We start from the raw sequence: 41,537 nt of genomic DNA, 5'->3' as shown, positions 1-41,537 counted from the left end.
CATGCGCACCGCGCGCTCGCGAAGCTCTTGGGGGTACTTCCTCGGGGCTGGCATCGTGACGTGATTCTCCCTTCCGCCAGCAGATGATGCTGGCTTCAGGGCCTCCACGAAAGTCGGAGTGGTTCACCCGGGTGTTCCTAAGGCATCGCCTTACCCGCCTTAGACGGCGTAGGCCACCGGTCGCACACAGGGCGGCCAAGAGATAGGGCATCCGCCCGATGTGGCGGGGGGCGTCTTAGAACGAACCTTGATGTGTACGGGAAAGAAGCCTCGAACTAGGAGAACCGCGATGGGGCCGGAACTGCACTACCAGATCATGATCAACCGGGCCGCCGAGCTCCAGGAGGAGGCCGCGTCACACCGGCGCGCCCGCCAGGCGCTGGCCAGCCTCAAGGCGCAGCAGCGCTCCCGCCGGCTGCGCGGGACGTTCGGCAAGCTCCGCAGCTCGTGACCCGCGTACGAAGGCCCGGCCGGACCCTCCCTCCCGGCCGGGCTTGCCAGCCCCCGTAGGGCGAAAAAGCAGGCGAAGCCAGACAAAGGGTCATGACATGCTTTACGACATGACACGCCGGGCGGTAAGCCCCGTCTTCGTCGGGCGGGACGCGGAGCTGGAGACCCTCGCCGAGGCCTACGACCAGGCCCGCAAGCAGGCCACCGCGGCGGTGCTGATCGGCGGCGAGGCAGGGGTGGGGAAGACCCGCCTCGCCGGCCGGTTCGCGGAGGAGGCCGCACAGGACGGCGCCCACGTGCTCGTCGGGGGCTGCGTGGAGCTGTCCGCCGAGGGTCTCGCGTACGCCCCGTTCACCGCCGCGCTGCGCCAGCTGGTCAGGGAGGCCGGGGTCGCCGAGGTCACCGCGCTGCTGCCGGACGGCGCCGGCCGGGACCTGGCCAGGCTGCTGCCCGAGTTCGGCGAGCCGACCGGCGACGGGGAGACGGAGTCGGCCCGCGCCCGGCTGTTCGAGCTGATCCTCACGCTGCTGGAACGGCTCTCCGAGCGGCGGCCGGTCGTCCTCATCATCGAGGACGTGCACTGGGCCGACCGCTCCAGCCGCGACCTCATCGCCTTCCTCAGCCGCAACCTGAGGACGGCCCCCGTCCTGATGGTCATGACGTACCGGTCGGACGAGCTGCACCGCACCCATCCCCTGCGGCCCGTGCTGGCCGAGCTCGGCCGGGTCGACGGGGTGGTGCGGCTGGACCTGCCGCGCTTCACCCAGGACGAGGTCGCCGCGCAGATGGCCGGGATCCTCGGCGTCACCCCCGAGTTCGCCAGGGTCGACCGGGTCTTCGAGCGCAGCGGCGGCATCCCGCTGTTCGTGGAGGCGCTGCTCGACTGCGGCGAGGAGTGCTCGTTCCCCGACTCGCTGCACGACCTCATCATCGGGTCGGTGGAACGCCTGCCCGAGGAGACCCAGCGGGTGCTCCGCGTCGCCGCCGCCGGGGGCGTACGGGTGGGGCACGCCCTGCTCGCGGCGGTGAGCGGGCTGTCGGACGTGGACCTGGAGGACGCGCTGCGCCCGGCCATCGCCGCGAACGTGCTGCAGGTCGCCGACGGCGGGGCGTACGCCTTCCGGCACGCCCTGATCCGCGAGGCGGTGCACGACGAGCTGCTGCCGGGCGAGCACGCCCGCATGCACGCGCGGTACGCCGAGGAGATCGACCGCGACCGCACGCTGGTTCCTCCGGGGCGGGCGGCCATCGAGATCGCCCACCACTGGTACTCCGCCCGCGACGACGAGTGGGCGCTGGTCTCCGCCTGGGAGGCGGCGGAGAAGGCGGCCAAGTCGTTCGCCTACACCGAGCAGATCCAGCTGCTCGAACGCGTGCTGACGCTGTGGGACAAGGTGCCCGGCGCCGCCGGCCGCATCGGCCAGGACCACTGCACGGTGCTCGAACGGGCCTCCGAGGCGGCGTACGTCAGCGGTGACATGGAGCAGAGCCTCAAGTACGTGCGCGGCGCGCTCGCCGAGCTGGACGAGCGGACCGCCCCGGAGCGGGTGGCCGAGCTGCTGGTCCGCATGGCGAACGTGAAGTCGCAGAAGGCCAAGCCCGGCAGCCTGGACGACCTGCGCCGCGCCGAGGGCCTGGTCCCGCTGCCCGGGGACACCCGCACGCTCGTGCTGACCCGGCTCGGCACGATGCTGATGTGCTCCGACCAGGTCGTCGAGGGCACGGCGGTCACGCAGGAGGCGCTGCGCACGGCCCGCGAGAAGGGGCACGAGGTCCAGGAGGCCGACCTGCTGATCAACCTCGCGCTCGGCCACTCCATCAACGGCGACCTGCAGACCACGTTCGCGCTCAACGAGCGGGCGCTGGCGATGGGCACCCGCCTGGACTCGCCGCGGATCATCCTGCGCGCCCTGGGCAACAACGTCGACGCCCTGGACAACCTCGGCCGCTCGGAGGAGGCGGTGCTGCTCGCCCTGGAGGGCGAGAAGCTCGCCCGCCGGTACGGCAGGTTCCGCCACCAGGGGGTGTTCATCGCCAACAACCGGGCGGAGGCGCTGGAGTCGCTCGGCCGGTGGGACGAGGCCATCGAGGTCATCGACCGGGCCATGACCATGGGCCCCACCATGCGCACCCGCTGGCACATGCTGCGCGTCCGGGCGGACATCGCGATCAGCCGGGGCGAGGAGGACCTGGCGCAGGACATCCTCTCCGAGGTCGGCGCCTTCTCCCCGCGCCGTGAGGAGCAGACGCAGGAGTGGACGCAGAACACCCGCCTGGCGCTCGCCTTCCACCTGCTGCGCGGCGAGCCGCTCAAGGCGCTGGACCTGCTGGAGGCCGCGCTCGACAACCCGCCGCTGTCACGCAAGGCGATGCTGGCCGGGCGGCTGCTGGCCTCGATCCGGTACGTCTGCGACGCCGCGGCGCCGGTCGCGCCCGAGCGGGTCGCGAAGGTGCGGGCGCACGGCGACCGCCTCGCGGAGAACCTGGGCGACGGACCGGTGAACGAGGCCTTCGGCCTGGTCTACCGGGGAGAGTTCGACACGGCGGCCGAGGCGTGGCGGCGGCTGGGCCGCCCCTACGTCCAGGCCAAGGCGCTGCTGCTCGCGGCGGTGGACGCCGCCGCGCGCGGCGACCGCGACGGGGCCTCCGCGCGGCTGCACGAGGCCTGCCCGCTCGCCACCGCGCTCCGCGCGACCCCGCTGGTCACCCAGATCGAGACACTGGCCCGCCGCGTCGGTGCCCCGCTGTCCAGGACCTCGCTGCCCGACGCCGCGCCGTCCGACGCTTCGCCGGCCAGGTCCGGACGGCAGGCCGACCTGACCCCCCGTGAGCTGGAGGTGCTCCGCCTGGTGGCGGCCGGGCGGAGCAACCGCGACATCGCGGCCGAGCTGTTCATCTCGGCCAAGACCGTCAGCGTCCACGTGTCGAACATCCTGCCGAAGCTGGGCGTGTCGACCCGGGGTGAGGCCGCCGCCGCGGCCCACCGCCTGTCTCTTCTCGACTAGCCGAACAAGGGCTCGATCAGCAGCAGCACGCCGAAGACGGCGAACGCGGCGGCGGCGCCGTACTTGATCCACTTTTCCGGCAGGCGGCTGCCGAGGAAGCGCCCGACGAGGATCGCCAGCGCGTCGGCCGCGACCATGCCGATGGTGGAGCCGATCCAGGTGCCGAACCAGCCGTGCTGGGTGGCCAGCGTGATGGTGGCGAGCATCGTCTTGTCGCCCAGCTCGCTGAGGAAGAACGCCACGCCGACGGCGATGAACGCGTTGCGGGTCGTCTTGGCCGCCTTGCCCTCCTCCTCCTCGCTGAGCTCGTCGCCGCGCAGCGTCCACAGCGCGAAGCCGAGGAACGCGAGACCCGCGACGATCGAGATCGCGGTGGTGGGGAGTGCGTCGCCGACGACCCTGCCGAGGGCGACGCTGCCGAGGTGCACGAGCGCGGTCGCGACGGTGATGCCGGCCAGCACCGGGAGCGTCCTGAACCGGGTGGCGAAGGTCAGGGCCATGAGCTGGCTCTTGTCGCCGAGCTCGGCCACGAAGATGACGACGAGGGAGATCCAGAGGGCTTGCACGGGGTCGCCTTCCGAGGGGAGATGCGACCGGGCCGCCGTACGACACCCGGGGAGCGGGCACGACTTCGGCCCGGCAGCATGTGGTCATGACTGTCGGGCCGAAGGTCTCGTCCGCCACGGGGGCTCCACGACCGGGCGGGCGAACCGCCAGTGTGTCGATCAGTGGATTTCGGACTACTCCCCTTCGGTGTTGTCCCAGTTTAACTGAGCTGAAGACTTGCTCCCACCAGCACGGGTTCGTTGACGAGCCACACACCGAACTTCTCGTGCACGCCGTCGCGCACCTCACGGGCCAGCGCGAGCAGTTCGGCCGCGCCCGCCTCACCGGTGGGGTTGGTCAGGGCCAGCGTGTGCTTCGTGGAGATGCGGGCCCGGCCCTTCTCGTACCCCTTGGGGAACCCGGCGTTCTCGATCAGCCACGCCGCCGGGATCTTCACCGAGCCGTCCGGCATGTCCCAGCGCGGATGACCGGGGGCGCGAAGCTCCAGGGCCGCCGCCTCGTCCGGGCCGAGCACGGGGTTGGTGAAGAAGGACCCCGCGCTGCGCGTGTCGGGGTCGTCGGGATCGAGCACCATCCCCTTGCCGCGCCGTAGCTCCAGCACCGCCTCCCGTGCCTCGGTCAGCGGCACCCGCTCGCCGATCTCCACCCCGAGCCGCGCGGCCAGTTCCCGGTACGCCACGGGCCCCGACAGGGCCGACCGCTCCAGGGCGTAGGTGACCGCGAGCACCACGTGCCGTTCGGGGTCGTGCTTGAAGGCGCTGTGCCGGTAGGCGAAACCGCACTCCGCCGCCGTGAGGTCGGCCACCTCGCCGGTCCCGCGGTCGTACACGCGGACGCCGGTGACGGTCTGCGAGACGTCCTGCCCGTACGCCCCGACGTTCTGGATCGGGGTGGAGCCCACCAGGCCGGGAATCCCCGACAGGCACTCGATCCCCGACAGGCCTTCGGCGACGCACCGGGCGACCAGGGCGTCCCAGTCCTCCCCCGCCTGCGCCGTGACGAGCACGCGCCCGTCCCCGGACGGCACCGCCTCGACGCCCCGGGTGACGACGCGGACCACCAGCCCGCCGAACCCCTCGTCGGAGACGAGCAGGTTGCTGCCGCCGCCGAGCACCAGCACGGGCTCCCTGTCACGGTCGGCCTCGGCCACCAACCCGACCAGGTCAGCGGTGGTGTCCGCCTCCGCGAACGCCCGGGCGGGGCCGCCCGTACGCAGGGTGGTGTAGCGGGCGAGGGCCACCCCTGCCAGCCGGTCAGCCATTCGTCTCCTCAGCGCGTCCCCCCAGGCCGGGTAGAGGCACCCGGGGCCGTGTAGAGGAACAGGATAGCCACCCCGCCCCCGCCCGCCCTCACGGAGTGTGAGGGGCTTCCTGGTCGGGAGGTGAGTCGGTGCCGGTGTCGACGCCGGTCTCGGCGATCGCCTGGTCGATCCGGGAGGTGGCCGAACTGCCGTCCCACAGAAGCTGGGAGGCGACCATCGACGCCTCGCCCGACGGGGTCAGCGCCGTCTCGATCGTCCCGCCGGGGGCGACGTCGCGCTTGACCTCGGTGATCTCCTCGTGGCCCGCCGCCCGCGCGGCCTCCCGCGCGTTCCCCGCGCGGGGTGCCGGCAGCCCACCGCCCTGGGCGTCCCCGGCCTTGCCCGGGTCCTGCGTCTGCGTCGCCACGCCGGCGGTGTCGCCCTGCTCCCGCTGGGTCGTGACCGGCTCGTTGACGACGCCCTCGGTCTCTGAAGTGTCTCGCTCGCTCACGATCCGACCGCTACCCAGCACCGGCGCCGCCAAGCACCCTCATGGCTCATCGCGGCCGACCGGGGCCGGTCAGGTGAGCTGGACCACCGCGCGGGCCTTGGAGAGGACCCGGGAATCGCCGGACCTCGCCGTGAGCGTGACCACGACGCGCTTGTCCTCGCGCTTCTCCTCCACGATCCCGCTGATCGTGATCGTCGCGCCGTTGTCGTCGTCGGGCACCACGACCATGGACGAGAAACGGACCCCGTACTCGACCACCGCGCCGGGGTCGCCCGCCCAGTCGGTGACGAACCGGCCGCCCTGCGCCATCGTGTACATGCCGTGCGCGATGACGTCGGGCAGGCCGACCGCCTTCGCGTGACGCTCGTTCCAGTGGATGGGGTTGAAGTCGCCCGATGCCCCGGCGTAGCGCACCAGGTCGACCCGGCGGACCCGGTACTCGGCGGCCGGGATCTCCTGGCCGGTCTCCACGTCGTCGTACTTGACCGTCGCCGCCATGATCAGGCCGCCCCTCCGCGCTCCACGATGATGTTGTAGGTCCGGCAGACCAGCTCGCCGGAGGTGGTGTGCACGTCGCTGCGCACGGTCAGGAACTCGTTGCGGCCGACGCTGCGGATCTCCGCGATGGTGGAGCTGCACACGAGCTCGTCGCCCGCCTGGATGGGCCGCTCGTACTCGAACCGCTGCTCGCCGTGCACGACCATGGAGAAGTCGAGCCCCAGGTCGGGGTCGGTGAGCGCGTCACCGGTGCCGAGGAGGCTGAACACGATCGGGAAGGTCGGCGGCGCCACGACGTCCGGGTGCCCGGCCGCCACGGCGGCCTGCCGGTCGTGGTAGATCGGGTTGCCGTCGCCGATCGCGGTGGCGAACTCGCTGATCTTGACGCGGCTGACCTCGTAGGGCGCGGACGCCTGGTACGTCCGCCCGACGAAGTCGCGATTCAGAGGCATCGGCCGTGCTCCTTAGGGGATGAGCGGGTGACCGTACGCTAGCAACACCCGATCCGGCCGGCCGTCACCGCCGCACCGCGGAAGATCCGGCCCAGAGCATCCGACCCAGAAGCACCGGTGGAAGCACCGACACGAAAACCGGCGCCTCCGCGACGGAGACGCCGGTCATACGTGATCGAGGTCGTGCTGTGTCGAGGTCAGGCCGTGTAAGCCGACCGCCGTAAGCCGACCGCCGCGTTCGCGGCGCGGAACCACGCGCGCCGGACCGCGCTGAGGAGTGTCTGATAAATGCTGCCCGTCGCGAGCGGGGATCCAGGTGGATGCATCGCAAGGCGGAGGAGGAGCCGATAACAGCGTTATCGGCGACGACGACAACGCAGCGAGGCGCCGCCTGGGCCACGCGTAGCAGGGCTTGATTTATCAGACACGACTTGAAGACTCAGCGGGTCTCGCGGTGCGCCCGGTGCGTCTTGCAGTTGGGGCAGTACTTCTTCAGCTCAAGCCGATCCGGGTCGTTGCGCCGGTTCTTCCGCGTGATGTAGTTGCGGTGCTTGCACTCCTGGCAGGCCAGCGTGATCTTCGGCCTAACGTCTGTGGCAGCCACGTGGGAGTGCCTTTCTGCGTTTGGGACTACTGGACAACCCAGGCCGGGGCCGCCTTCGTGAGGTGACCCGGCAGGGTAGTAGCGGAGGCCGGACTTGAACCGGCGACACAGCGATTATGAGCCGCTTGCTCTGCCTGACTGAGCTACTCCGCCTCGGGCCGGAGAAACTGCATCCGGCCACGCAAGGATACCCGACCCGTACGGCTCTTCGCGCATCGGGATCAGCCGCGATCGGGATCGGTCAGCCGGTGGGGAAGAGGCACCCCCACCAAGCCGAAAGCCCCACCCGGCAGCGCTCCCACAGGAACAATGCTCAGATAGGACTTTCCGGCCAGAGCCCCCAAACGGAATCGAACCGTTGACCTTCTCCTTACCATGGAGACGCTCTGCCGACTGAGCTATAGGGGCGGGCCCGGCTGCGCTCTCGCGCCTCGCGGACAGGTGTAACCATACACGGCCACGCTGACCGATGCGAACTCGAATACCGCCACGCTCACGGTGCCGGCTCACGGTGTCGGCAGCATGCCGGAGAGATCGGCCGCGGGCCGCTGGCGGGGCGGCACCTCGGCCGCGACGGCGTACCTGCTGAAGTAGCCCTTCCCCCGGACGGGGGTCACGTTGCTCAGCGTCACCTTGGCCTCGTACGGCGCGTTCTCGCAGGCGGGCAGGCACCAGGTGCCGCTGAGCCTGCCCACGCCGACGGCCCGGGTCGGCCCCCAGGAGTGCCAGGTGACCTCGCTGATCGTGGTGAACTCGGAAAGGACCAGGATGGCCGGCCGCTGGTCGGGCCGCCCCTGCTCCGAGCCCTGCAGGTTGAGCACGTACACCGGTGTCTCCGCGACCGGGCCGGCCTGCGACGCGCCGCAGCCGGAGACCCCCGCGCCGAGGACCGCGACCGCGAGCTTGGTGACAGTGGTGGCCAGGCGCATCGATACCCCCTCGGCACTCTGAGTGCCCAGGGTCGGCGCGGGTTACGCCTGCGGCCCGCCTACCTGACGGCCGTACGGGCGTCGCCGGCCCGCTCCGGCAGGGCGATCACCTCGCACAGGTCGGCGAGGTCGACGAACCGGGCGACCTCCTCGACCGACAGGCAGTCGGCGACCAGCCGTCCGTGCCGCAGCACGCGGAGCACCTGGCGGTCGCGGGGGTACGCCGGAACGATCTCGTACCCGTCGGGACCCACCCATCGCCTGTCCATAGGGGAACAAGCTATCGGTTCTTCCCACCGTTCTCTCCCGTCCCATAAGAACGGGTTTAAGTAAGGACCTAATGGACCCCAAGCACCGGGGCGCACAGTGAGCGTGCCCGACCACCCCGCTCATGAGAGGCATCCCGATGTCCGACGCCCCCGTCCCGCACCCCGCCAACCTGCCCGCCCCCAACCTGCTCGGCTTCCGCATCACCCACCGCGCGATGCGGGCCGACTCCCGGCGCCTCGCCGACGTCACCGGCGAGATCGCCGCGGGCCGGCAGCCGTGCGGCCCCGAGCGCGCGGCAGCGATCAGGGACTACGTGGTCAAGCTGTGCCAGGGCATCCATCACCACCACAAGGCGGAGGACGACCACCTGTGGCCCCTGCTCGTCCGTTCGGCGGGCGCCGAGGTGGACCTGAGCGAGCTGAGCGAGGACCACTCCGAGCTCGATCCGCTGCTGGAGGAGATCCGGTCCGTCGCGGGCGACCCGGCGGAGCTGGCCAAGCCGATGCGCCGTCTGGCCGACCTGCTGGACGAGCACATCGTGGAGGAGGAGCGGCAGCTCTTCCCGGTCATCATGCGGCACGTCACCGCGAAGGACTGGGAGGAGCTGGAGAAGCACGTCCGTAAGGGCGGGGACCCGCGGTTCGAGCTGCCCCGCATCGAGCGGCACGCGCGGCCGGCGGAGCTGGCCGAGCTGCGCAAACTGGCCGGGCCCGTCCTGGTCGTCATGCTGGCGCTGCTGCGTCCCGGCCACCGTCGCCGCGAGCGTCTCGTGTTCGGCGCGGCGTGAGCGCCCGGCGGGCGGCCTCCTCCCAGTGCGGGGAGCCGGCCTGCCGGGCCACCTCGGCGGCCCGCCGGTAGTGCGCGTCCGCGTCGCCGGGCCGGCCCAGGAACACGGCGAGGTCGCCCAGCGTGTGGGCCACCGGCCCGGCCGTGACCGACCCCGAGTGCAGGCCGGCCAGCTCGCCGTCGTACGGCAGCAGCAGCTCATAGCACTCGGCGGCCACCTCCCGGTCGCCCAGCGCCGCCGCGTTGTCCGACCGCATGGACATCAGCAGCAGCCAGTAGTAGTCGCGCCGGGGCCGGTGGCCGGGCAGCCACACGGCGCGGGCCTCGTCGAGACGGCCGGCGCCGACGAGCACCCGGGTGTACATCTCCATGCTGTCCTCGCGCAGGCGCTCCCAGAGGACGGTGAGCTCCTCCACCATCCCGGCGAGGCGCCCTGACGCCAGCGCGACCACGAAGCGGCCGACCATCCCCACCATCGCGCCGTTCGCGTCGCCGGTGCGGGCCAGCCGTTCGCCGAGCTCGCCGTACGCGCGGCCGGCCCGCTCGAAGTCGCCCGTCACCAGCAGGCGCAGGGCGTCGAGGAAGGCGAGGATGCCGAGGGCCAGGCCGAGCTGGCCGGTCGTCGACAGCGCGGCGCCCCTGTCGGCGTGCTCGCGCGCCGACGCCCAGTCGTTGCGGGCGAGCGCGACCATGAGCAGCGCGAAGTGGCCGAGCGTCTGGTAGCCGAGCAGTCCCGCGTCGGCGGACGCGGTCAGCAGGTCGTGACCGAGCGTCTCCAGCTCCGCCCGCCGGTCCGGCGCGAGGCAGGCCCAGTAGCGGGCGTTGAGCGCCATGCAGCGCAGCCGGGGATCGCCGAGTGCGTCCGCGATCGCCAGCGCCTCGGCGCTCGCCGTCTCGACGCGCTCCGCATCGTGTCCTTCGAGCGCGTGGCAGAGGGCGACGAGCATGCGGCAGCGCAGTTCCCCCGCCTCCGCCGGCATCGAGCCCTCGATCGCCCCGACGAGCCGGGGGTCGTACGCGCGGTCGGGCTGGATGGTCCAGATGACCGGCGCGTCGAACGACGTGACCGCGCGGGCGACCGCCGCCCGGTCGCCCATCTCCTGGGCCAGCGCCAGGGCCTTCTCCCGGTTCCGCAGCGCGGTGATCACGTCGCCCGCGTGCGCCTGCGCGGACACCAGGTCGCACAGCAGGCCGAGGCGGACGTCCCGGGGCGGCTCGCCGGTCCCCTGGGTCAGCAGGTCGAGAGCGTCCAGGGCGCCCTGCAGCAGCGTCGCCGCCTCTCCGTGCGCGTGGTAGACCGACCAGGCCTGGTGGGCGGCGCGCGCCGCGTACCCGGCCGCCGTGAGGGCGGTCGCGGTGGTCGCGGCGGCGAGCGCGTGGTGCCCGAGCGCGCCGACGTCGCCGGGCCGCACGCGTTCCAGCGCGGCGAGGACCCTGCCGTGGATGCGCGTACGGCGCAGCCGGGGGATGTCCTCGTACAGCGTCTCGCGGACGAGCACGTGGGCGAAACGGACGTGGCCGGGACGCGGCTCCTCCAGCAGGCCGGACAGCACGCCCGCCTCCAGGCCGTCGAGCACGGTCTCCTCGTCGGCCCCCGGCATCGCGACGAGCACGTCCGCGTCGGCCTCCCGGCCGAGGACGGCGGCGGTGCGGAGCGTCGTCTGCGCCGTGGCGGGCAGCCGGGCGAGACGACGGCGGATCAGGTCGCGGACGCCCGGCGGCAGCGCGTGGGCCGCGGCCGGGCCGTCGACCGCGAGCAGCCGGGCCGTCTCGGCCACGAACAGGGGGTTACCGCCGGTCCGCTCGGTGACCGTGCGGACCAGCGTCTCGTCCACCTCCGTGCCGGAGCGCTCCGTGAGCAGGCGCTCCACCTCCGGCTCCCCGAGGCCGCCCAGGGTGATGTTCTCCACAGCCTGGACGGCGAGCGCGGCGGCGGTGGCCGTGAGGTCGTCGCCCGCCTCCGCCGGCCGGTGCGTCAGCAGGACGAGGACCGGCGTGCGCGCCAGGCGGCCGGCGAGATGACGCAGCAGCTGGAGGGTCTCCTCGTCGGCGCGGTGCACGTCCTCCAGCACGATCAGCAGTGGACCCGGCACGCCCTCCAGGTAGTCGCCGGCCGCCCGCGCCAGCCAGAACTGGCCCACGGGCGCGGCGTCGTCGGTCAGCAGCGGCGCGAGCCTGGCCGCCGTCCCGGGCTCCGGCGGGCGGGTGGCGGAAAGGTCGCGCAGCACCTCGCTCCACGCCCAGGCGGGCGGCACGCCACCTGTCGTCTCCGGGCAGCGGCCGACCACGGTCTGCCAGCCGTCCCCCGCCAACCGCCGCACCAGCGCGCCGGCGAGCGTGCTCTTGCCCGAGCCCGCCTCGCCGCCGAGCCAGGCGATGCGGAAGCCGTCCCGCGCCTGCCCGGCCGCGGAGACCAGCCGGGACAGCTCCGCCGTACGGCCGACCATCCGGAAGTCGGCCGGGGCGGGCTCGGCCCGCGTCTCCCGTACGGGCGGCCCGATCACGGGGGCCGGGTCGAGCGACTCGGCCTGCGCGAGGATGTCCGCCTCCAGGGTGCGCAGCGCGGGCCCGGGGTCGACGCCGAGCTGGTCGGCGAGCAGGGCGCGGGTGCGGCGCAGGGCCGCGAGCGCCTCCCCCTGCCGGCCGCCCCGGTAGTAGGCCAGCGCGAGCAGCCGTACGGCGTTCTCGCGCAGGGGGTGCTCGGTGAGGTGGCGTTCCAGCTCGGGGACGATCTCGGCGTGGCGGCCCAGCGCGAGCGCCGCCTCGGCGCGGTACTCGGAGGCGACCACCCGCAGTTCGTTCAGGTGGCCCACCTCGGGCACGGCCCACTCCTCGTCGCCGAACTCGGCGTACGCCGGGCCGGTCCACAGCGCCAGGGCCTCGTTGACGAGGTCGAGCGCCCGGGCGGGCGCGCCCTCGGCGAGGAGGCCGGAGGCGGCCTCGACCAGCCGGGGGAAGCGCCAGGCGTCCACGTCGTCCGGCTCCAGCGCGAGGCGGTAGCCGGGCGGAGCGGTCACCAGCACGCGGGCGGCGGCGCGGGGCGGGCGGTCCGGCTCCAGCACGCGGCGCAGGTTGGAGACGTAGACCTGCAACGCGCCCAGGGCGCGAGGAGGCGGCTGGCCCTTCCACAGGTCGTCCACGAAACGGTCGGTCGACACCACGTGTCCGTGCGCGCAGACCAGCCGGGCCAGCACGGCGCGCTGGAGCGACGTCCCGAGGTCCGCGCGACGGCCGTCGACCTCCGCCGCTATCCGCCCCAATATCCTCAATCGCACCATAACAGGGGCAAGCATAGGCATCAGGCTCGATAGTGGTAGTAACCGAGCAGGTCATCCAGCACGGACACGTCGTCCATGCGGATGCGCGTCCCGGTAGCGAACGCGTTGATCATCTTGCCGCCTCCGACGTACACCCCGACGTGGTGGGTTCTGCCGGGCCTGCCGTAGAAGACCAGGTCGCCGGGTTGCGGCACGTCGACCCGGCGCAGCCGGCCGACGTGGTCGTCGGTGTTGCCGGGGCCGAGCACGTCGCCGCCGAACGCCAGGTCGTACACCCATCGGGTGAACCCCGAGCAGTCGAAGCCGCGCGTCCGGCTCGCCGGACAGGGCATGACCGAGCCGCTGTACCCCCGGCAGGTCCCCTTCGACGGCCCCGGCCGCGTCGCGTGTCCCCCGCCCCACGAGTACGGCATAGCGCCCTGGGCGGCGTACGCGACGGCGACGGCCCTGGACAGCTCCTCGTTGAGAGGCGCGGAACCCGCGGCGGCCAGCGCGACGATTCCCCCGATCAGAACCAGTCGGCGCCTGAGCGCGCGCTCAACCCCCATGAATCGTGACAATAGCCACTTGTCTCTTTCCTGACCATGGAAGCTTTACCCCACTCGATCGACTCACCGGGTAGGAATTGTTACTCTGAGTAGGGCTAAGGTGGTCCAATGTTCAACCAAGCCCTACCTCTGTGAGCCAGGACGCGTTCGACGTCCTGCCGTCGAAGCGCTTCGCCTGGTCGCCCCGGACCTCCCCCACGGCTCCTTCAGTGGTCCCCGGCGTCAGGGAGAGCGAAGGGAGCCACCGTGGAGACGTGGACGGCACCGACCCCATCCCCCACCCGATGGTGGGTGCTGGGCATGCGCGGAGAGCTGGATCTCCACGCGGTGCGGCATCTCCACGAGCCCCTGCGCGGCCTGATAGAGGCCAGGGGCCCGTGGCTCGCCCTCGACCTGAGCGAGGTGCGGTTCATCGACACCACCGGGGTCGGGCTGCTGGTCCGCCTGGCGCACAACCTGCGCGGCCGGGACGGCGACCTCGCGCTGATCGCCCCCGGAGGCCAGGTGCTGCGGATCCTCCGCTGGACGAACCTGACCCGGCTGTTCCGCGTGCTCGACACCGCCGACGCGCTGGCCGACCTCGCCGCCGACCACCCCCGCCTCGGCCGGGCGACCTGATGCTCCCCGGGAAGCGGCGTGACCGGGCCGGAGCCGTCAGTCCAGTCTGATCTCCACCGGGGTGTCGTCGGCCGGCGGCGCCACGGGACGGCAGCTCTGGCCGCACCCGCCGAACGAGGGGTCGAGCGGAGCGAACTTCGTCGCCGGCACGCCGCTCAGCGCCTTGAGCATCGTGTCCTTCCAGATCGGGCCGGGAACGCTGGCGCCGAACACCTCGCCGTAGTAACGGCCGCCGATCGTCACGCCGTTCAGCTTGTACTTCGACGTGCCGCGCGGGTCGCCGAGGCTGACCGCGCCGGCCAGGTCGGGGGTGAAGCCGGCGAACCAGGCGGAGGAGGAGTTGTCGTTGGTCCCGGTCTTGCCGCCCGCGTCGCGGCCGATGCCGCCGACCGCCGCCATCGTGCCCTTGGTCAGGACGCCCGACAGCACGTGCGCCGCCGCGTCCGCCACCTCGGGGTCGAGAGCCTGACGGCACTTGGGCTTGTAGTCCGTGGTCTTGCCGGTGCTGTCGGTGATCCGGCTGATCGCCATCGGCGCGCAGTACTTTCCGCGCGCGCCGATCGCGGCGTAGGCGTTGGCGACCGTCACCGGGTCCATCTCGTTGATGCCGAGCGTGAACGTCTCGAACTCCTGGAGCGCCCCGCCGTCGGAGCGGTGGATGCCCAGCGACTTGGCCGTCTTGACCACCTCGCAGAGCCCGACCCGCCGCTCCAGCTCCATGAAGAACGTGTTGACCGAGTGCCAGGTGCCGGTCTGCAGGGTCAGCCACCCGGGCGACCCCTCGTCGTTGGTGACCGTGTGACCCGGGTCGCCGATGGACCCGCCCGCGCAGTTCCTGAACGCCGAGGCGCCGGGGGCGGTGTAGCCGGCGCCTACGCTGAACCCGTCGTTGATCTTCATGCCCTGCTTCAACGCGGTGAGCAGCGTGAAGGTCTTGAAGGTCGAACCCGCCTGGAAGCCGATGCCACCGCCGTGCGCCGCGTCCGCGACCAGGTTGTAGGACATCTCCTTCCTCGTCTTGCGCGTCCCGTACGGCCGGCTCGCGGCCATCGCCCTGATCGCCCCGGTGCCGGGCTGCACCAGCGCCTCGGCGGCCACCGGGTTGTCGGACGGGTTGACCCACTTCCTGATCGCCGCGTCCGCCGCCGCCTGCATCGAGGGGTCGATCGTGGTCCTGATCGTCAGGCCGCCCCGGTTGAGGAACCGCAACCGGTCCTTGGCCGTCCTGCCGAAGTCGGAGTTGTTGAGGATCTCGTTGCGCACGTAGACGCAGAAGTACGGATATTTGCTGGACTCGCAGCCGCCGGGCAGCTTCGTCCCCTTGTACCCGAGCTTGGTGGCCTTGGCCTTGGCCGCCTCGGCTGCGGTGATCTTGCCCAGCTCGGCCATCCGGTCGAGCACGACGTTGCGCCGCTTGAGCAGCCGGTCGCGGTGGGTCTTGCCGAGGTTGGGGTCGGTGGCGTTGGGGTCCTGCACCGCGCCCGCCAGCGTCGCCGCCTGCGGCAGCGTCAGCCTGCTCGCGCCGACCCCGAAGAACCGCTTGGCCGCCGCCTCGACGCCGTACGCGCCCGCGCCGAAGTAGGCGATGTTGAGGTACTTCTCCAGGATCTCGTCCTTGGAGTACTTCTTCTCCACGCCCATCGCGTACCGCAGTTCGTTGAGCTTGCGGGCGTAGCTGGCCTCCAGGGCCTTGTTCTTCTCCGCCTCGGTGTCGGCCGAGTTCAGCAGCACCTGCTTGACGTACTGCTGGGTGATCGAGGAGCCGCCCTGGGCCACCCCGCCCGCCTGCATGTTCCTGGCCAGCGCGCGGAGGGTGCCCTCGATGTCGATCGGGCCGTGCTCGTAGTAGCGGTAGTCCTCGATCGAGATGATGGCCGTCTTCATGACGTCGGCCATCTCGTCGAGCGGGACGACCTCGCGGTACTGCTCGTAGAACCGCGCGATCTCGCGGCCCTTGACGTCCTGCACCACGGAGACCTGCGCGAGCGGAGGCTCGGGGAGGTCACGCGGTTCGAGGCCGACGTCCTTGACGGCCGACACCAGGCCGACCCCCGCGCCGCCGACCGCCGGCAGCGCGATCCCCGCGACCAGCACACCGGCCGCCGCTCCCATGGCCGCCAGACGCAGCACCTTTCCCGTGGCGTTCACCCGATCATCCCCAACTCGATCTCCCCGACCCCGATCGTCCCCCGAATCGATAAGGACAAGGTTATGGGGCCGTAAAGGGGATTGTTGACGCGGTCCTACGACAGCAGGCCGAGGCCGCGCACGAGGATGGTGGCGGTCCGCGCCACGACCTCGTCGTCCGCGGAGCCGCCGGGGGTGAGGCGGTTCGTGTAGATCGCCAGAATGATCGGGGCCGCGTCCTCGGCCGGCCAGACGACGGCGATGTCGCCGGCGGTGCCGTACGTGCCGCCGGTGCCGGTCTTGTCGCCGACGATCCACTTCGGGGGCAGGCCGGCGCGGATGCGCGCGTCGCCGGTCGTGTTGCCGCGCAGCCACCCGACGAGCCGGGACCGGTCCGCCGCGTCGAGCGCGCCGCCGGTGGTGAGCGCGCGCAGGTCGCGGGCGATCGACAGGGGTGTGGTGGTGTCGCGCCTCTCCCTGGGCGACCACACGTTCAGCTCGGGCTCCCAGCGGTCGAGACGGGAGACCGGGTCGCCGAGCGAACGGAAGTAACGGGTCAGGCCCTGCGGCCCGCCGATCCGCTTCAGCAGCAGGTCGCCGGCGGTGTTGTCGCTGTGGACGATCGCCGCCCGGCACAGCGCGGCGAGCGTCATCCCGTCGGCCACGTGCCTGCCCGTCTGCGGCGAGTGCGGCTTCACCTCTGCGGCCGTCCAGCGGACCACCTGCCGGGTCAGCTCGGCTTCGGTGGTCCCGGCCAGCACCGCCCCGGCGGCGAACGCCTTGAAGGTGGACGCCAGCGGGAACCGCTCGCCCTCCCGGTAGCCGATCGTGATCCCGGTCGCCATGTCGATCGCGTACGCGCCGATGCGGCCCCGGAAGGAGACCTCCAGCCTGCGCAGCGCCTTCCGTACGGCCGCCTCGCCGTGGGCGGGCGCCGCCGAGGCCCGGGCCGGAGCCGTGGGTCCGGCCGAGTTCGTGGCGGGAGGCCCGCCCGGACCGGGCGCGCCGCCGCCCGCGTCGGCACCGCAGGCGGCGCAGGCCAGGGCGGCGACTGCGGACGTGGCGGTTTTCCACCCGCCCAGCCGTCTCATGACAGAGGAGCCAACCAGAGGCGATGGAGTCGTGTCCAATGTCGTCATTCGGTGATCTGCCGCCGGACGGCGGGGCTGAGGCCGGAGAGGAGACGGTCCGCGCGGCCGTCGGTGCTCGCCCGCAGCAGGGCCGCGATGACGGCCGGCGGCACGTTGTCGAGGACCCGCCAGGCCCGCCGCGTCGTCATCGACTCGACCAGCCGGACCGCCGTCGTGGTGGAGCCGAGCGCGGTGAGGATCTCGGCGGCGCTCCGGTCCGCGACCCCCGCCATGACCAGCGTGCCACGGCCCGTGGGCATCGCGCGCAGCACCGCGGCGGCCTTCGCGGCGGCCATGTGGTCGAGGGCCCGGCCCGCTCTCGCCGTCCCCATCAGGGCCAGCACCGTCGCCGCCGCCGGCGGCTCGCCCGCCATGGCGTCGAGCAGCGCGCCCGCGGTCGCCGGATCCAGGGCGTCGAGCAGCGACGCGGCCACCTGCCTCGGCTGGGCGAGCAGCAGGCGCGCGCCCACAACCGGGGACGCCCGCCGCAGCGTCTCCATCGTCGGCGCCCCCTGCGACGCTCCCGCCGGTACTCCCATCGGCGAGCCGTCGCCATGCGGCCGCGCCGGAGGTTTCCGCGCCGGCTCCGGGGGTTTCCGTGACGGCTCGGGTGCCGCAGCGGTCCGGGGCGCCGGGCCGTCGAGGATCGCGCGCAGCCTGGCTTCGGCCTCCTGCGCTCCCATGCGCCGTGCGGGATCCTTCTCCAGCAGCCCGATCACCAGGCGGGAGATCGGCCCGGGCCGTGTCGGCGCCGGGTCGTCGCTGATGACGGCCAGCATGGTCGCGTGCTCGTTGCCCCGGCGGAAGGGCGAGCGGCCCTCGACGGCCCAGAAGAGGGTGACGCCGAGCGACCACAGGTCGGACGCGGCGTTCGCCGCCTCCCCCTTGATCCGTTCCGGCGCCATGAACTCGGGAGTGCCGAGCAGGCGGCTCCGCGCCGTGAGACCGCTCGTCCCGGACATCTGGGCGATGCCGAAGTCGACCAGGACGACCCGCCCGGCCCTGCTGATCAGGATGTTGGCGGGCTTGACGTCCCGGTGCACCACGCCTGCGGCGTGCGCGGCGGTCAGTCCGCCGAGCACGTCGCGGGCGACGGCCGCGGCCTCGCTCTCGGCCAGCACGCCTTCCTTGATCTTGTCCTCCAGGGAGACGCCCTCGACGTGGGCCATGACGATCCACGGCCTGCCGTCCGCCTCGAAGACGTCGTGCACCACGACGATCGAGGGATGCCCGATCTGGGCGAGCGACCGCGCCTCCCGGAGCGCCCGCTCCCGCTGGACCTCGGCCCGCTCCCCGTACGGCCACAGGGGGATCTCCTTCATGGCGACCAGGCGCTCCAGCGCCTGGTCCCAGGCGAGCCACACCGCGCCCATGCCACCCCGCCCCAGCAGGGACCGCAGCTCGTACCGGCCCACGACGACCTGCCCGGGCCGCGCCGGGCCGCCGACCGTCATGTCGGAGTCAGTCGTCATCGGGGAGCAGTTCGACCCCGCCGGAGCGCTCCGGGGCGGGCCGCGACAACCGGAGGGTGCGGGTGTCCGGCATGCGGCGCAGTTCCTGGTCCTCGACCGAGCCGTAACCGTCGGCGACGGGCTCGGCGCGGGTTCCCGTCGGCCCTCGCGACGAGCCGTCGGGACGAGGTGTGGGAACCTCCGGAAGTGGCCCGGTGTCCCCCGTACGGGACCAGATGCCCCAGATGTCCGTGCCGCCGTTGGCGGGCGCCGCGGTCGGCGGCCGGGTCATGGCCCCGGCGGTGAAGCTGCCCCGCGCGGTGCGGAACTCGTGCTGCTCGGCGAGCGCGAGCACCTTCTCGTAGTTGCCGGGCCGCTGCATCAGCTTCACCGCGACCGGCAGGCACTCGATGAGCAGGAACAGCAGGAAGAGCAGCAGCCGGGTCATGCTGAGGCTCATGTCCTTGCCGGTGATCTCGTTGAGCGCCTGGATCCTGATGAGCAGGCCGTTGGTGGTGAGGTTCTCCGCGTCGAAGGACTCCTGCAGGTTCCCCTGCCGCTTGAGTGCCACGTCGAGCTGGGCCCGCGCCTTCGGCAACGCCTCCTTCGCGCTGGCGAGGCGCACCTGCTTGGCCTCCTGGCCGTTGTCGGTCAGCTCCCGCCTGCGCTTCTCGATCTGCCCGTTCAGCAGGTCGATGCGGCGCTTGTTCTTGTCGTACGCGCGCTTGCTGTCCCGGGCGAGCGGGCCGTCGCCCTTCTTCGGGCAGGACGGCCCTCCGTAGAGCTGGCACTGCCACTCGGTGTAGTGCTTGTCGGCGAGCTTCCGCTCGCTGTCCCGGTCGGCGGTGAGCGCGACGATCTGCGGGTCCTGGTCGGTGGCGACGGGGACGTCGCCACCGGAGGAGACCACCTTCTCCAGGTTCGCGACCTCCTGACGAAGCTGGCCGATGGTCTTACCGGTCACGCCCTGCTGCTGCTGCGCGACGAATACGTCCGCGCGCCGCTGCTTGATCTCGACGATCTGCGCGTCGATTTCGGACTTGAAGATCTGCAGGACCAATGGAGTGGAGATGACGAAACCGAGAAGCAGCGCCATGAGGATTCGGGGAACGGCCAGCGGCCAGCGGCGCGGGGCGTCCGCCCTCATCGTGCTGACCAGCCAGCGGTCGAGGCTGAGGATCATCAGACCCCACACCAGGCCCGCGAGGACGGCGAGGACGACGTTGAGCCCCAGCGCGCTGCTCAGGGCGAACGTCATCGAGACCATGGCGAGGACGCCCGTCGTGAGGACGGCGCCCCCGATGCCCTCGAACTTGGGCTTCTCGGTCGGGCAACGCTCCAGGACCTCCGATCTCGCTCCGGACAACGCAATCAGAAAGTCCCTCATGTTTCTCCCGGGAGATTGGAGCTGTGGCCTGTGCCGTACACACGGAAACATCGCGTGACGCACGCAACACCGCTATCGTAGTTCTCCTATGTCACGTTTCGCGATATCGCGGGAATTTACCGTGATGTCATCACAGAAGGTGGGCGCATTCGAGAACTTCTCGCCGGTGACGACACCGGGGATGACATCGGGGACGGAGACAAGCGCGGGGACAGGCGCGGGGACGGGGACGGGGCGCCGGGCATGACGCGGGATCCCGTGCCGGTGCCCGGCGAGGACCTGCTCGGCAAGACTCTCGCCCGGGCCGTCGCGGGGCTCACCGCCACCGGCCGGCTCGTGGTCGTGGAGGTCGCCGCCGACGGCATGACGACCTTCGAGATCCACCGGGACGAGCACGGCACCGCGCTCGGCCGCCAGTGGCCCCTGCCGTGGATCACGCTGACGGCGGAGCACGGCTGGGGCGAGGACGCCCGGCAGGCCCTGCTGCGCGCCGCCGGCCTGCCCGCGCCCGGTTCCGAGGTGATCGTCGCGTGCTCGTCCCCCGAGAGCGGGACGGCCCTGCAGGCACTGGAGTGGCTGCGCGAGGCATGCACGGCACAGGTGTTCTCCACCGCCGCGCCGATCACCGGGCTGGTCAGGGACGTCCTCGTCGGCGATCCGCTGCACCAGTCGTACGACCTCGTGGTGATGCGCCCCGCCGGGGCCGGCGGACGGCTGGAGCTGGCGGGCAAGCTGCTGTTCCCGGTCGGCGCCCGCGCCGGAACCCGGACGGAGCTCACCGTCCGCTGCGAGCCGGGCGGTGAGCACGGCACGGCCCTGGCCGTCGTCACCCGGCAGGGCCGGGAGCCGCGGCTGCTCTCCGTGCACAGCGCCAGGGTCGCCCCCGGGCCGTACGTCGTCACCGCCGAGCTGGTGCGGCCCGGCCGGGTGCGGTTCGCGGGGCTGCCCGGGCTCGCCGCCGACGGGCGGACCTGGGACGACCTCCTCGCCGACGTGCCGGACCGGCTGCCGCCCAGGACCGGACCGGCCCACCTGATCTGCGCGGTCGAGGTGTGCGGCCCGGACGTCAAGGTCGAGGAGCGGCTGGGCCGCGCGCGTCAGATGATCGCGTTCCTGTCCGGCGAGCCCGCGGACGCGCCGCGCGTGTCCCTCGTCGCGTACGGCGCGCACTCCTTCGACCGGTCCGTACGGGACCGGCCCGTGGAGGTCGTCACCTGGCAGGCGACGGCGGAGGCGGCCCTGAAAGGGCTCGACGGCCTGGAGGAGCGGGGGGCCGTCACCCAGGGCTACCCGTACCACCCGCACGCCGCGCAGGTGGAGGACATGCTGGCGACGGTGGCGGCCCGGCTCAGCCGGAGCATGAGCCAGTCGTCACCGGGCCGGCACGTGCTGCTCACCATCGGCGACCGCCGCCCGCATCCGGGACGGGCGGACCGGTCCGGCGTCCTGCCCTGCCCGCAGCGGCACGACTGGCGGTCGCTGCTCGCCTACCTGGAACAACTGCCCGGGGTCGCGTTCGGCGCGATCTGCGACCAGCCCGAGGACGGCCCGCCGCACCGGATCTGGCGCCATCTCGGCGCCCAGGCGCTGGCCCATCTCGACGCCCTCGACCTCCAGGGACTGGCCGCCGGCCTCGGGCTCGCCGTGCCCGCCGCCGTCCACGTCCCGTTTCCCCTGCTCGACGAGACGGAGTGAACACCGGCATGCAGCCCGATCCGAAGCCGGGGCGGCCCGCCCACGACATCGCCATGTGGGGCGCGCCCGGCAGCGGCAAGACGACGCTGCTGGCCGCCCTGGACATCGCCCTGATGCGCAAGGACGACGACTGGAGGATCGTCGGCTCGGACCCCGCGTCGTCCGAGTTCCTGATCGAGCGGACGAACGCGCTGTCCACCGGCAAGGTCTTCCCCGAGGCGAGCCAGGGCCTGGAGCACTACCACTGGACGTTGTACGGCCCCGGCGAGCGGCACAGGCGGCGGTGGTGGCGCAGGCCGGGCAAGCCGGAGCCGTTCGAGGTCGGCGTCGGCATGATCGACGCGCCCGGCGGCCTCTTCAGCGCTGGCCCCCGGCGGCTCGACTACGGCCCGGACGTGCTGGACGACCTGCGCGAGCGGATGCTGAACGACCTGGTGAAGAGCCTCGGCATCGTCTTCCTCTTCGACCCGATCCGCGAGTTCGAACGCGGCGACGCCTTCGACCACCTGCATCCGCCGCTCAAGCGGCTCACCGAGCGGATGCGGGACCTCGGCCGGCTCACCGGCGGCCGGCTCCCCCACCACGTCGCCGTGTGCGTCACGAAGTTCGACGATCCGCGCGTGCTGGAGACGGCCGAGAAGATGCACCTGCTCGCCTCCGAGCCCGACGACCCGTACGGCTTCCCCCGCGTGTCCCACGACGACGCCCGGGACCTGTTCCGGCAGTTGTGCGACCTCTCGGCGAACGGCAACGCCGACATGGTCCTCAACGCGCTCGGCCGCTACTTCCACCCCGACCGGGTGCGGTTCTTCGTCACCTCGTCGATCGGCTTCTACGTCCATCCGCAGACGAAGGCGTTCGACTGGCACGACTACCAGAACCTGCTTCCCGAGGACGACGACCTGCGCATCCGCGGGCCGATCCACCCGATCAACGTGGTGGAGCCCATGCTGTGGCTCGGGCGGCGGCTCGCCGCCGAGAAGGAGAGCCCGCGGTGAACGGGGACGGCGCGCCGAGGATCGGCTTCGAGTGGGCCCTCGAAGGCAAGGAACACGGCAGCTACGACGAGTACGGCCTGCTGCAGTGGAGCAACGAACGGCTCGCCGGCGTCTTCGACGAGCTCAGGGCGCGGTACGCCGCAGGCACGCCCTCCGAGCTGCCCCAGGTGACGATCGCCCCCGCGGCGACCAAGGACAACGACGAGGTCTCCCACAATGTGGTGCTGGCGATCCACACCTGGTCGGACCACCGTGACTTCGCGGGCCGCAAGGTCGCCTACACCCGGTGGTTCTACGTTCCGTACCACCAGCTCCAGGGCCACCCGGTGTCGTACCGGGCCCTGTACGCGGCCCTCGGCGCGCTCCCACTGGCTCCGGAGCCGCCGCTGACCGTGGCCGTGCCGGCGCTCGACCCGCGCGACGTCATGCCGGGGGCGGACGCGCTGGCGGCCGCCGCGCTGCTGGCCTCCGGGCAGCAGGTCTGTCTCGTCGGCGCGGACGGCGTCCCGATGGCCGAGCGGCTGCGCTTCGTCGACACGGTCATGGCGCTGCTGCCGTACGGCCTGCGGACGAGGTTCAGCGCGGCGACCTGGACCAGCAGCACCACGAAACACCGGATCAAGCTCTCCTTCGCCCGCTACGCCCCGGAGGGCATCCAGGCCGTCCAGTGGGGCCAGGGCGCGGACATCCCCCTCGACAAGCACTCGGCGACGTACCACCGCATATTGCGCAAACGCGACGTGGACTACCCCGACCTGATCGGGTGGCTCGCCGGACAGACCGAACCCCTGTCGTTCAACGACGCCGACCGCTCCCGGGTCTTCGAGCTGCTCCGCCAGTCGGCCTTCCAGTCACCTCCCGCGCGACCGGATCCGGTCCCCGCGCCCGCACCGGCACCCGCCGCGAGCGGCGACCACGGGGTGGTGGAGGTGGCTCACCGGGGCCCCACGGTCGCCGCGCTCGCGCGCGCGCTCGCCGGCGCCTCCGCGAACCCTCATCCAGCCTTGGACGCGCTCCTGGCGGTCCTGTGGACCCAGTCCGACAGATCGGCCCTGGCGGACGCCCTCTACACGTACAACTGCTTCCAGCATGTGATCGAGCCCCAGGAGGACCGCGACCACCTGTACGAGCGGTTGGTCTCGGCGGCCTTCCAGCCGGACGAGGAATGGATGTGGGCGAGCAAACGCAAGGCCCTGCTGAGGACCGACAGCACGCCGAAGATCGTGCGACGCCTCCTGAAGGGCCTCACCAGACCGCAGCGGTGGCGAGTTGAGGGTCCGTCCAGGCAGCAGTGGCGGCGGTTCGGCACCTGGGCCCGGCAACATCGTCTGGCCTACACGATCGGCGTCGTGGTGTTCGCCATCGCCCTCACCGGTACCGGCACTGTGCTGTATCTAAGCCACGGCAACGCTCCGAGTCCGCAGGCCTTTACACCGGCGCCACGGACCGTCCTCATCAAGGACACCGCACAGCAGCCGTACGTCATGGAGGTCATCAAGGAAGCGCTCAAGCGCGAGGGGTACCAGCCAGACGTCCAGGTGCAGGGTTCTCCTAACGTACTGATCGGAGAAGACCCCGAGACCCGCGGCGAAATGGAAACCGCAGGGCTGACCCCTGTGGGTGACTTTCCCAGCGGCAGGCGTGACATCCTGATTATGAGGGATGGGCAGCAAGACCTCCCTAAAGAGATTCTCGTCCGTGAGACCTTCAGCAAGGACGTGGAGGCGCGGATCCAGGAGCACTATTCCGGATCGCACCTGAATCGTGTCCCAGACGACGAGCTTACGAGGCGGCTTATCAAGCGGGATACGGAAGCCGCCATCGTCTCCGATGGCGTCGCCGCCCAGGGTTACAAAGCTTCGGATGATCTTGTCGACCTGCTTCCGGAACGGAGAATCCTCGTCGGAGCCGACTCCGCGCTACAGCCGGCCCTGAAGCGCGCGATGGACGGTCTGGGCAAGGAGGGCGTCAAGTCCTCCGACAACCCTCAGGCCGACGCGAAGGCCTTCGTGGACCGGATCTATTCACCCGCCCCCTCGCTCGCGTCCTCCGCGGAACCCGCGCGCGGACCGGCGGGGATTTCCTGGGACGTCATCGCGATGGTCTGCGCCATCGTAGGCGTCGCCGGGTTGATAGCGATGGTTCCCTTCTTCCGAAGGTCCTCCCGCTATGAAGGGTCGCTGACCGGGCGGCATCGGGTGTGAGCGGCGTTCCGGCCACGCTCGGCACCGCCCTCGCGGTCTTCGCGGGCACCAACGTCGACGACGTCGTCATCCTGACAGTGCTGTTCCTGTCGGCCCGCGCCCAGGGCCGGCCCCGTCCCTGGCAGATCGTGACGGGGCAGTACGCCGGGATCGCGGCGCTCGTCGCCGTGTCGGGCGTCGCCGCCCTCGGCCTCGCCGTCGTGCCGGACCAGTGGGTGGGCCTGCTCGGCCTGGTGCCGCTCGCCCTCGGCGTACGCGGCCTGGTCGCGGCGGTGCGGTCGTCCGGCGGGGACGACGACCCCGCGCCCGCGGTGGCCACGGGAGTCCTCTCCGTCGCGGGCGTCACCGTCGCCAACGGCGCGGACAACGTCTCCGTCTACACTCCCCTGTTCCGCTCCATCGGTCCGGCGGCCACCCTGCTCACCATCGCCGTCTTCGCCGTCCTGGTCGCGGTCTGGTGCGCGGCGGCGTCCTGGCTGGGCTCCCACAAGAAGATCATCGAGTTCGCCGAACGATTCGGGCACTGGCTCGTCCCGATCGTGTTCATCGTGATAGGCGCGCTGATCGTGCTCGATTCCGGCGCAATCGGCCGTCTGACCGATTTCCACTAATTCAAAGGGAATTGGGGCATGCCAAGGCCGTCTATAGAAGCATGAAAAAGCGCGGAATGGAACGATCTAGCCTGGCAAACGATCCGAAGTTAGACTCCCTGACAGGTTCGGCCGCCCGCCCTCGGTGGCCGTTCGCTCGTCGCCCATGGGGAGGGCCGTGCCCCTCCACGCCCAGTGGGCGGCGGCGCGATCCTCCATGCCTCCGGGCGCCTCCGGGCGCCGACGCGGGTCCTTGGGTGACGAGGCCTCACAGGTCCCCATGGAGGTGTCGTGTCGAGGAAGCCCCCGTCCGCCCTATCACTCAGGACGGCGTTACGCACGACGGCGCTCGTCGCCGGTCTTGCCCTCATACCAGCGATGGCCCCGGCGGGTTCCGCCGCCGCGGACCCGAGCCCGAGCCCGAGCCCCTCGCGGTCCTGGACCGCCACGGCGCTGACGGACGCCGAGCACGTCCAGGGCGCCAAGTCGCCCTCCGGGAAGCTCGCGAAGAGCGACCCCGAGCTGCTCAGATCACAGTCGGCGGAGCCGACGACCGTCGTGGTCAAGCTCGACTACGACTCGCTGGCGGCCTACAAGGGCGGCCTGCCGGGGCTCCCCGGCACGAGCCCTTCCGTCACCGGTAAGGCGCTGAACGTCAAGAGCAGCGACGCGGCGAAATACCAGAAGCACATCGAGAACGTCGAGAACTCCTTCCTCGGCGAGCTCGGCAGGAAGATCCCCGGCGTCCGGGTGGGACAGAAGCTCCGCACGGTGTACGGCGGCGTCGCCCTCACGCTGCCCGCGAACAAGGCCGCCGACCTGCTCAAGCTGCCCGGTGTGGCGGCCGTGCAGAAGGACAGGGTGGAGCAGCCGCTCACGGACTCCAGCGCGGAGTTCATCGGCGCGCCGACCGTCTACAACCAGCTCGGCGGGATGAAGTCGTCGGGCAAGGGCGTCATCGTCGGCATCCTGGACACCGGCGCGTGGCCGGAGCACCCGTCGTTCGCGGACCCCGGCACGCTGCCCGCTCCCCCGCCCAAGGCGGACGGCACGCCGCGCACCTGCAACTTCGGCGACAACCCGCTGACCCCGGCCGCCGACCCCTTCACGTGCAACCGCAAGCTGATCTCCGGCCAGCCGTTCCTCGCGACGTACAACGCGATCGTGGGCGGGGAGGTGTACCCGGACAGCGCCCGTGACAGCGGCGGCCACGGGACGCACACCGCCACCACCTCGGCGGGCGGGCCGGTCGACCACGCCAACCCGCTCGGCATCGACCGCGGCGCGATCCACGGCATCGCGCCGGCCGCGCATGTCGCGGTCTACAAGGTCTGCGGCGAGGAGGGCTGCTACCAGTCCGACTCGGTGGCCGCGGTGGCGCAGGCCATCGCCGACGGCGTACGGGTCATCAACTTCTCGATCGGCGGCGGCGCCGACCCCTACAGCGACGCGGTCGAGCTCGCGTTCCTGGACGCGTACGCCGCGGGCGTGTTCGTGTCGGCCTCGGCGGGCAACTCCGGGCCGGGCGCCGCCACGACGGACCACCGCGGCCCGTGGGTGACCACCGTGGCGGCCTCGACGCAGAGCCGCACCTTCCAGTCGACGATCACGCTGACCGGTGGGCCGTCGATCAAGGGCGCGTCGGTCACGGCGGGCGTCTCCTCTCCGCTGCCCGTGGTGCTCGCCTCGGCCCCGCCGTACAGCGACCCGCTGTGCCTCAACCCGGCGCCTCCGGGGCTGTTCTCCGGCAAGATCGTCGCCTGCCAGCGCGGCCCGAACCGGGTGCTCAAGGGCTTCTCGGTGAAGCAGGGCGGCGCCGCGGGGATGATCCTGTACAACGCCACGCCGCAGGACGTCATGACCGACAACCACTGGCTGCCGACGGTGCACATCGACAAGCCGGAGACCGACGTCCTGCTGAGCTGGCTGAGCTCCCACCCCGGCGCGACGGCGACCTTCACCCAGGGGACGAAGGCCACCTGGCAGGGCGACGTGATGACGTCGTTCTCCTCGCGCGGCCCCGGCGGCGACTTCCTCAAGCCGGACGTCACCGCGCCCGGCCTGCACATCCTGGCGGGCATGACCCCGACCCCCGACTCGCCACTGGAAGGCCCCGCGGGCAACCTGTACCAGGTCATCGCCGGGACCTCGATGTCGTCGCCGCACGTCGCGGGCGCCGGCGCGCTCCTGTTCGCGCTGCACCCGGACTGGACCCCGGGCCAGGTCAAGTCGGCCCTGGAGACCACCGCGACGACGAAGGTCACCAAGGAGGACCGGACCACCCAGGCCGACCCGTTCGACTACGGCGGCGGGCGCATCGACCTGAGCAAGGCGGGCGACACGGGCCTGACCCTGGACGAGACCGCGGTGAACTACGCCGCCTCGGCCACCGACCCGCTGAACCGGATCGACCTCAACCTGCCGTCGGTGAACGCGCCCGTCATGCCGGGCGTGATCAGCGCGAAGCGTACGTTCGTCAACGCGACCACCAAGACGCTCACGTACACCGCGCTGGGCACCACCGTCAGCGGGGCGAGCATCACCGTGCTGCCGCCGCTGTTCACGGTGAAGCCGGGCAAGAGCCAGAAGGTCACCATCCTGATCGCCGCACCGGACCTGCCCGAGGGGCAGTACTTCGGCCAGGTGAACCTCAAGCAGGTCGGCGGCGCCCGGGAGCAGCATCTGCCGGTGGCCTTCTACCGGCGCGAGGGCGCGGTCCCGATCGACCAGACCTGCACGCCGAGCGCCATCGCCAGGAACACCGGGCAGTCCACCTGCACGGTCTCGGTGCAGAACACCACCCTGGAGGACACCGACGTCACCGCGCTCAGCACGCTGGACGCCAAGCTGCGGCTCACCGGCGTCACCGGCGCGACCCAGGTCGGCAGCCAGATCGTGACGACCAAGAAGACGCTGGCGGGGAGGCAGCCGGACAAGCCGGTCATCGCCCCGGGTGAGAGCCCGGCCGGTTATCTGCCGCTCTCGGCCTTCGGCATCACCCCGACGCCCATCGGCGACGAGGAGGCGCTGAACTTCACCGTCCCGGCGTTCACCTACGCGGGCCGTACGTTCACCAGGATCGGCATCGTCTCCAACGGCTACACGGTCGCGGGCGGCACGAACGGCTCGGCGGACATCCAGTTCGACCCGCAGACGCTCCCCGACACCACTCCGCCGAACGGCGTGCTCGCGCCGTACTGGACGGACCTGAACGGCGAGGGGACGCCCGGCGTCTACGCCGCCACCCTGAGCGACGGGGTGAACAGGTGGCTGGTCATCGAGTGGAGAGTCAACCTGTACGGCACGAGCAGCCTGAAGACCTTCCAGCAGTGGATCGGGCTCAACGGCGCCGAGGACATCTCGTACACCTACGACCCGGGCAACCTGCCCGGTGACCCGGGTGCGGCCTACGGCCTGACCGTCGGCGCCGAGAACGTCGAAGGCACCGCCGGCACCCAGATCAGCGGCCCGCCGACGCAGGACTACCGCGTCACCAGCACGCCGGGCGCCCCCGGCGGCACGCTGAACTACTCCTTCACCGTGAAGGGCGTGTCCCCGGGCACCGGCACGGTCACGACCGCCACCTCCACCCCCCAGGTGAAGGGCATCACGGTCGAGGTCGACAAGATCACGGTTCAGTAGGTCCTCACCAAAGGGCCCGGCGGACGCGCCACGTCCGCCGGGCTCCCGCCGTCCGGCCCGACGGTTCAGCAGTCCACAACCGCCGTACGAGTGGACGCCAAGTCCCGGTATCAGTGGGCGCCAAGAGGCGGCTGACACGCTCCTCCCATGCACAGCGCAGGAGGAAACGTGAGAAGAACGCTCAGGACGCTGCTCGCCACGGCGGCGCTCGCCACCGCCGCGATCGGCGTCAACGTGGCGCCGGCCCACGCCGGCTGGGCCGGGATCACCCTGTACGAGGACTCCGGCTACAAGGGTTACCCCCACGCCTACACCACCAGCCGCGTGGCACTGTACGGGTGGTGGGAGAACGACGTGGCCAGCTCCGTGAAGAACAGCGACGTCTTCGCCTGGGTCCTGTACGACGACCGCGACTACCAGGACCGGCATTTCTGCATCAGGCCGGGCGAGTGGGTCGAGACCCTCGGGTCGTCGCCGTGGAAGTTCAACGACAAGATCTCGTCCCTCAAGCGGCTGACGACCTCGAGCTGCGCCGGATACGTCCCTTTCTACAACGTCGCCTGACGGCTCAGCACGGAGGGCGGAAGGGCAGGTCGGCAGGGAGGTAGGCGGCCCACTCGGCGGGGGTGACGGGCGGGTGGGCGAGGGCGCAGATCCTCCGGGCCGCGTGTCCGGCGTCGACGTCCCACAGGCGTACGGTCGTGTCCTCTCCGCCGGTGGCGACGACGCGGCCGCCGGGGACGTAGACGAGGGTCTGGACCCGGCCGTCGTGGCCGGTGAGCGTGGCGACGACCCGGGCCTCGCGCCGGTCGGCCAGATCCCACAGCCGTACGCTGCCGTCCAGGCTGCCGGTGGCGAGGGTGCGGCCGTCCGGGCTGAAGGCGGCCCCCGTGACGGCGTCGGCGTGACCGGTGAGCGTGGCCACGGCCCGGGCGTCACCCGGGCCGGTCAGATCCCACAACCGCACGCTGCCGTCCAGGCCGGCGCTGGCGAGGGTGCGGCCGTCCGGGGAGACGGCGAGACGGGTGACGGCGCCGGTGTGTCCTCTCAGGGTCACCGGGTCGCGCGGGCCGCCGGGGCCGGCGACCTGCCACAGCCGGATGACGGCGTCGGCGCCCGCGCCGACGAGGAGCAGGCCGTCCGGGCCGCCTCGCACGAAGGTGATCGTGTCGACGGAGCCGCCGCTGCCGCCGAGCGTGGTGAGGTGGGCCGGGCGGCGCGGGCCGGAGACCCGCCACAGGTCGATCGTGCCGTCGGCGCTCGCGCCGGCCAGCAGGTCGCCGCCGGGGCCGAAGGCGACCGAGGTCACATTGGCCTCGTGGCGGCTCAGCACGGCGAGGCTCAGCGGGCGGCCCGGGTCGGACAGGTCCCACAGGCGGATCGTGCGGTCCTGCCCGCCGGTCGCGAGCAGCCGCCCTCCGGGGTGGAAGGCGGCGGCCGTGATGTTGTCGGTGTGGCCGGTCAGCGTGGCGAGCGGCGCGGGCCCGCCCGGGGCGGCGAGGTCCCAGACGCGGGCGGTGCGATAGCTGCCGGCCACGAGAAAGCGGCCGTCGGGGCTCGCGGCGAGTGACTGGACGGGGCTGCTGTGCCCGCTCAGCACGGAGGTCCGCATGTCCCACAGCCGTACAGTGGTGTCCTTGCCCGCGGTGGCCAGGCTCCGGCCGTCGGGGCTGAACGCCACCGAGTAGACGACGTCGGCGTGGCCGCTGAGGACGAGGGGTTCGCTCGGGAACGCGGGGTCGGTCACGTCCCACACGCGGGCGGTGCGGTCGTAGCTGCCGGAGGCCAGGGTCCGTCCGCCGGGGGCGAAGGCCAGGGAGACGATGCCGTTCTGGTGTCCGGTCAGCACCCCGAGCGGCCGTGGCCGGTCGGGGCGGCGCAGGTCCCACAGCCGGACGGTGTTGTCGAACCCGCCCGTGGCGAGGACGCGCCCGTCGGAGGTGAACGCGGCGCACAGGACGCGGTCGGTGTGGCCTCTCAGGCCGGGCAGGGCGCGCGGATGCCGGGGATCGCCGACGTCCCAGACCCGTACGACCGCGTCGGCCGAGGTGGTGACCAGGACCTTTCCGTTCGGTGAGAAGACCGCCGAGGTGAGCCCTTCGGAGTAGCCGGTGAGCGTGGCGATCCGTACCGCCCGGCCCGGGTCGGACACGTCCCACAACCCGACCGTGCGGTCGTAACTCGCCGTCGCCAGCAGGCGGCCCCGCGGGTCGAAGGCCACCGTACGCACCGCGTCGGTGTGTCCTTCGAGCACGGCGAGGGGGCGCGGCCGGCGGACGTCGGCCACGTCCCAGAGCCGCGCGGTGTGATCGGCCCCGGAGGTGGCCAGGACCCGCCCGTCGGGCCGGAACGCGGCCGACATCACCTCGCCGGAGCCGTCGATGACGGAGAGGGCCGCGGGACGGTGCGGGTCGGAGACGTTCCACAGGCGTACGGCGCGGTCGAGGCCCGCCGTGGCGAGGGTGCGGCCGTCGGGGCTGAAGGCCGTGGCGTACGCCGGGGCGCGGTGCGCGGTCAGCCGGGTCGCGTACGGCACGGCCGGCGCCGACAGGACGCTGCCGCGCGCCTCCGGGGTGTCGGCCAGGCGGTAGGCGGCCAGGCCCAGCTGTGCGGACAGCGCGGGGTTGGTCCCGCGCAGGGCGATGGCGTCACCCGCGAGCCTGCGGGAGAGGGCCTGGTCGCGCTGGCGGACGGCGGTGCGCTGGGCCTGCGACGCGGTGACGGCGGCGACGGCGGCGACGACCACCAGCGCCACCAGGGCGGCGATGGTCTGGTAGAGGCGGCGGGTGCGGCGGCGCACCTGGCGGCCCGAGGCCCGCAGGAAGTCGGCCATGGTCGGCGTCACGTCGGAGGGATGCCGCTGCGCCCACTCCTGCGCGGCGAGCAGCCGCGCGCCCCGGTACAGCACGTCGGGATCGCTCCGCTCGTGCCGCCAGGCCTGGGCGTCGGCGGCGAACCGGCGGCCGAGCAGCAGAGCGGCGCGGTCGGCGGCCAGCCAGTCGGCGAGCAGGGGCCAGGCGGACAGCAGGGCCTCGTGCGTGATCTCCACGGTGTCGTGGTCCAGGGTGAGCAGGCGCTGGTCGGCGAACCGGTGCAGCACCTCGGTCATGGCCGGCCCGGCGGACGGCAGATCGGCCGAGGAGACCCTGCGGCGGGTGTCTGCGGCGTCGGCGGAGACGTGCACGAGATGCAGGAACAGCCGTCGCGCCAGTTCTCGCCGCTCGGGGGGAAGCTCCTCGTAGATCTCGGTGGCGCTGGCGGCCACGGCGCCCTCGATGCCACCCGCCTCCTGGTAGCCGGCCACGGTCAGGCCGTGGCCCTGGTCGTTCAGCCAGGTGGCGTAGAGCGCGTGCGACAGCAGCGGCAGGACCCCGGCGTCGTGGGCCCGGCCGGCTTCGCGGAGCAGCAGTTCGACCAGGGCGTCCTCGATGGCCAGGCCGGCCTTGCGCGCCGGTTCCACGATGGCGTCGCGCAGTTCGTCCCTTGTCATGGGACCGACGGCCACCTGACCGTGTTGCGCGACGGCCGCCAGATCCGGAAACCGGAGCAGGTGGCCGTAGAAGTCGGCGCGCAGGCCGATCACCACAATGGTGCCGTCGGCCGCGGCCCGCACCAGCGCGTCCACGAACGCCGCCTGCTCCGGCTCCGGGGAGGTCGTGAAGATCTCCTCGAACTGGTCGACGATGAGAACCTCACCCGGCCGGGCGGCGATGACGGGACGCGAGGCCGGCGTGCAGACGGTGACCGCACGTCCCCGCTCGCGCAGCGCCGCGGCCAGCCCGGCCCGCAGCAGCGACGACTTGCCCGCGCCGGAGGCACCGACCACCAGCCGCAGCCCGCCGCCGTCCGATTCGGTGCCGTCCAGTTGGGTGACCGCGTGCAGGAGGCGCTCGGTCAGGGCGTCCCGGCCGAAGAACCACGCGGCGTGCTCGGCCTCGAAGCCCGCCAGTCCCCGGTACGGCTCGACGCCTTCCCGCCTGCGCGACCGTCCCCGCCGTACGCGCTGCCAGGCGTCCACCCAGGCGGTGACCTCGGCCGCGCCGCAGACCGTCACCACCCGCTCGAACAACTGCCGCAGGGCCGGTGAGGGCAGGCCGCGACCGGCGAACCAGTCGCCGATGGTGCTGTGCGCGCCGGGGCTGCCCGCCCGCGCCGCGACCTGCCGTACGGTCAGCCCGGCCCGCTCGCGGAGCATGGTGAGTTCCCGGGCGAAGCCCTCCCGGTCACGGATCCGGCCCGGGTCCGGTCCCGCCGCGTCCTGAGCCACCGCCGCGCCTCCTTCGGGAAACGGTCTCCTTAGGTAGTCCGTCGCGCGGCTTCGAGGGTTACCGGCTTGTACGGGCTTGTACGGATCAGGCCAGACACCTTCCAGGGCCGTCGGCTCCCGCCTGATAGTCGGGGCGTCCAATCGGAATGGAGGACGCTCATGACAGGCACGACCGAACAGCCGTCCCGCAGGGCGGTGCTGCGCATGGCGGCGAGCGCGCCGCTGCTCCTCGGCGCGAGCGCCGCGCTCGCCGTCGCGACGTCGGCCCCGGCGCTGGCCGCACAGGCGGGGTGGCGCTGGTGCGAACGGTGCAGCGGCCTTTGGTACTCGCTGAACGGGACGCGGGGCACGTGCCCCGCGGGGAACGTCTTCGACGGCGGTCATCACAGCAACGGCAGCGGAAACTACATCCTGAAGACCGTCGAGGACGGCGGCCGGGGCCAGGGCAACTGGCGCTGGTGCGGCGCCTGCCAGGGGCTCTGGTACGGCGGCAACCCCACGCTCGGGTACTGCCCCAACCGGGGCGCCACGGGCCACACGCCGATCGGCCCCTACCCGACCGTCTCGTCGTACTACCTGATCGAGGACGTCGGCAACCGCGACTCCCCCGGCGGCCAGGAGCAGTGGCGCTGGTGCTACAAGTGCGCCGGCATGTTCTTCGACGGCAACACCCCCGGCGGCTCCGGCCGCTGCCCCAAGGACGGCCTCACCCACGCCGTCACCGGCGGCAGCTACGTCCTGCGACAGGTCCCGTGAAGGCGACACGGCACACCGGCGTCCTCGGCGCCCTGATGGCGTTTCTCCTGGTGGGCGCACTGCTGGGGGCGCCCCCCGCTCAGGCGGTGGCCGGCCAGGGGTACGCGTACATGTGGATGAACTACGCGGCCGCGCCGCTCCAGACCACCTTCGCCCCGCGGCAGGAGTACAGCGCGAACTCGGCAGGCGGCCCGGCGGCGAACACGTTCGTCCGCACCGGCACCGGGGCGTACACCGTGACGATGCGCTACCTCGGCCTGGTGGGCGGAACCGTCCAGGTCACCGCGTACGGCGTGGACAGCACCAGGTGTGGTGTGGGCGGCTGGGCACCGGCGGGCGACGACCTGAAGGTCTACGTCTACTGCTTCAACCCGGCCGGGCAGCCCGCCAACAGCGCCTTCGACGTCAGCTTCACCAACCCGGGGTACAGCGCGGGGGCCCTCGGGTACGTGTGGTCCTACCAGACAGGCTATTCGGTGTACGCCTGGACGACGCTGACCGGCGCCTACCAGTTCAACTCCCTGGGCGGCGCCAACGCCGTCCTGGGCGGCTACACCCTGCGGTTCCCCGGACTGGCCAGCCAGGGCGGGCACGTGCAGGTCACCGCCTACGGCGGCTCCCCCAATCGGTGCAAGGTCGTCAACTGGTACCCGTCCGGCGGCGACGCCATGGTCGCTGTGACCTGTCACGACACCGCGGGCGTCCCTGCTCCGACGCTCTTCACCGCCACGTTCACCGACCGTTCGGGCCCGTTCGGCACCTCGCGGCACCGGGCGTACGTCTTCGCGAACCAGCCGACCAGCGCCTCCTACACGCCCGCCCTCGCCTACCAGCACAATTCGGCCGGGTACTCCAACACCGTGCAACGTCTCGGCGTCGGCGACTACGTGATCCGCATGCCGGGCATGCCGCTCGAGCACGGCATCGTCCACGTCACGGCTTACGGCTCCTCCCCCGACTACTGCAAGGTCTACAACTGGTATCCCGGGGACGGCGTCTACGTCCGATGCTTCAACACGGCCGGCTCCCCGATCGACACCATGTTCAACGCCGCGTTCAGCGAGTGAGACTGCATTTCCCGCAGGGCGGCCCCCTCACCGGGGCCGCCCCGCCCACGAGTTGCTCATCGCGGCAGGCCTGTCGAGCACCTCTGACGCCGAGATGTCCCTGAACGACGGATCTCCGGCCCCGCGGCGCCGCCAGTCCCCCACAATGCGGGTCCGCGACGGAGCGATCAGCCAGGTCTCAACCTCCCTGAGGAGGTTCGGGCGGCAGCTCCACCCGCGGAAGGTCACGAGCGACCACGTCGAAGTAGCGCTGTGTGGATTGGCTCGATCACCGATCACTTACAGCCGTCGCACGCGATGAGCGCAGCAGCCTTCACTCGGCGAGCGCCTTCTGAACCGACGCGGAGAGGACCTCGGGCAAACGAGCACAATCCTTCCTGCCCCAAGGGTGCTTTCTCGCGTAATCGATCAAGCCCGCCGAAAATCGTGGCGGCCTACCGACCGCCGTTCCTCTTCCGGTCGTGCCGGAGCGCGAGCCGCACCGCGAAGTAGACGACCGTGAACAGTACGGCCACCTCGAACACGACAAGTAACAGTTCTGCCAGCCCGAGCCCGTACATCGACCACCTCTTCAGGAGAAGGAACCGAGGGCAGTATGAGCCGACAGTGCGCCACAGTCGAGCAAATCCCCAGCGGTCCGGTGTGATCGCCCTCGCTGCAGGCCGGGGCGCCTGTGATAGCGATGTGGCTAGGGCTCCCGGTGTTCGAAACACGTCGGCAGCACCAGCCGCAGTAACGCGCCGCTTTTACACGGCACGGCTTCGGCCGTCCCGCCGTGAGCCTCGGCGACCTGCCGGACGATGGCCAGGCCCAGTCCGGAGCCAGGGTGCGCGCGGGCCGCCGGTGATCGGTAGAAGCGGTCGAAGACGAATTCGAGGTCGCTGTCGGGGATCCCTGGGCCGGTGTCCGCGACCTCGAGGGTCCCCGCCGTGACGCTGATCCTGACCCGGCCGCCGGACGGGCTCCATTTCACGGCGTTGTCGACGAGGTTCGCGACGGCGCGTTCCAGGGCGTCGGGGTCCCCGTGGACGAGAGTGGGCGCGCAGGCCAGCTCGAATTCGATCTGTGGCGCCCGGCGCGCCGCGCGGGCCGCGACACGCTCGGCGACGAGGTCGAGGCGGACGTCTTCGGTGTGGTAGGGCGCCTGGCCGTAGCGGGCCAGGTCGACCAGGTCGTTGACCAGAGTCGTGAGTTCGCCCGCCTGGCCGAGCGCTTCGGCGGCGAGGATCGGGGCCTGCGCGTCGGCCGGGTTCTCCGCCAGCAGTTCGAGGTTCACCGTCAGGCTCGTCAGCGGTGTGCGCAGTTCGTGCGAGGCGTCGGCCACCAGACGGCGCTGGGCGCCGACCGACTCGTCCAAGGCGGCGGTCATCGCCGCGAACGCGGCGCCGAGCCGGCCGATCTCATCCCGGCTGTCCGCGGGAATCGCTATGGACAGGTCGCCGGTCGTACGGATCAGTTCGACCGTCTCGGTGAGCTGGTGCACCGGGCGGAGGACGCGGCGTGCCGCCAGGCGTGAGGCCAGCGCCGCGAGAAGTCCGGCGGCCACCGTCGAGCCGGCGAGCAGCCAGGCGAGCTCGCGTAGCGTCGGTGCGGGATCGGACTCCGGGATGGCCGTGCGCACGAGCGTCCCCGGTGAGTCGGGCAACTGGGCGGTGTAGACGCGGTAGACGACGCCGTTGTAGACCGCGTCACGGAAGTAGGCGCCCTCGATGCCGTCCGCGACGGCGACGTCGCGAGCGGTGATGTCGACGAACTCCGTCGACGGCCCGATCCGGACAGGCTCCGGCACGATCTGCAGCTGGGTGCTCCCGATCCCCAGCGGAACAGTCGGGAAGCCCGGCTCCCCGTTGACGTCCCTGAACTTGGCCTTGATCGCCGCGGCCACGTTCGGCGCCTGGCCGGCGGCCACGACCAGCGTGTTGTCGATCTGGCCACGGAGGTTGGCGTTCACCGCCGGATACAGGACCACCGACACGAGCACCAGGGCGCCCGCGACCACGGAACCGCCGGCGATGGCCAGCCGGGTGCGCAGGTTCACGGCTCCTCACGCAGGACATACCCAAGGCCGCGCACCGTCTGGATCAATCTGCTGCCGCCGTCCGATTCGAGTTTGCTTCGCAGGTAGCTGACGTAGACCCACAGTGCGTTCGACTCCGGGCCGAAGTCGTAACCCCAGACGGACTCGAAGATCTGGGTCCGGCTCAGCACCCGGCCGGGATTGCGCAGGAACAGCTCCAGCAGGGACAGCTCCGTCTTGGTCAGGTCCAGGCGCCGACCGGCGCGCTCGGCCCTGCAGCCGCTCACGTCCAGCTCGACGTCGGCGAAACGCAGCACCTCGGCCCTGGCACCGCTGCGCCGGAGCAGGGCTCTGAGCCGGGCCCGCAGCTCCTCCAAGGCGAACGGCTTGGCCAGGTAATCGTCGGCACCGGCGTCGAGCCCGGCGACCCGGTCGGTGACCAGGTCCCGGGCCGTGAGCATCAGGATCGGAGTGTCGTGCCCGCCCGAACGCAGCATCCGGCACACCTCCAGCCCGTTCGGTTCGGGCATGAGGACGTCGAGAACCACCGCGTCCGGGCGGAACACGCCGTGCTCGGCGAGTGCGGACGCCCCGTCAGCGGCGGACGACACGTCGTAGCCGTCCCGGCGCAACGCGTGCTCCAAAGACCGCCGCACGGCCGGGTCGTCGTCCACCACAAGTATCCGCATGGTCGCCCATCCTCGCCGTCGATCCTGAAGCCGTGTGAGACGCGGTGGCCGTCAGCCCTTGCTCAGTGACCGCTTCAGATCGCTCAACGCGGCATCGAGCTCGTCGGAGCCGACCCCGAGCGAGGCGGCGATGTCACCGAAGGTCTTGGACGTGACATCGACTCTGCCCAACGTCACCAGAGTGGCCAGCGCGGCCTTGGCCTTGGCCTGGTCGACACCGAGCGCCGCGGCCAGAGACGCCGCCGCGGCGTCGGTGGTGAACGGCGAGTCCTGCCGGCCGTCCGGGGCCTTCTTGTCCATGCCGTCCAGCTTGTCCCGGTGGTCGTCGCCCGGCGCGGGCTCGGCGACGATCGGCCGCAGAGCCTCCTGGACCCGCGCGACCGGCAGCCCCAGCTTCGCCGCGACCGCCTCGACGAAGGCGTCCGGCGTGACATCGGCCGACTTGGCCAGCGACATCTTGGCCGCGACCAACGCGGCGTCGAGCCGATCAGCCGTCACCCCCAGCTTCTCCGCGATCGCGCCCAGATCGGCCTCCACACCCGCTCCGGGCTTGCCTGACGAGTCCTGCCGGCCGTCCGGGGCCTTCTTGTCCATACCGTCCAGCTTGCCCCGGTGGTCGTCACCCGGCGCGGGCTCGGCGACGATCGGCCGCAGAGCCTCCTGGACCCGCGCGACCGGCAGCCCCAGCTTCGCCGCGACCGCCTCGACGAACGCCTCCGGCCTAACACCGTCCGACTTGGCCAGCGACATCTTGGCCGCGACCAACGCGGCGTCGAGCCGATCAGCCGTCACCCCCAGCTTCTCCGCGATCGCGGCCAGATCGGCCTTCGCGCCCGCCCTGGATTTCCCTTCTACCTTGACCGTCGCGGTTTCGGATCTCGCGGCGCCGGATGCCGGGGCCGGATCGGCCGCCGCGGCCGTACCGGTCGCGGCCAGCGTGGCGAGAGTTGCCGTGGCCAGGACCAGCCGTGTGCGTTTCATCATCGTGATGCCTTTCGTCCACGGAGCGCCGGACGAGAACCGGCGCTGTGGACGACACAAACATCGCGTCCTCTGGCGTGGTTTCAGCCACCTTTAAAGATTCCTTAGAACGGTTACGTTCTCTCTAGTGCGCGATAGATCGGTGATGCGGCTCCCAGGAGCAGATGTGCCCAGGCCAGACACTGGTCTGGGCTTGACCGCTCCTCGTCGTCGCCATGTGTCACGTCCGAGGCCAACACACCGTGGACCAACAGCGGCGACGTTCACAAGGAATGCGGCTCAAGCGCCGCCGCCAGGGCGACGTACTACGGCCGGTGCCCATCCCTCCGAAACTGGGTAAGATCCTTTGGCAACACATTGAAGAGTTCGGGGTCTGCTCGAACGGGCGGACCTTCCGCAGTGAGCGCGGCAGGACCATCGCCTCGACGCCCTACATGGAAGTGCAGGAGGAAGCCCACAAGCCCGCCTGCACTTCTGCCCAGACCCGACGCCAGCATCGGCGCGACGGATTCACGACAGCCGGGGACCACTCAGACTCACCGAAGGTCCCATACAGCAGCAAGGCCCGGGAAGCCTGTCCGCCCTGCTGTCATGAAATACGGTAGGCCGGGGCGGGCCATCGGGGGAGCGGCGAACCTCAATCGCCACTGCGGACATGCGCTACTTCCGTAGAGTATGGGTGCGACTTCTTGTTGTGACTACATGCAGTGTGTAGCATTCCGTGACGTGTCCGTCTCTCCTCGAAGCGCCGCATCTGTCAAGCCAAGCAGCCTCCCCGTAGGAGAGCTCCTTGAGAAACGATCCCCGTTCCGCGTCCCTAGATACCAGAGACCCTATGCCTGGGACACCGAGCGCATAGATGAGTTCATTGACGACATTCTGAACCTTTTAGACGCTGGCGAGAGCGATCACTTCTTCGGCTCAATGGTCGCCATTCAGATTACCGATCATTCTCAGGCTAGCACGCTAGCTCACGAAGTGGTGGACGGACAGCAGCGACTAACTACCTTCTACCTACTCATCGCTCGAATCGTCAAGACCGCCCGCACTCTGCAGCATGAAGCACGTGACGCCGGCGACGAAAGACTAGCCATTCGTCTTGAAATCTTCGCCGAAGAAACGTCCAATAAGTATCTATTCTACGAGCGCTACGACGTAGAAGAGGGCCGAAAAACACTAGAGCCCCGTTTGCGGCTCTCCAAGGAAGACGACCCTAAGTTCCGAACACTACTTTCCGATACGCCACTCAATAGCCCATCTCGCGCCAGCCACAAACTTCTACAAGACGCGTATGATCAGATCTACGACAAGCTGATCTGCAAGCTTCTCGGTAAAGACACTGGTGTATTGGAGAAGTTCAAGGAACTCCAGAGATTACGTGAGTCGATCCTATGGGACACGTTCATCATCCACATCGTCAGCGAAGAACGCCAAAGCGGCTACCGCCTCTTCAGCGTTCTCAATGACCGAGGGAAAAGGCTCGCGGTCGCAGACCTCTTGCGCAGCCACACACTTGAGCAGCTTGACGGGTATCCCAAGCTTCAAGAGGACGCCTCGCGCCGATGGGACGAAATCCTCGCCGAGGGCAGTCCCATAGCAGACGAATTCCTTGTAGATTACCTGCCTTCAATGACTGGTGGTAGGCAGAGCCCGGAACGACTGTTTGGCGCCCTAAAACGGGAGCTGTTCAACCTGAGCCCCACTAATCAGGCCGAGGCAGCTCTGGTCGCAACGAGAACGCAGGCTCTTGCGGACGAGTTTCAGAAATTCCAGCTTATCGAGAAGGGACAATGGCCCTATCTAGCCTTAGAGAGAGACCCGAACGTTAGCGACTGGCAACGGGCGCGCCTCAAGCGTCTAGTTGTTACTCTGAAGCACAAGCTTTCATTACCCCTGCTCCTCGCAGCACGCATGTGCGTCGGTGAACGCGAGTTCGCGGAACTCGTGCACTTACTGGAGAAGTTTGCGTTCCGCTACAAGAACATTTGCGACGGCCATGCCACGGCCGCGAGCAAACACTACTACTCGATGGCGAAGAAGCTGCGGCAAGCTGCCGCCTCCAGTGATTCAACGTCTAACTGGGCCGAACTCCGTACAGGACTGAGACAGCTGATCAATGAGCGCGCTCCAGACGATAAGTTCAAGGCGCAACTCGTCGAGAAACTCCGGTATGATCATTCTTCTCAGCGTGGAAATATCCGGGAATTCTTCACTACCTTAGATGACTACTGGAGCTGGCTTCAGATGGGAGCGCAGGGCTCTCCGAAGTACTCTTCAGGGTCAGTGATAGACATCGAACAGGCGACGATAGAGCACATCTACCCACAGCATGCGTCACCAGGCGACAAAAATCCTCATCTGGAGGAACGGAAGCATCGCCTCGGAAACCTCTCTTATTGGGATCCACGCGACAACGTGACAGCAGGAAACAAGTCTTTCTCCGAAAAACAGGGTCTGTTCAAATTGAGCAAAAGCTCCTGCACTCAGGCTCTTGCTTCACTCCCAGTCTGGGATCTAGGACAATACGAATCTCGCCTAGAAACGCTGTTGCAGGATGCATGCAAGGTCTTCGTGGTCTGAGTTCCGAGGGAACTTTTGGCCTAGGCAGTTAGAGTGGTCCTAGCCTGCCTGAGCCACAGTATCCGAATCCGTGCTAGTGCCATACGCCTGAAATTCGTCGGATAAATACTTATCCTGATGTGTATGGGGCATCCGGGTCCGTCTGCAATACCCATCGAGTTGACCGATGCTGAGCGGTCCTGGCTGCATGGCCTGACGGC

Annotated in this window: 32 protein-coding genes and 2 tRNA genes; 13 read left to right on the top strand and 21 right to left on the bottom strand. The window is 70.8% G+C overall.

From position 1 onward, the window contains the following. The first annotated feature begins 289 nt into the window (after positions 1–289). Both HHX33_RS33160 and HHX33_RS37565 read left to right on the top strand, forming a co-directional pair. Positions 290–451, top strand: coding sequence for a hypothetical protein (locus HHX33_RS33160; protein WP_165900422.1), 162 nt, complete (start codon positions 290–292; stop codon positions 449–451). 109 nt (positions 452–560) lie between these two features. Continuing rightward, a complete protein-coding gene (locus HHX33_RS37565) occupies positions 561–3,455 on the top strand; it encodes an ATP-binding protein (protein WP_310741625.1) in 2,895 nt (964 codons plus the stop codon). Here the strand turns inward: HHX33_RS37565 and HHX33_RS33150 are convergent. The 10 genes from HHX33_RS33150 to HHX33_RS33105 form a co-directional block, all read right to left on the bottom strand. Beyond that, a complete protein-coding gene (locus tag HHX33_RS33150; RefSeq protein WP_111697365.1) occupies positions 3,452–4,021 on the bottom strand; it encodes a TMEM165/GDT1 family protein in 570 nt (189 codons plus the stop codon). The genes HHX33_RS37565 and HHX33_RS33150 overlap by 4 nt on opposite strands. 200 nt (positions 4,022–4,221) lie before the next feature. Next, the gene (locus tag HHX33_RS33145; RefSeq protein WP_182878022.1) at positions 4,222–5,283 is read right to left on the bottom strand and encodes a UDP-N-acetylmuramate dehydrogenase; all 1,062 of its coding nucleotides are present in this window, start codon (positions 5,281–5,283) and stop codon (positions 4,222–4,224) included. Positions 5,284–5,371: 88 nt separating this feature from the next. Beyond that, on the bottom strand, positions 5,372–5,773 hold the full coding sequence (locus HHX33_RS33140; RefSeq protein ID WP_182878021.1) for a hypothetical protein: 402 nt from the start codon (positions 5,771–5,773) through the stop codon (positions 5,372–5,374). 69 nt (positions 5,774–5,842) lie between these two features. Then, complete coding sequence (locus HHX33_RS33135) at positions 5,843–6,271, bottom strand: MaoC family dehydratase (protein ID WP_111697368.1); 429 nt, start codon at positions 6,269–6,271, stop codon at positions 5,843–5,845. Positions 6,272–6,273: 2 nt separating this feature from the next. After that, a complete protein-coding gene (locus HHX33_RS33130) occupies positions 6,274–6,723 on the bottom strand; it encodes a MaoC family dehydratase N-terminal domain-containing protein (RefSeq protein ID WP_182878020.1) in 450 nt (149 codons plus the stop codon). A gap of 439 nt (positions 6,724–7,162) precedes the next feature. Continuing rightward, on the bottom strand, positions 7,163–7,327 hold the full coding sequence (rpmG, locus tag HHX33_RS33125) for a 50S ribosomal protein L33 (RefSeq protein WP_036325591.1): 165 nt from the start codon (positions 7,325–7,327) through the stop codon (positions 7,163–7,165). A 79-nt stretch (positions 7,328–7,406) separates the two neighbouring features. Continuing rightward, positions 7,407–7,480, bottom strand: a tRNA-Met gene (locus HHX33_RS33120). Positions 7,481–7,662: 182 nt separating this feature from the next. Further along, positions 7,663–7,735: transfer RNA gene (locus HHX33_RS33115), tRNA-Thr, on the bottom strand. Between the two features lie 98 nt (positions 7,736–7,833). After that, positions 7,834–8,256, bottom strand: coding sequence for a hypothetical protein (locus HHX33_RS33110; RefSeq protein WP_182878019.1), 423 nt, complete (start codon positions 8,254–8,256; stop codon positions 7,834–7,836). Positions 8,257–8,315: 59 nt separating this feature from the next. Beyond that, positions 8,316–8,525 carry a transposase gene (locus HHX33_RS33105; RefSeq protein WP_182878018.1) on the bottom strand — a complete coding sequence of 70 codons (210 nt, stop codon included), beginning with the start codon at positions 8,523–8,525 and terminating at the stop codon, positions 8,316–8,318. Positions 8,526–8,647: 122 nt separating this feature from the next. Here HHX33_RS33105 and HHX33_RS33100 point away from each other — a divergent pair, with 122 nt between their 5' ends. Beyond that, the gene (locus HHX33_RS33100) at positions 8,648–9,313 is read left to right on the top strand and encodes a hemerythrin domain-containing protein (RefSeq protein ID WP_259403122.1); all 666 of its coding nucleotides are present in this window, start codon (positions 8,648–8,650) and stop codon (positions 9,311–9,313) included. Here HHX33_RS33100 and HHX33_RS33095 read toward each other — a convergent pair. Together HHX33_RS33095 and HHX33_RS33090 are read right to left on the bottom strand one after the other, a co-directional pair. Further along, positions 9,249–12,590 carry a BTAD domain-containing putative transcriptional regulator gene (locus tag HHX33_RS33095; RefSeq protein WP_182878017.1) on the bottom strand — a complete coding sequence of 1,114 codons (3,342 nt, stop codon included), beginning with the start codon at positions 12,588–12,590 and terminating at the stop codon, positions 9,249–9,251. The genes HHX33_RS33100 and HHX33_RS33095 overlap by 65 nt on opposite strands. 20 nt (positions 12,591–12,610) lie before the next feature. Then, positions 12,611–13,138, bottom strand: coding sequence for a C40 family peptidase (locus HHX33_RS33090; RefSeq protein ID WP_182878016.1), 528 nt, complete (start codon positions 13,136–13,138; stop codon positions 12,611–12,613). A gap of 246 nt (positions 13,139–13,384) precedes the next feature. Here HHX33_RS33090 and HHX33_RS33085 point away from each other — a divergent pair, with 246 nt between their 5' ends. Further along, positions 13,385–13,756: an STAS domain-containing protein gene (locus tag HHX33_RS33085; RefSeq protein ID WP_182878015.1), complete on the top strand. Its 372-nt coding sequence runs from the start codon at positions 13,385–13,387 to the stop codon at positions 13,754–13,756. 36 nt (positions 13,757–13,792) lie between these two features. Here the strand turns inward: HHX33_RS33085 and HHX33_RS33080 are convergent, their stop codons facing one another. The 4 genes from HHX33_RS33080 to HHX33_RS33065 all read right to left on the bottom strand — a co-directional run bounded on the left by HHX33_RS33080 (position 13,793) and on the right by HHX33_RS33065 (position 19,851). Continuing rightward, complete coding sequence (locus HHX33_RS33080; protein WP_310741624.1) at positions 13,793–15,904, bottom strand: transglycosylase domain-containing protein; 2,112 nt, start codon at positions 15,902–15,904, stop codon at positions 13,793–13,795. A 95-nt stretch (positions 15,905–15,999) separates the two neighbouring features. Continuing rightward, positions 16,000–16,974 (bottom strand): class A beta-lactamase, encoded by a 975-nt coding sequence (gene bla / locus HHX33_RS33075; RefSeq protein ID WP_182878014.1) that lies wholly within the window; start codon positions 16,972–16,974, stop codon positions 16,000–16,002. A 44-nt stretch (positions 16,975–17,018) separates the two neighbouring features. Next, complete coding sequence (locus HHX33_RS33070) at positions 17,019–18,485, bottom strand: serine/threonine-protein kinase (protein ID WP_182878013.1); 1,467 nt, start codon at positions 18,483–18,485, stop codon at positions 17,019–17,021. Continuing rightward, positions 18,475–19,851, bottom strand: coding sequence for a DUF4407 domain-containing protein (locus HHX33_RS33065; RefSeq protein ID WP_182878012.1), 1,377 nt, complete (start codon positions 19,849–19,851; stop codon positions 18,475–18,477). Before HHX33_RS33065 ends, HHX33_RS33070 begins: the two co-directional genes overlap by 11 nt. Positions 19,852–20,094: 243 nt before the next feature. On the opposite strand from HHX33_RS33065, the gene HHX33_RS33060 reads away from it, so the two are divergent. The 6 genes from HHX33_RS33060 to HHX33_RS33035 all read left to right on the top strand — a co-directional run bounded on the left by HHX33_RS33060 (position 20,095) and on the right by HHX33_RS33035 (position 29,544). Next, positions 20,095–21,546, top strand: a complete 1,452-nt coding sequence (locus HHX33_RS33060; RefSeq protein ID WP_182878011.1) for a hypothetical protein — start codon at positions 20,095–20,097, stop codon at positions 21,544–21,546. An 8-nt stretch (positions 21,547–21,554) separates the two neighbouring features. Further along, positions 21,555–22,544, top strand: a complete 990-nt coding sequence (locus tag HHX33_RS33055) for a hypothetical protein (RefSeq protein ID WP_111698001.1) — start codon at positions 21,555–21,557, stop codon at positions 22,542–22,544. Beyond that, positions 22,541–24,748, top strand: coding sequence for a hypothetical protein (locus HHX33_RS33050; RefSeq protein ID WP_182878010.1), 2,208 nt, complete (start codon positions 22,541–22,543; stop codon positions 24,746–24,748). Before HHX33_RS33055 ends, HHX33_RS33050 begins: the two co-directional genes overlap by 4 nt. Next, complete coding sequence (locus tag HHX33_RS33045; protein WP_182878009.1) at positions 24,745–25,359, top strand: cadmium resistance transporter; 615 nt, start codon at positions 24,745–24,747, stop codon at positions 25,357–25,359. The genes HHX33_RS33050 and HHX33_RS33045 overlap by 4 nt, the downstream gene beginning before the upstream one ends. 357 nt (positions 25,360–25,716) lie before the next feature. Next, a complete protein-coding gene (locus tag HHX33_RS33040; RefSeq protein ID WP_182878008.1) occupies positions 25,717–28,980 on the top strand; it encodes a S8 family serine peptidase in 3,264 nt (1,087 codons plus the stop codon). Positions 28,981–29,148: 168 nt separating this feature from the next. Next, positions 29,149–29,544, top strand: a complete 396-nt coding sequence (locus tag HHX33_RS33035) for a peptidase inhibitor family I36 protein (RefSeq protein WP_165900470.1) — start codon at positions 29,149–29,151, stop codon at positions 29,542–29,544. 4 nt (positions 29,545–29,548) lie between these two features. Here HHX33_RS33035 and HHX33_RS37560 read toward each other — a convergent pair whose 3' ends face one another. Next, positions 29,549–33,247: a helix-turn-helix domain-containing protein gene (locus HHX33_RS37560; RefSeq protein ID WP_182878007.1), complete on the bottom strand. Its 3,699-nt coding sequence runs from the start codon at positions 33,245–33,247 to the stop codon at positions 29,549–29,551. Between the two features lie 159 nt (positions 33,248–33,406). On the opposite strand from HHX33_RS37560, the gene HHX33_RS33025 reads away from it, so the two are divergent. Together HHX33_RS33025 and HHX33_RS33020 are read left to right on the top strand one after the other, a co-directional pair. Continuing rightward, positions 33,407–34,003, top strand: coding sequence for a hypothetical protein (locus HHX33_RS33025; RefSeq protein WP_182878006.1), 597 nt, complete (start codon positions 33,407–33,409; stop codon positions 34,001–34,003). Further along, positions 34,000–35,070 (top strand): hypothetical protein, encoded by a 1,071-nt coding sequence (locus tag HHX33_RS33020; RefSeq protein ID WP_182878005.1) that lies wholly within the window; start codon positions 34,000–34,002, stop codon positions 35,068–35,070. The genes HHX33_RS33025 and HHX33_RS33020 overlap by 4 nt, the downstream gene beginning before the upstream one ends. Positions 35,071–35,504: 434 nt before the next feature. Here HHX33_RS33020 and HHX33_RS36850 read toward each other — a convergent pair whose 3' ends face one another. The 4 genes from HHX33_RS36850 to HHX33_RS33005 form a co-directional block, all read right to left on the bottom strand. Continuing rightward, the gene (locus HHX33_RS36850; protein ID WP_259403120.1) at positions 35,505–35,630 is read right to left on the bottom strand and encodes a hypothetical protein; all 126 of its coding nucleotides are present in this window, start codon (positions 35,628–35,630) and stop codon (positions 35,505–35,507) included. A 128-nt stretch (positions 35,631–35,758) separates the two neighbouring features. Further along, complete coding sequence (locus HHX33_RS33015; protein WP_182878004.1) at positions 35,759–37,108, bottom strand: sensor histidine kinase; 1,350 nt, start codon at positions 37,106–37,108, stop codon at positions 35,759–35,761. Beyond that, on the bottom strand, positions 37,105–37,776 hold the full coding sequence (locus HHX33_RS33010) for a response regulator transcription factor (protein ID WP_182878003.1): 672 nt from the start codon (positions 37,774–37,776) through the stop codon (positions 37,105–37,107). The genes HHX33_RS33015 and HHX33_RS33010 overlap by 4 nt, the downstream gene beginning before the upstream one ends. A gap of 51 nt (positions 37,777–37,827) precedes the next feature. Continuing rightward, positions 37,828–38,760, bottom strand: a complete 933-nt coding sequence (locus HHX33_RS33005) for a hypothetical protein (RefSeq protein ID WP_182878002.1) — start codon at positions 38,758–38,760, stop codon at positions 37,828–37,830. Positions 38,761–39,483: 723 nt separating this feature from the next. Here HHX33_RS33005 and HHX33_RS33000 point away from each other — a divergent pair. After that, positions 39,484–41,337: a DUF262 domain-containing protein gene (locus tag HHX33_RS33000; protein WP_182878001.1), complete on the top strand. Its 1,854-nt coding sequence runs from the start codon at positions 39,484–39,486 to the stop codon at positions 41,335–41,337. Positions 41,338–41,537 lie beyond the last annotated feature (200 nt).

This window comes from Microbispora sp. H10670 (assembly GCF_014161385.1).
GTDB classification, from domain to species: Bacteria; Actinomycetota; Actinomycetes; order Streptosporangiales; family Streptosporangiaceae; genus Microbispora; species Microbispora triticiradicis.
This window is presented reverse-complemented; position numbering and strand designations above follow the sequence as displayed.

Bases quoted from the DNA above. Each gene is read 5' to 3' on its own strand.
- HHX33_RS33160 (WP_165900422.1), top strand. From the start codon at position 290: ATGGGGCCGGAACTGCACTACCAGATCATGATCAACCGGGCCGCCGAG.
- HHX33_RS37565 (WP_310741625.1), top strand. From the start codon at position 561: ATGACACGCCGGGCGGTAAGCCCCGTCTTCGTCGGGCGGGACGCGGAG.
- HHX33_RS33145 (WP_182878022.1), bottom strand. From the start codon at position 5,283: ATGGCTGACCGGCTGGCAGGGGTGGCCCTCGCCCGCTACACCACCCTG.
- HHX33_RS33135 (WP_111697368.1), bottom strand. From the start codon at position 6,271: ATGGCGGCGACGGTCAAGTACGACGACGTGGAGACCGGCCAGGAGATC.
- HHX33_RS33130 (WP_182878020.1), bottom strand. From the start codon at position 6,723: ATGCCTCTGAATCGCGACTTCGTCGGGCGGACGTACCAGGCGTCCGCG.
- HHX33_RS33110 (WP_182878019.1), bottom strand. From the start codon at position 8,256: ATGCGCCTGGCCACCACTGTCACCAAGCTCGCGGTCGCGGTCCTCGGC.
- HHX33_RS33105 (WP_182878018.1), bottom strand. From the start codon at position 8,525: ATGGACAGGCGATGGGTGGGTCCCGACGGGTACGAGATCGTTCCGGCG.
- HHX33_RS33100 (WP_259403122.1), top strand. From the start codon at position 8,648: ATGAGAGGCATCCCGATGTCCGACGCCCCCGTCCCGCACCCCGCCAAC.
- HHX33_RS33095 (WP_182878017.1), bottom strand. From the start codon at position 12,590: ATGGTGCGATTGAGGATATTGGGGCGGATAGCGGCGGAGGTCGACGGC.
- HHX33_RS33090 (WP_182878016.1), bottom strand. From the start codon at position 13,138: ATGGGGGTTGAGCGCGCGCTCAGGCGCCGACTGGTTCTGATCGGGGGA.
- bla (WP_182878014.1), bottom strand. From the start codon at position 16,974: ATGAGACGGCTGGGCGGGTGGAAAACCGCCACGTCCGCAGTCGCCGCC.
- HHX33_RS33070 (WP_182878013.1), bottom strand. From the start codon at position 18,485: ATGACGACTGACTCCGACATGACGGTCGGCGGCCCGGCGCGGCCCGGG.
- HHX33_RS33065 (WP_182878012.1), bottom strand. From the start codon at position 19,851: ATGAGGGACTTTCTGATTGCGTTGTCCGGAGCGAGATCGGAGGTCCTG.
- HHX33_RS33060 (WP_182878011.1), top strand. From the start codon at position 20,095: ATGACGCGGGATCCCGTGCCGGTGCCCGGCGAGGACCTGCTCGGCAAG.
- HHX33_RS33055 (WP_111698001.1), top strand. From the start codon at position 21,555: ATGCAGCCCGATCCGAAGCCGGGGCGGCCCGCCCACGACATCGCCATG.
- HHX33_RS33040 (WP_182878008.1), top strand. From the start codon at position 25,717: ATGGCCCCGGCGGGTTCCGCCGCCGCGGACCCGAGCCCGAGCCCGAGC.
- HHX33_RS33025 (WP_182878006.1), top strand. From the start codon at position 33,407: ATGACAGGCACGACCGAACAGCCGTCCCGCAGGGCGGTGCTGCGCATG.
- HHX33_RS36850 (WP_259403120.1), bottom strand. From the start codon at position 35,630: ATGTACGGGCTCGGGCTGGCAGAACTGTTACTTGTCGTGTTCGAGGTG.
- HHX33_RS33010 (WP_182878003.1), bottom strand. From the start codon at position 37,776: ATGCGGATACTTGTGGTGGACGACGACCCGGCCGTGCGGCGGTCTTTG.
- HHX33_RS33005 (WP_182878002.1), bottom strand. From the start codon at position 38,760: ATGATGAAACGCACACGGCTGGTCCTGGCCACGGCAACTCTCGCCACG.